General features: G+C 61.0%; 49 protein-coding genes and 1 pseudogene (1 of these 50 running past the window's edge). 12 read left to right on the top strand and 38 right to left on the bottom strand.

The window, feature by feature from the left end; genetic code table 11:
- The 4 genes in view from efeO (ACQKP4_RS01845) to efeU are tightly spaced (at most 24 nt apart) and all read right to left on the bottom strand, a layout consistent with a single transcriptional unit that may run on beyond the window.
- On the bottom strand, positions 1-501 hold the 5' portion of the coding sequence (efeO, locus tag ACQKP4_RS01845; protein WP_427629859.1) for an iron uptake system protein EfeO. It extends 324 nt beyond the left edge of the window; 501 of the gene's 825 nt are visible here — the first part of the coding sequence; its start codon is at positions 499-501; its stop codon lies beyond the left edge, outside the window.
- A 24-nt stretch (positions 502-525) separates the two neighbouring features.
- Entirely contained in the window at positions 526-1,827 is a 1,302-nt protein-coding gene (gene efeB / locus ACQKP4_RS01840; RefSeq protein WP_427629857.1) for an iron uptake transporter deferrochelatase/peroxidase subunit, read from the bottom strand.
- 18 nt (positions 1,828-1,845) lie between these two features.
- Complete coding sequence (gene efeO / locus ACQKP4_RS01835; protein ID WP_427629855.1) at positions 1,846-3,045, bottom strand: iron uptake system protein EfeO; 1,200 nt, start codon at positions 3,043-3,045, stop codon at positions 1,846-1,848.
- Between the two features lie 8 nt (positions 3,046-3,053).
- Positions 3,054-3,893 carry an iron uptake transporter permease EfeU gene (gene efeU / locus ACQKP4_RS01830; protein WP_427629853.1) on the bottom strand — a complete coding sequence of 280 codons (840 nt, stop codon included), beginning with the start codon at positions 3,891-3,893 and terminating at the stop codon, positions 3,054-3,056.
- A 239-nt stretch (positions 3,894-4,132) separates the two neighbouring features.
- Between efeU and ACQKP4_RS01825 the strand changes: the two genes are divergently transcribed.
- The 6 genes from ACQKP4_RS01825 to ACQKP4_RS01800 all read left to right on the top strand — a co-directional run bounded on the left by ACQKP4_RS01825 (position 4,133) and on the right by ACQKP4_RS01800 (position 11,125).
- Positions 4,133-5,149: an AraC family transcriptional regulator gene (locus ACQKP4_RS01825; protein WP_427629995.1), complete on the top strand. Its 1,017-nt coding sequence runs from the start codon at positions 4,133-4,135 to the stop codon at positions 5,147-5,149.
- A 274-nt stretch (positions 5,150-5,423) separates the two neighbouring features.
- A complete protein-coding gene (locus tag ACQKP4_RS01820) occupies positions 5,424-7,088 on the top strand; it encodes an AMP-binding protein (protein WP_427629851.1) in 1,665 nt (554 codons plus the stop codon).
- Positions 7,089-7,104: 16 nt separating this feature from the next.
- On the top strand, positions 7,105-7,866 hold the full coding sequence (locus ACQKP4_RS01815; RefSeq protein WP_427629850.1) for an SDR family NAD(P)-dependent oxidoreductase: 762 nt from the start codon (positions 7,105-7,107) through the stop codon (positions 7,864-7,866).
- Between the two features lie 11 nt (positions 7,867-7,877).
- The gene (locus tag ACQKP4_RS01810) at positions 7,878-9,071 is read left to right on the top strand and encodes an acetyl-CoA C-acyltransferase (protein ID WP_427629848.1); all 1,194 of its coding nucleotides are present in this window, start codon (positions 7,878-7,880) and stop codon (positions 9,069-9,071) included.
- Between the two features lie 136 nt (positions 9,072-9,207).
- Positions 9,208-10,335: an acyl-CoA dehydrogenase gene (locus ACQKP4_RS01805; RefSeq protein ID WP_427629846.1), complete on the top strand. Its 1,128-nt coding sequence runs from the start codon at positions 9,208-9,210 to the stop codon at positions 10,333-10,335.
- A 13-nt stretch (positions 10,336-10,348) separates the two neighbouring features.
- A complete protein-coding gene (locus tag ACQKP4_RS01800) occupies positions 10,349-11,125 on the top strand; it encodes an enoyl-CoA hydratase (RefSeq protein ID WP_427629845.1) in 777 nt (258 codons plus the stop codon).
- A 98-nt stretch (positions 11,126-11,223) separates the two neighbouring features.
- Here the strand turns inward: ACQKP4_RS01800 and ACQKP4_RS01795 are convergent, their stop codons facing one another.
- The 27 genes from ACQKP4_RS01795 to ACQKP4_RS01665 form a co-directional block, all read right to left on the bottom strand.
- The gene (locus tag ACQKP4_RS01795) at positions 11,224-12,375 is read right to left on the bottom strand and encodes an acyl-CoA dehydrogenase family protein (RefSeq protein ID WP_427629843.1); all 1,152 of its coding nucleotides are present in this window, start codon (positions 12,373-12,375) and stop codon (positions 11,224-11,226) included.
- Between the two features lie 3 nt (positions 12,376-12,378).
- A complete protein-coding gene (locus tag ACQKP4_RS01790) occupies positions 12,379-13,485 on the bottom strand; it encodes an enoyl-CoA hydratase/isomerase family protein (RefSeq protein WP_427629841.1) in 1,107 nt (368 codons plus the stop codon).
- 179 nt (positions 13,486-13,664) lie between these two features.
- A complete protein-coding gene (locus ACQKP4_RS01785; protein ID WP_427629839.1) occupies positions 13,665-14,516 on the bottom strand; it encodes an alpha/beta hydrolase in 852 nt (283 codons plus the stop codon).
- Positions 14,517-14,524: 8 nt separating this feature from the next.
- On the bottom strand, positions 14,525-14,923 hold the full coding sequence (locus ACQKP4_RS01780) for a Rid family hydrolase (protein ID WP_427629837.1): 399 nt from the start codon (positions 14,921-14,923) through the stop codon (positions 14,525-14,527).
- Positions 14,920-16,152: a cytochrome P450 gene (locus ACQKP4_RS01775; protein WP_427629835.1), complete on the bottom strand. Its 1,233-nt coding sequence runs from the start codon at positions 16,150-16,152 to the stop codon at positions 14,920-14,922. The genes ACQKP4_RS01780 and ACQKP4_RS01775 overlap by 4 nt, the downstream gene beginning before the upstream one ends.
- Positions 16,153-16,154: 2 nt before the next feature.
- Complete coding sequence (locus tag ACQKP4_RS01770) at positions 16,155-17,777, bottom strand: acyl-CoA dehydrogenase family protein (RefSeq protein WP_427629833.1); 1,623 nt, start codon at positions 17,775-17,777, stop codon at positions 16,155-16,157.
- Between the two features lie 369 nt (positions 17,778-18,146).
- Complete coding sequence (locus ACQKP4_RS01765) at positions 18,147-18,857, bottom strand: HPP family protein (protein WP_427629831.1); 711 nt, start codon at positions 18,855-18,857, stop codon at positions 18,147-18,149.
- A gap of 155 nt (positions 18,858-19,012) precedes the next feature.
- Positions 19,013-20,191, bottom strand: a complete 1,179-nt coding sequence (locus tag ACQKP4_RS01760; protein WP_427629829.1) for an MFS transporter — start codon at positions 20,189-20,191, stop codon at positions 19,013-19,015.
- A 375-nt stretch (positions 20,192-20,566) separates the two neighbouring features.
- A complete protein-coding gene (locus ACQKP4_RS01755) occupies positions 20,567-22,189 on the bottom strand; it encodes an ArnT family glycosyltransferase (RefSeq protein WP_427629827.1) in 1,623 nt (540 codons plus the stop codon).
- Positions 22,162-23,541 carry a UDP-glucose dehydrogenase family protein gene (locus tag ACQKP4_RS01750; RefSeq protein ID WP_427629825.1) on the bottom strand — a complete coding sequence of 460 codons (1,380 nt, stop codon included), beginning with the start codon at positions 23,539-23,541 and terminating at the stop codon, positions 22,162-22,164. The genes ACQKP4_RS01755 and ACQKP4_RS01750 overlap by 28 nt, the downstream gene beginning before the upstream one ends.
- Positions 23,538-23,939, bottom strand: a complete 402-nt coding sequence (arnF, locus tag ACQKP4_RS01745) for a 4-amino-4-deoxy-L-arabinose-phosphoundecaprenol flippase subunit ArnF (RefSeq protein ID WP_427629823.1) — start codon at positions 23,937-23,939, stop codon at positions 23,538-23,540. The genes ACQKP4_RS01750 and arnF overlap by 4 nt, the downstream gene beginning before the upstream one ends.
- Positions 23,936-24,280, bottom strand: coding sequence for a 4-amino-4-deoxy-L-arabinose-phosphoundecaprenol flippase subunit ArnE (gene arnE / locus ACQKP4_RS01740; RefSeq protein WP_427629821.1), 345 nt, complete (start codon positions 24,278-24,280; stop codon positions 23,936-23,938). Before arnE ends, arnF begins: the two co-directional genes overlap by 4 nt.
- Positions 24,277-25,926, bottom strand: coding sequence for a lipid IV(A) 4-amino-4-deoxy-L-arabinosyltransferase (gene arnT, locus ACQKP4_RS01735; RefSeq protein ID WP_427629819.1), 1,650 nt, complete (start codon positions 25,924-25,926; stop codon positions 24,277-24,279). Before arnT ends, arnE begins: the two co-directional genes overlap by 4 nt.
- Positions 25,923-26,807, bottom strand: coding sequence for a 4-deoxy-4-formamido-L-arabinose-phosphoundecaprenol deformylase (gene arnD, locus ACQKP4_RS01730; RefSeq protein WP_427629817.1), 885 nt, complete (start codon positions 26,805-26,807; stop codon positions 25,923-25,925). Before arnD ends, arnT begins: the two co-directional genes overlap by 4 nt.
- Entirely contained in the window at positions 26,807-28,798 is a 1,992-nt protein-coding gene (arnA, locus tag ACQKP4_RS01725) for a bifunctional UDP-4-amino-4-deoxy-L-arabinose formyltransferase/UDP-glucuronic acid oxidase ArnA (protein ID WP_427629815.1), read from the bottom strand. The genes arnD and arnA overlap by 1 nt, the downstream gene beginning before the upstream one ends.
- On the bottom strand, positions 28,795-29,814 hold the full coding sequence (gene arnC, locus ACQKP4_RS01720) for an undecaprenyl-phosphate 4-deoxy-4-formamido-L-arabinose transferase (RefSeq protein ID WP_427629813.1): 1,020 nt from the start codon (positions 29,812-29,814) through the stop codon (positions 28,795-28,797). The genes arnA and arnC overlap by 4 nt, the downstream gene beginning before the upstream one ends.
- Positions 29,811-30,959 carry a UDP-4-amino-4-deoxy-L-arabinose aminotransferase gene (gene arnB / locus ACQKP4_RS01715; protein WP_427629811.1) on the bottom strand — a complete coding sequence of 383 codons (1,149 nt, stop codon included), beginning with the start codon at positions 30,957-30,959 and terminating at the stop codon, positions 29,811-29,813. Before arnB ends, arnC begins: the two co-directional genes overlap by 4 nt.
- Before the next feature lie 472 nt (positions 30,960-31,431).
- The gene (locus ACQKP4_RS01710; RefSeq protein WP_427629810.1) at positions 31,432-32,502 is read right to left on the bottom strand and encodes an ABC transporter ATP-binding protein; all 1,071 of its coding nucleotides are present in this window, start codon (positions 32,500-32,502) and stop codon (positions 31,432-31,434) included.
- Positions 32,499-34,097, bottom strand: coding sequence for an ABC transporter permease (locus ACQKP4_RS01705; protein WP_427629808.1), 1,599 nt, complete (start codon positions 34,095-34,097; stop codon positions 32,499-32,501). Before ACQKP4_RS01705 ends, ACQKP4_RS01710 begins: the two co-directional genes overlap by 4 nt.
- A 3-nt stretch (positions 34,098-34,100) precedes the next feature.
- Positions 34,101-35,114: an iron ABC transporter substrate-binding protein gene (locus tag ACQKP4_RS01700; protein ID WP_427629806.1), complete on the bottom strand. Its 1,014-nt coding sequence runs from the start codon at positions 35,112-35,114 to the stop codon at positions 34,101-34,103.
- A 150-nt stretch (positions 35,115-35,264) separates the two neighbouring features.
- Entirely contained in the window at positions 35,265-35,831 is a 567-nt protein-coding gene (locus ACQKP4_RS01695) for a PqiC family protein (protein WP_427629805.1), read from the bottom strand.
- A gap of 20 nt (positions 35,832-35,851) precedes the next feature.
- Positions 35,852-37,495, bottom strand: a complete 1,644-nt coding sequence (locus ACQKP4_RS01690) for an intermembrane transport protein PqiB (RefSeq protein ID WP_427629803.1) — start codon at positions 37,493-37,495, stop codon at positions 35,852-35,854.
- Entirely contained in the window at positions 37,476-38,132 is a 657-nt protein-coding gene (locus ACQKP4_RS01685) for a paraquat-inducible protein A (RefSeq protein WP_427629801.1), read from the bottom strand. Before ACQKP4_RS01685 ends, ACQKP4_RS01690 begins: the two co-directional genes overlap by 20 nt.
- A complete protein-coding gene (locus ACQKP4_RS01680) occupies positions 38,129-38,725 on the bottom strand; it encodes a paraquat-inducible protein A (RefSeq protein ID WP_427629799.1) in 597 nt (198 codons plus the stop codon). The genes ACQKP4_RS01685 and ACQKP4_RS01680 overlap by 4 nt, the downstream gene beginning before the upstream one ends.
- Before the next feature lie 143 nt (positions 38,726-38,868).
- Complete coding sequence (locus ACQKP4_RS01675; RefSeq protein ID WP_427629797.1) at positions 38,869-40,161, bottom strand: NAD(P)/FAD-dependent oxidoreductase; 1,293 nt, start codon at positions 40,159-40,161, stop codon at positions 38,869-38,871.
- Positions 40,158-41,246, bottom strand: coding sequence for a polyamine ABC transporter substrate-binding protein (locus tag ACQKP4_RS01670; protein ID WP_427629795.1), 1,089 nt, complete (start codon positions 41,244-41,246; stop codon positions 40,158-40,160). Before ACQKP4_RS01670 ends, ACQKP4_RS01675 begins: the two co-directional genes overlap by 4 nt.
- A 132-nt stretch (positions 41,247-41,378) precedes the next feature.
- Entirely contained in the window at positions 41,379-42,737 is a 1,359-nt protein-coding gene (locus ACQKP4_RS01665; protein ID WP_427629793.1) for a glutamine synthetase family protein, read from the bottom strand.
- A 162-nt stretch (positions 42,738-42,899) separates the two neighbouring features.
- Between ACQKP4_RS01665 and ACQKP4_RS01660 the strand changes: the two genes are divergently transcribed.
- Entirely contained in the window at positions 42,900-43,820 is a 921-nt protein-coding gene (locus ACQKP4_RS01660) for a helix-turn-helix domain-containing protein (protein WP_427629791.1), read from the top strand.
- A gap of 18 nt (positions 43,821-43,838) precedes the next feature.
- On the opposite strand, the gene ACQKP4_RS01655 is transcribed toward ACQKP4_RS01660, so the two are convergent.
- Both ACQKP4_RS01655 and ACQKP4_RS01650 read right to left on the bottom strand, forming a co-directional pair.
- The gene (locus ACQKP4_RS01655; RefSeq protein WP_427629993.1) at positions 43,839-44,057 is read right to left on the bottom strand and encodes a hypothetical protein; all 219 of its coding nucleotides are present in this window, start codon (positions 44,055-44,057) and stop codon (positions 43,839-43,841) included.
- Between the two features lie 211 nt (positions 44,058-44,268).
- Complete coding sequence (locus ACQKP4_RS01650) at positions 44,269-46,656, bottom strand: DUF3772 domain-containing protein (RefSeq protein ID WP_427629789.1); 2,388 nt, start codon at positions 46,654-46,656, stop codon at positions 44,269-44,271.
- Positions 46,657-47,158: 502 nt separating this feature from the next.
- Here ACQKP4_RS01650 and ACQKP4_RS01645 point away from each other — a divergent pair.
- The 3 genes from ACQKP4_RS01645 (at position 47,159) to ACQKP4_RS01635 (ending at position 50,318) form a co-directional block, all read left to right on the top strand.
- Positions 47,159-48,775, top strand: a complete 1,617-nt coding sequence (locus tag ACQKP4_RS01645) for a DUF1254 domain-containing protein (RefSeq protein WP_427629788.1) — start codon at positions 47,159-47,161, stop codon at positions 48,773-48,775.
- A 157-nt stretch (positions 48,776-48,932) separates the two neighbouring features.
- A complete protein-coding gene (locus ACQKP4_RS01640) occupies positions 48,933-49,742 on the top strand; it encodes a transporter (RefSeq protein ID WP_427629786.1) in 810 nt (269 codons plus the stop codon).
- Positions 49,743-50,033: 291 nt separating this feature from the next.
- Positions 50,034-50,318, top strand: coding sequence for a hypothetical protein (locus ACQKP4_RS01635; RefSeq protein WP_427629785.1), 285 nt, complete (start codon positions 50,034-50,036; stop codon positions 50,316-50,318).
- Here the strand turns inward: ACQKP4_RS01635 and ACQKP4_RS01630 are convergent.
- The 3 genes from ACQKP4_RS01630 to ACQKP4_RS01620 are packed head-to-tail and all read right to left on the bottom strand — an operon-like array spanning position 50,303 to position 53,947.
- The gene (locus ACQKP4_RS01630; RefSeq protein WP_427629783.1) at positions 50,303-51,328 is read right to left on the bottom strand and encodes a DUF2955 domain-containing protein; all 1,026 of its coding nucleotides are present in this window, start codon (positions 51,326-51,328) and stop codon (positions 50,303-50,305) included. The genes ACQKP4_RS01635 and ACQKP4_RS01630 overlap by 16 nt on opposite strands.
- Positions 51,318-52,436, bottom strand: coding sequence for an HlyD family secretion protein (locus ACQKP4_RS01625; protein WP_427629781.1), 1,119 nt, complete (start codon positions 52,434-52,436; stop codon positions 51,318-51,320). The genes ACQKP4_RS01630 and ACQKP4_RS01625 overlap by 11 nt, the downstream gene beginning before the upstream one ends.
- Positions 52,433-53,947 (bottom strand): efflux transporter outer membrane subunit, encoded by a 1,515-nt coding sequence (locus ACQKP4_RS01620; protein ID WP_427629991.1) that lies wholly within the window; start codon positions 53,945-53,947, stop codon positions 52,433-52,435. Before ACQKP4_RS01620 ends, ACQKP4_RS01625 begins: the two co-directional genes overlap by 4 nt.
- Before the next feature lie 112 nt (positions 53,948-54,059).
- On the opposite strand from ACQKP4_RS01620, the gene ACQKP4_RS01615 reads away from it, so the two are divergent.
- The gene (locus ACQKP4_RS01615; protein ID WP_427629779.1) at positions 54,060-54,584 is read left to right on the top strand and encodes a transporter suffix domain-containing protein; all 525 of its coding nucleotides are present in this window, start codon (positions 54,060-54,062) and stop codon (positions 54,582-54,584) included.
- A 9-nt stretch (positions 54,585-54,593) separates the two neighbouring features.
- On the opposite strand, the gene ACQKP4_RS01610 is transcribed toward ACQKP4_RS01615, so the two are convergent.
- Positions 54,594-55,226: a response regulator gene (locus ACQKP4_RS01610; protein WP_427629777.1), complete on the bottom strand. Its 633-nt coding sequence runs from the start codon at positions 55,224-55,226 to the stop codon at positions 54,594-54,596.
- A gap of 31 nt (positions 55,227-55,257) precedes the next feature.
- On the bottom strand, positions 55,258-56,625 hold the full coding sequence (locus tag ACQKP4_RS01605; RefSeq protein WP_427629775.1) for a cache domain-containing protein: 1,368 nt from the start codon (positions 56,623-56,625) through the stop codon (positions 55,258-55,260).
- A 385-nt stretch (positions 56,626-57,010) separates the two neighbouring features.
- Here ACQKP4_RS01605 and ACQKP4_RS01600 point away from each other — a divergent pair.
- Positions 57,011-57,580 (top strand): annotated as a pseudogene (locus tag ACQKP4_RS01600) (carbon starvation CstA family protein); the annotation flags it as partial.
- Positions 57,581-57,671: the final 91 nt, after the last annotated feature.

Genomic DNA, 57,671 nt, shown 5'->3' with positions numbered 1-57,671 from the left:
TTCCAGCAGCGCGGCAGCGCCACCGACGACTTTTTCAGGCGGGAAGGTCAGGCCGGCGACGCGGGTTTGCAGGTCTTTGACGTCGCTGCTCAGTTTGTCAGCGAGCTCGCCCAGGCCCTCGGTGCTTTTTTCCGAGAACAGCGAGTATTCGAGGCGGTGGAAACCGGTGAAGTCTTCGGCTTTCACGCCTTTTTCGTGGTCATCGACACGGGAGTCGATGGACGCGTCGAGGTCACTGAACAGCTCGGCAATCGGCTCAATCGACTCGTAGTAGACGCGGGTCGGTGCGTAGAGCTTTTGCGCGGTGGCCAGGTCACCTTTTTTCACCGCATCGGTGAACTGCTGGGTGTGGCTGGCCAGTTCGTCCAGCTGCTCGGTGACGTAAATCTTGTAGTCCGAAACCGGCCCCACCAAATCCATCGGCGCTGTCGCTGCGAAAGCCGAAAGCGGGGTGTTGAGCAAGCCTAGGGTCAGCAATAACGCGAGTGGCGACTTTTTCATGGGACGGTTCCGTGTGAGGGTTGTTTATGCGTTTGTTGTGGGTTGCGTGGCATCAAGCAGCGAGCGACCGATGAAATCTTTGTCGCCCGTAACACCCGGCAGGGTGAAGAAGTACCCGCCGCCGACCGGCTTGAGGTATTCCTCGAGCGGTTCGCCGTTGAGGCGGGTTTGAACGGTGATGAAGCCTTTTTCCAGGTCCGCCTGGTAACAGATAAACAGCAGGCCCATTTCCAGCTGGCCGTTTTTGTTCACGCCGTTGGAGTAGTTGAACGGCCGACGCAGGATCAGATTCGCCTGGCTCGCGGCGGTGCGCGGATTGGCCAGGCGGATGTGCGCGTCGAGCTTGGTCAGCTTGCCTTCCGGGTCCTTGGTGTAGTCCGGGACCTCGGTTTCATGGCTGCCGCCCATTGGCGCGCCGGTGGTTTTGATGCGGCCGAGGATGCTTTCCTGTTCCTGCAATGGCGTGCGGTCCCAGCGTTCAACGAAGTTGCGGATGATCCGCACCGCTTGATAGCTGCCGTTCGCTGCCCACGCCGGTTCATCGCTGTGCGGCTGGACCCAGACCAGTGTGTCCATGGCCTTGGCGTCGTTGGAATCCGGGTTGGCCGAGCCGTCGCGAAAACCGAGAAAGTTGCGCGCGCTCTGCGCCGGCACACCGGGTTTGGCCGGCGCTTGCGGCGGCACGCTGCCTTCTTGCTTCCAACGCACCAGCAGCAGGTCCGGCAGGTTTTTCACGATGTCGCGCAACGCGTGGATGTTGGTGTCGGTGGTGTTGGCGCAGAACTGCAGGCTCAGGTCGCCATGGCAGCAATCGGCTTCCAGCGCGTCGTTGGGGAAACCGACCATGCGGATCAGGCGTTTGGGTTTGGCAGGGGCCAGGCCGAAGCGCTCGTCGAACAGCGACTCGCCCACCGAGACGGTGATGGTCAGGTTGTCCGGCGTCACCACCGGGCCGAGAATCCCCGAATCCACCGGCGGCAGCTTTGGATCGACCTGGTTCACCGGGCCGCCCTTCATCAAAAACGCGATGCGTTCGTTGAGGGTGCGGAACAGCCGTTCCAGGTCTTCGCGGTCGCTGGCCAGCACGTCAAACGACACCAGCATGCCGGACGCCGGGCGCGGGGTGACGATGCCGGTCTGATGCCGGCCATAAAAGTCGTGACGGTCTTCGGTCTTGTCACTGCTCGGTGCTTCGGTCACCTGTGCAGGGCTGGCGGCGGCCATCGCCGGGCAGCTCAGTGCCGAGCCTGCCAGGGCGACACCAGCGGCGCCCATACCCATCAAGACCCGGCGACGCTGGAGGTTGAATTGTTCTGAATCGTTCATCTGAAAGTCGTCTTCTGCTTACAGGCCGGAGAGGCCAAGGGCGGGGTCGATTCCATCGAGTGCGTCGGCCAGTACCTTGGCCTTGTCGGCAATCTGCTTGCGCTGCTCGGCACTGACCGTGTCGTAGCTCGCGTAGCCATCCTTGACCTTCAACCCGTTGAGTTCGGTGTCGAGTGCGGTCATGGCGTTGTCAATCGTCGGCAGCAGGTCAGCGGCAGACTTGGTCAGCAGTGGCCGCAACAGGTCGACGACTTTGCGCGCGGCGTCGAGGTTGGCGGCAAAGCCGTTCAGGTCGGTGTGGCTGTAGCGTTCTTCTTCACCGCTGCTGGCCCGCACGTCGGCGAGGGTGTTGAGGTTGCGCACGACAATGCTCACCAGTTGCTCTGGCGGCAGCGATTGGGCGAGCAATTGTTTTTTCAGTTCGGTGACATCGCTGGTGAGGCGTTGGGCAATCGGCGCCAGACCGTCGAGGCTGCGTTGCTGGAACAGCGCGTATTCGATGCGGTGGAAACCGACGAAGGCCGGGTCCTGTTCGCGTTTTTCGAAGTAGTCGGCGCGGGCGTTGATCGCGTTGTCCAGTTCGGCCAGCCGTTGCGCGGCCGGAGCCACGCGCTGATAGGCGGCGCGGGCGGGGGCATACAAGGCTTGCGCCTGGGGCAAGTCGCCGGCTTCGATGGCTTGTTGCAGCGCGGTGACGGCTTTGATCAGCGCGCTGCCCTGGCTGCTCAAGTACACGCGAAATTCCGATAACGGCCCAATGAAGGTGACCATCGACGGTTTGGCCTTGGCGGCGGCGTCCGACGCCGCAGTCGGGGTGACGTGCAAGGTGCCACGCGGGTTGCTCAGCAAACCGCAAGTGATCGCGTAATCCCCCGGTGCCAGATTGGCGTTGATCACCTGGCTCAGGCCCGGCGCGATGTTTTCCCGTTCTTCGAGCACCAGCACGCCATCGAGGATTTCCCATTCAACGGCCCGGTCCGAGCGGTTGACGATGCGGAAACTGGCGCGGCCGGCCGGCACCGTCAGCGCGTTCGGCTCGCAACTGTGCGGGTGAATCGTCACAACCACTTCGTCATGGTTGGTCTGGCGCTTGGCCGCGGCCATTTTCGAGGCGTAGTAGAACAGGCCGCCGGCGGCGATCATCACAATCACCGAACCGGCCACCGCCCAGCGCAAGGCGCGGGGAGGCGAGGCCTGAGGAGGGGCTTGATTTGGCATGGGTGCCCTTACTGGCTGGAAACGGAAGAAGAGTGTTTGGCGGGGGCCGGCGCCGGGAGAAAAAACATCACCAGCGCAAACACCAGGTAAATCAGGTAAGCCCCGAGGGTGCTGACGGTCGGCGCGTCCTGATAACCGAACATGCCGGCCAGCACCGAGCCCAGCGGGCCATCCATCGGCAGCGTCGCGCTGACGTCGAACAGCACGGTTTGCCAGTGGTTCCAGACCCCGGCCTCATGCAGCGCCTGCACCGAGTTGGCAAGAATCCCGGCGGCTACCACGAGGATGAACAAGCCGGTCCAGCGGAAAAACGCCCCGAGGTTCAGGCGCATGCTGCCGGTGTAGATAAGGAAGCCGACGATGATTGCCAGAATCAGGCCGAGCAGGGCGCCAATCGGTGCCGCCGGGCCTTCGCTCTGCTGGAACACCGCGAGCAGGAAGAACACCGTCTCCAGGCCTTCACGGGCCACCGCGAAAAACACCATGGCGATCAGCGCCGTGACCTGGTGTCGGGAACCCGCCAGCGCATGATCGAGGGACTCGTGCAAAGAATGTTTGATCGAACGCGCCACTTTGCGCATCCAGAACACCATCGAGCTGAGAATCCCGACGGCCACCAGGCCGACCACGCCTTCAAACAGCTCTTGTTGTTTCTGCGGGAACTCGGCGCTGACCAATTCCAGGCCACCGCCCACCAACAGTGCCAACGCCGCGGCCAGGAACACGCCGATCCACACGGCGGGCATCCATTGGCCACGGCCGGTTTGCTTGAGGTAGCTGGCGATAATGCCAACGATCAACGCGGCTTCAATGCCTTCGCGCAGCATGATCAGAAAAGGAACGAGCATTCAGCACCGGATCGACTTTAGACAGGATGGTAATTTGTAACATAATGACACTCATTCTCATACGCTACTGCTTGATTTTTCGCTGAACCTAAGCTGAACAATCCGCAACATCACCGAACGTGCTCGCGATAGCGGATGATTTGCCCCGACACACCGTCATCGCGAGCAAGCTCGCTCCCACAGGGATCAGCTGCGTTAAGATGCCGGCTCTCAATAAACAGCAAGGCTCAACTCGCGTGATGTCGGAAAAAGACACCATCTCCCTGCAACTGGTGCGCGAAGCGCTGCTGCAAAGCTGCGCCCCCGGCCAGGCCACCGATGAGGTGTTGCATAAGGTCGGCATCGATCCTGCGCTGCTGCAATCGGCCGATGCCCGCGTGCCGGCCACTGCTTATGCACGGCTGTGGCGCCTGCTGGCGCGGCGCGGCGACGATGAGTTCTTCGGCATGGACGCGCGCAAACTCAAGTCCGGTAGCCTGGAGTTCTTCTGCCGCTGCGCAATGGCGCAGCCAAGCCTGGTCGCCGGGCTGACGTCGGGGCTAAGCTTTTTATCGTTGATGCTCGAACAGTTGCCCGCGCAACTGGTGCGCCAGCAGAGCCTGGCCGAAATCGTCCTGCTCGAAGACGACCACGACCCGCGCCGCGCCTTTACCTATTTCACCTACTGGATGATCGTCCATGGCGTCGCCTGTTGGCTGGCGGGGCGACGGATACCGATCCTGGCCATCGAACTGCGCTGCCCGGCGCCAGACTTCTGCGATGACTATCAAGTGATGTTTTCCGAGAACCTGCGTTTCGACCGGCCGCGCACACGGATGATTTTCTCCGCCGATTGCCTCGACCTGCCGATCAAGCGTAGCCCCGAAGAACTCAAGCGTTTTCTGGCCCATGCGCCGGCCAACATTCTGGTCAAGTACCGCGACCCGGAGAGCCTGGCCAGCCGGATCAAGCAGGATCTGCGACAACTGCCCGCCGAACAGTGGCCGGAGACCGAGCCACTGGCGCAGCAACTGTGCATGTCGGCTTCGACCTTGCGCCGCCGGCTGGCGGAAGAAGGGCAGACCTACCAAGGCCTCAAGGACAGCGTGCGCAAGGAGCTGGCCATCGTCTGGCTGGCGGAGCCGAGCATCAGCTTCGCCGAGATCGCCACGCGTTTGGGGTTTGCCGATGCGAGCTCGTTCTACAAGGCGTTTCGCAAGTGGTCCGGCTCCAATCCGGGGCATTATCGGAGTTTGATCCTGAACGAGGCGAGCTGATCCGGGGCGTGTGTTGACTGGGCTGGACTCTTCGCGGGCAAGCCGCGCTCCCCCAGTTTTTGTGTCGTCTGTAATCAATGTGAACAGCAGGCCCCTGTGGGAGCGTGGCTTGCCCGCGAAGAGGCCCGCCCAGTCGCCACATCCCCCGAACCTTGGCCAAACCAGTCAGACAACTTGAAAGCTTTGACCATTGTCCCGTTCCCCGCACAGGGCGAGTATTTCCCAGGTTTTTACGGTTCCCCCAACCCAATAAAAATACAGAGGGATTCTGTCCATGCGCGATCACTTGTCTGCCACGCAACAGTTCAATTACCAGCACACCGTCGACGCCGCACTCAGCGGCTCGCTGCAAGCGCTCAACGCTTGCGTCGAGTGTTGCGACCGGCATGCCTTGCCGGGGCGCATCGCGCTGTTCTGGGAAGGTCGCGATGGCGCCAGCGCCACGTACACCTTCAGTGACTTGCAAGATAAAGCCGCGCGGTTTGCCAATTTTCTGCTGGCCCAAGGCGTGCGCAAGGGCGACAAGGTCGCCGGCCTGCTGCCACGCAATATCGAATTATTGATCACCGTGTTCGCCACCTGGCGCATCGGCGCGGTGTATCAACCGCTGTTCACTGCATTTGGCCCGAAAGCCATCGAGCACCGGCTCAATTGCTCGGGCGCCAAGGTGGTGGTGACCGATGCCGTCAACCGCTCGAAACTGACGGAAGTCGCCGATTGCCCGGCGATCGTCACGGTCGCAGGCCCCAAGGGCCAGGGTATCGTCCGCGGTGATTACAGTTTCTGGGCCGAACTGGCCCATTATTCCGCCGACTGCGAACCGGTGATGCTGACGGGCGAAGACCCGTTCCTGCTGATGTTCACGTCGGGCACCACCGGCCCGTCAAAAGCCTTGTCCGTGCCGCTCAAGGCCATCGTCGCGTTCCAGAGCTACACCCGCGACGCCGTGGACCTGCGGCCAGAAGACGCGTTCTGGAACGTGGCCGATCCGGGCTGGGCGTACGGCATCTACTTTGGCGTCACCGGGCCGATGTCGATGGGCCATCCGATCACCTTCTACGATGGCCCGTTCACCCTGGAAAGCACCTGCCGCGTCATCAATAAATACGCAATCACCAACCTCACCGGGTCGCCGACCGCCTATCGGCTGTTGATCGCCGGCGGCGACGAATTCGCCCGCTCGATCAAGGGCAAGCTGCGCATCGTCAGCAGCGCCGGCGAACCGCTGAACCCGGAAGTGATCCGCTGGTTTGCCGACAACCTCGGCGTGGTGATCCACGACCATTACGGCCAGACCGAACTCGGCATGGTGCTGTGCAACCACCACGGGCTGGAGCATCCGATCCACCTGGGCGCCGCCGGTTTTGCCTCGCCGGGGCACCGCATCGTGGTGCTGGACGATGACTGCAACGAACTTGGCGTCGGTCAGCCGGGCATTTTGGCGATTGACCGCACCCAGTCGCCGATGTGCTGGTTTGGCGGCTACGAAGGCGCGCCGACCAAAGCGTTCGTCGGCGACTATTATTTAAGTGGCGACACGGTCGAGTGGAACCCCGATGGCAGCATCAGCTTCGTTGGCCGCAGCGACGACGTGATCACCACCTCGGGCTATCGCGTCGGCCCGTTCGATGTTGAAAGCGCCTTGATTGAACACCCGGCGGTGGTCGAGGCGGCGGTGGTCGGCAAGCCCGACCCGGAACGCACCGAGTTGGTGAAGGCCTTTGTGGTGATCGGCGCGCAGTACCGCGCCACGCCGGAACTGGCCGAAGAGTTGCGCCAACACGTGCGCAAGCGCCTGGCCGCGCATTCATACCCGCGTGAAATCGAGTTTGTCAGCGAGTTGCCCAAAACCCCGAGTGGCAAATTGCAGCGCTTTATCTTGCGCAACCAGGAAATCGCCAAGGCTCAAGAGGCGGCGGCGAAGAACGTTTCAGCTTGAATCCAAGGACACAATGATGCAGATCGAAAACAAGGTTTTTCTGGTCACCGGCGGTGCCTCCGGCCTCGGTGCGGCCACCGCTGAAATGCTGGTCGAGGCCGGCGCCAAAGTGATGCTGGTGGACATGAACGCCGACGCCGTGGCGGCGCAGGCCGAACGTCTCGGCGCCCAGAGTGTGGTGGCGGACATCAGCAACGAAGCGGCGGCCGAAGCGGCGGTGCAGGCCACGGTCAAGGCGTTCGGTGGCCTGCACGGTCTGGTCAATTGCGCCGGCATCGTGCGCGGCGAGAAGATCCTCGGCAAAAACGGCCCGCACGCACTGGCCAGTTTCAGCCAGGTGATCAACGTCAATCTGATCGGCAGCTTCAACATGCTGCGCCTGGCCTCGGCGGCCATCGCCGAAACCGCACCGGATGCCGATGGCGAGCGCGGCGTGATCATCAACACGGCGTCCGCCGCCGCCTATGACGGCCAGATCGGCCAGGCCGCGTACGCGGCTTCCAAAGGCGCGATTGTCAGCCTGACCTTGCCCGCCGCCCGTGAACTGGCGCGTTTCGGCATTCGTGTGATGACCATCGCCCCGGGCATTTTTGAAACGCCGATGATGGCGGGCATGAGCCAGGAAGTCCGCGACTCGCTGGCCGCAGGCGTGCCGTTCCCGCCGCGTCTGGGCAAACCGGGCGAATATGCCCGGCTGGTCCGGCACATCATTGAAAACAGCATGCTCAACGGCGAGGTGATCCGTCTCGACGGCGCCTTGCGCATGGCCGCCAAGTAAGGAGATTTGTCATGACTCTTGCCCACGATCCGATCGTTATCGTCAGCGCCGTCCGCACCCCGATGGGTGGTTTTCAGGGCGAACTGAAAAGCCTCACCGCGCCGCAACTGGGGGCCGCCGCCATCCGTGCGGCGGTCGAGCGCGCCGGCATTGCACCTGAATCCGTAGAAGAAGTGTTGTTTGGTTGCGTCCTGCCCGCCGGGCTCGGACAGGCGCCGGCGCGTCAAGCGGCGCTCGGTGCCGGGCTGGATAAATCAACCCGATGCACCACCCTGAACAAGATGTGCGGTTCGGGCATGGAAGCGACGATTCTGGCCCACGACATGCTGGTGGCCGGCAGCGCCGATGTGGTGGTGGCGGGCGGCATGGAAAGCATGTCCAACGCGCCCTACCTGCTGGATCGCGCCCGCAGCGGTTACCGCATGGGTCATGGCCGGGTGCTCGACTCGATGTTCCTCGACGGCCTCGAAGACGCCTACGACAAGGGGCGCCTGATGGGCACCTTCGCCGAAGATTGTGCCGAAACCAACGGCTTTACCCGCGAAGCGCAGGACGCCTTTGCCATCGCCTCGACCACTCGCGCGCAACAGGCGATCAAGGACGGCAGTTTCAAGGATGAGATCGTGCCGCTGACCGTGACCGTCGGCAAGGAACAGGTGCTGATCAGCCACGACGAACAGCCACCGAAAGCGAAACTGGACAAGATTGCCTCGCTCAAACCCGCGTTCCGCGAAGGCGGCACGGTGACGGCGGCCAACTCCAGTTCGATTTCCGACGGCGCGGCGGCGCTGGTGCTGATGCGCCGTTCCGACGCCGAGAAACAAGGCCTGAAACCGCTGGCGGTGATTCACGGCCACGCCGCGTTTGCCGACACCCCGGGGCTGTTCCCGGTGGCGCCCATCGGCGCGATCAAGAAACTGATGAAAAAAACCGGCTGGACGCTGGACGACGTCGATCTGGTCGAAGTCAACGAAGCGTTCGCCGTCGTCAGTCTGGTGGCCATGACCCAACTGGAAATCCCCCACGAGAAGCTCAATGTTCACGGCGGCGCGTGCGCCCTGGGCCACCCGATTGGCGCGTCCGGCGCGCGGATTCTCGTGACCTTGCTCTCGGCCCTGCGCCAGAAAGGCCTGAAACGCGGCGTTGCCGCCATCTGCATCGGCGGCGGCGAAGCGACGGCCATGGCCGTTGAATGCCTGTATTGAAGTGCGCCCCCCTGTGGGAGCGGGCTTGCTCGCGAATGCGGTGTGTCATTTCAACATTGATGCTGACTGATACGGCCCCTTCGCGAGCAAGCCCGCTACCACAGGTTTGGCGCCGTTACCGAATTAAGGATTTGCCATGATTCCCAATGACGAACAACTACAGATCAGCGAAGCCGCTCGCCAATTCGCCCAGGAACGGCTGAAACCGTTCGCTGCCGAATGGGACCGCGAGCATCGCTTCCCCAAAGAAGCCATCGGCGAAATGGCCGAGCTGGGCTTTTTCGGCATGTTGGTGCCGGAGCAGTGGGGCGGTTGCGACACCGGCTACCTGGCCTACGCCATGGCCCTGGAAGAGATCGCCGCCGGTGACGGCGCCTGCTCGACGATCATGAGCGTGCACAATTCGGTGGGCTGCGTGCCGATCCTCAACTACGGCACTGACGAGCAGAAAGAACGCTTCCTCAAGCCGCTGGCCAGCGGCGCGATGCTCGGCGCGTTTGCCCTGACCGAACCGCAGGCCGGTTCCGACGCCAGCGGCCTGAAAACCCGTGCGCGCCTGGAAGGCGATCACTACGTGCTCAACGGCTGCAAACAGTTCATTACCTCCGGGCAGAACGCCGGGGTGGTGATTGTGTTTGCGGTGACCGATCCAAGCGCCGGCAAGCGTGGCATCACTGCGCTGATCGTGCCGACCGATTCGCCGGGCTACACAGTGGCGCGGGTCGAGGACAAGCTCGGTCAACACGCGTCCGACACCTGCCAGATTCTGTTCGAAGACGTGAAAGTGCCGGTCGCCAACCGTTTGGGCGAGGAGGGCGAAGGTTACCGGATCGCCCTGGCCAACCTCGAAGGCGGCCGTGTCGGCATCGCCTCGCAATCGGTGGGCATGGCCCGCGCCGCGTTTGAAGCGGCCCGCGATTACGCCCGTGAGCGCGAGAGTTTTGGCAAACCGATCATCGAACATCAGGCAGTGGCGTTCCGCCTGGCGGACATGGCCACGCAAATCGCCGTCGCCCGGCAGATGGTGCATTACGCGGCGGCGCTGCGTGACAGCGGCAAACCCGCGTTGGTCGAAGCGTCGATGGCCAAGCTGTTCGCCTCGGAAATGGCTGAAAAGGTCTGCTCGTCGGCGTTGCAAACCCTCGGCGGTTACGGTTACCTGAACGACTTCCCGCTGGAGCGGATCTACCGCGACGTGCGGGTGTGCCAGATCTACGAAGGCACCAGCGATATCCAGCGCATGGTCATTTCACGCAATCTTTGAGAAGGAGTCATTTGTGAGCAACTACGAAACAATTCTGCTGGAAACCCACGGCCGCGTTGGCCTGATCACCCTCAATCGCCCGCAGGCGCTGAACGCGTTGAACGCGCAGATCGTCAGCGAACTGAATCACGCCCTCGATGGCCTGGAAGCCGATTCGAACATCGGCTGCATCGTGCTGACCGGCTCGAAAAAAGCCTTCGCCGCCGGTGCCGACATCAAGGAAATGGCCGAGCTGACGTACCCGCAAATCTATCTCGATGACTTGTTCAGCGACAGCGACCGCGTGGCCAACCGCCGCAAGCCGATCATCGCGGCGGTCAATGGTTTCGCCCTCGGCGGCGGTTGTGAATTGGCGCTGATGTGCGACTTCATCCTGGCCGGCGACAACGCCAGGTTCGGCCAGCCGGAAATCAACCTGGGCGTGCTGCCGGGCATGGGCGGCACCCAGCGCCTGACCCGCGCCGTGGGCAAGGCCAAGGCCATGGAGATGTGCCTGAGCGGGCGGTTGATCGATGCGGTGGAAGCGGAACGCTGCGGCATTGTCGCGCGCATCGTGCCGGCCGATGAATTGCTGGACGAAGCGTTGAAAGTCGCGGCGTTGATCGCCAAGAAGTCGTTGCCGATTGCCATGATGGTCAAGGAAAGCGTGAACCGCGCGTTTGAAGTGAGCCTGTCGGAAGGCGTGCGCTTTGAGCGCCGGGTGTTCCATGCAGCGTTTGCGACGCAGGATCAGAAGGAAGGAATGGCGGCGTTTATTGCCAAGCGTGAGGCTGAGTTCCAAGGCAAGTGATGTAGCGTTTTCACCGACGCCTTCGTCGAGCAAGCCCGCTGCCACAGTCGACCGCGGTCAACTGTGGGAGCGGGCTTGCTCGCGAAGCTTTTAGCTTTTTAGACCAGATAGTTTTTCAGCTCGCGAGCAATCACCATCCGCTGTATCTCGCTCGACCCTTCATAAATCTGGGTAATCCGCGCATCGCGGTAATAACGCTCCACCGGGTAATCCTCCAGATACCCGTACCCGCCATGAATCTGCATCGCCGACGAACACACCTTCTCGGCCATTTCCGAAGCAAACAATTTGGCCTGCGACGCCTCAGACAGACACGGCTTGCCCGCGCTGCGCAGTCGTGCGGCATGCAGGATGAGCAACCGTGCGGCGTTCAGCCGGGTATGCATGTCGGCCAGCAGGTTGGCGATGCTCTGGTGCTCGATGATCGGTTTGTCGAATTGCACCCGCTCACGGGCATACGCCAGCGCTGCTTCAAACGCCGCCCGGGCAATGCCCAATGCCTGCGCAGCAATGCCGATGCGTCCGCCTTCAAGGTTGGACAGGGCAATGGCCAGGCCTTTACCGCGTTCACCCAAGAGGTTGGCTTCGGGGATCGTGCAATTGCTCAGCGTCACCGCGCAGGTGTCGGAGGCGCGAATGCCCATCTTGTGTTCAGTGCGATCAACGATGAAGCCGGCGGTGCCGGTCGGCACCAGAAACGCTGAAATACCGCGTTTGCCCAGGTCGGGGTCCGTCACCGCAAACACAATCGCCAGCTTCGCGCGCTTGCCGTTGCTGACAAATTGCTTGGCGCCATTGATGACCCATTGCCCGTCACGCAGTTCGGCGCGGGTGCGCAAATTGTGCGCTTCGGAACCGGCCTGTGGCTCGGTCAGGCAGAAGCAGCCAATGGACTTGCCGCTGGCCAGGTCCGGCAGCCAGGTCTGTTTCTGTGCGTCGGTGCCGTAGTTCAACACCGGGCCGCAACCGACGGAGTTGTGGATGCTCATCAACGCGCCCGTGGCGCCATCACCGGCCGAAATCTCTTCCACCGCCAGGGCGTAGGCGACGTAGTCGACATAGGTGCCGCCCCATTCTTCGGGGACCACCATGCCCAGCAGACCGAGTTCGCCCATCTTCGCCACCAGCGCGTCGTCGATCCAGCCGGCCTTTTCCCAGGCTTGCGCGTGGGGCGCGATTTCGCCGCGGGCAAAGTCCCGGGCCATGTCGCGGATCATGACTTGCTCTTCACTCAATTCGATATCGTGCATGGCTCAATTCCCGCGTTGATCAAGGCCGGTGAAGAAACTCGCGACGTGCTCGGCGTCCAGCGCCTGCAAGGTCGGCGGGTTCCAGCGTGGCGTCTTGTCTTTGTCGATCAGCAAGGCGCGCACGCCTTCGATCAGGTCGCCGCGCTCGAACCATTGACGGTCCAGGTGCAGCTCCAGGGCGAAGCAGTCTTCCAGGCTCAAATGCCGACCGCGACGCAGCATTTCCAAGGTCACGCCCATGGCCAGCGGCGAACGGCTTTGCAGCAGGTCGGCGGTGGTGATTGCCCATTCATGGCTGTCGGCGACGGTCACTACGCGCAGTTGCTCAACCATACTCGGCACGTCGGGCAGCGCGAAGAAGTGGTCGATGGCCGGACGCAACAGGGCCAGCGGCGCATCGGGCAGTTGCTGCACGGCGAGCGTTGCCAGCAGACTTTGCAGGTTTTTGAGCGGCGTGTCGTGCCACTGCAACTGATCGAGTTGCTCATCCAGGGTGGCCAGTTTGACGCTGTCCAGATACCAGTCGGCCAGCCCGCAATACAGCGCATCGGCCGCGCGGATCTGCACGCCGCTGACACCGAGGTAGATGCCCAGCTCGCCGGGGATGCGCGGCAGGAAATAGCTGCCGCCCACGTCCGGGAAGTAACCGATAGCGACTTCCGGCATCGCCAGGCGGCTCTTTTCGGTCACGACCCGCAGATCGGCGCCTTGCACCAGGCCCATGCCGCCGCCCAGCACGAAGCCGTCCATCAGGGCGAGCACTGGCTTGCGATAGTGGTGAATGGCGAGGTCGAGGGCGTATTCCTCGACGAAGAAGTCTTCGTGCAGCGTGTCGCCGCTTTTGAAACTGTCATAGAGCGAGCGAATATCGCCACCGGCACAGAATGCCTTTTCGCCGGCACCGCGCAGGACCACGGCGCGAATGTTCGAATCCTGTGCCCAGGCATCGAGCTGGCGATGCAGTTGGCGGACCATGTCGAGGGTCAGGGCGTTGAGGCCGGCGGGGCGGTTGAGGGTCAGGTGACCGATGTGGTTGCGAACCTCGGCCAGCACTTCGTTCTGCATGGCATCCATGGACGAAGTCTCCTTCGATGAAACCTGAGCAGTCATCACTAACTCCCTGCTTTTATTGTTCTTTATAGATGCGCTCGCGCGCGAGCGGTCCGGGATCGTACCAGTGCAAATTTGCCGTGTACAAGTCGGAATGATGCAGGTCGTCTTTGCATTTATGCATGGGGTAGGGGTGCAGCAATGAGGCCGGAGCGCGCTGCCCCGGCCTTATTGGGATTTCAACGGCTAAAGTGCTTCTGCAAGCATTGCGCGCACAGCAGCAATGCCTGTTTCGCCTCGTCGCAACGTGCCGGGTAGTTGAGGAAACCGTGCGTCATACCGGCGTACTCCTTGTGCTGAACCGGCACGTCGGCCTCTGTCAGCCGACGGACGTACTCGCGGCCTTCGTCGCGCAATACGTCATATTCGCAGGTGATAATCAGCGCCGGCGGCAACCCTCGCAGGTGCTGTTGTCGCACGGGCGAAAGCCTTGGATTGGCGCGGCAGACGTCTGACGGAACGTAGTGATCGATGTACCACTCGAGCATTTTCCCTGTCAGCCCGTACCCCTCGGCAAACATTGCATGGGAGGGGGTGTTCGCCAGGCAATCGAGCAAAGGGTAAAGCAGTATTTGCAAGACGATTTGTGGCGAACCCCGTGCAACGGCCCACTGGCTGATGACCGCAGCCAGCCCGCCACCCGAACCGCCGCCAGCGACAGCCATGCGCGAGGTATCCAGCCCAAGGCTCAGGCCCTGGTCGTTCGCCCACTGCGTGGCGACGCAACAATCGTCCACCGCTGCGGGAAACACATGTTCCGGTGGCCGGGCGTAGTCCACGGCCACCACGGCGCAACCGGCCCACTCACACATGTGCCGGCAAAAGCCGTCGTGGGTGTCCAGGTCGCCGGTGACCCAGCCTCCGCCATGGAAAAACATCAACACCGCGAAGGGCCCGGCACCGGGAGGTGTATACAGCCGCAGTGGCAGCATGCGCCCATGGCTGTTGATCGACAGGTCACGCACGCTCACCACCATCGCATCGCGCAGCGCGGTTCTGGCATGTTCCACGGTGGGTTCGGCGTCCCGCATGGGGCCGTTCACAGGTCGATCTCGCAGGCGGTTGCCTCGGTCGTCAATTCAACGACGTATTCGGGACTGATCAACTCGACACCGCCAATGCACATCAATGTCGGCGGGTGGCCCTCGAAAAACGTTTTGTGCGCTCTGGCGATTTCCGGCCAGAATTTCATGCTGGTGGTGTAGACGCGGATGCCGATAATGCTCCGTCGATCCACGCCCAACTGGCTGATCGAATGCTCAATGATGTCCAGGCAGCGCACGGTTTGCGCATAGGCGTCGTAGGGTTTGAAGGGCTTGCCCTCGTCGTCGAACGCCACGGTGCCCCCCATCAGAATCCGCTCGCCAATGCGAATGGCCCGGCAGTAACCCGCCTCGGTTTCCCAGGGTGCTGCGGAAAAAACGCGCTGGATTTTCATTGTGCCGCTCCTTTGCCCAGATCGATGGGCAGTGATTTCAGTCCACGAAATTGCAGGTTGTTGGTACGCCAGACCGCAGGTTTGTCGGCAATCAGCTTCAACTCGGGAAAGCGCTTGAACAGCGAGGTAAACACCACCTCGGCTTCAAGCCTGAACAACGCCGTGCCCATGCAGAAATGCTCGCCCCGGCCAAACGCCAGGTGATCGTTGTGCTCGCGCCGGATATCGAAGCGGTCAGGTTCGGGAAACTTCGCCGGATCACGGTTGGCGGCAGCGCGCATCAGGTAAACCAGATCGCCGTGTTTCATCGTGACGCCGTCGATCGACACGTCTTCCTTGAGCACGCGGTGGCTGAACGACCCCGCCGAATCGAAGCGCAACATCTCTTCTATGGCCGGTTTGACCAGGCTCAGGTCCGCCTTCAGCGCTTCGCATTGGCCAGGATGCTCAAGCAGGTGCAACAACCCGATGCACAGCTGATCGGCGCTGGTGGTGTAGCCCGCCACCAGGATGAAGACGATTTGCGCCAACACCTGATCGGTACTCGAATCACCGTCGATGCTGGCTTCGAGCACTCGACTGACGAGGTCGTCTTCTGGGTGTTTTCGACGCTGCTCAATGACATCGGCGAAATACCCGTACATTTCCTCGACGCCTTTGAGCGCCTGTTCAGGCCCGTAGTCCGCGTCCAGGTTGCCGACCAGAAAGATCAGAATGTCGTCGGTCCAGCGCCTGAGCTTCAACGCGTCTTCGCGCGGGATGCCATACAGCTTGGCCAGGATCAGCGCCGGCACCCGGTTGAACAGATTGGCCATGACATCGGTCTGCGGCGCGAGCCTGGACAGTTCGCCATCGGTGATTTCCTGGACCGTCACGCGTAACGACTCAATGGTGCGCGGGGTGAAGGCTTTGCCCAACAAATGCCGGCTGTCCCGATGGGGCACGCCATCTTGCGAGTACATCCATTCGGAGGCGAGTTTGACGAACGTCGCCAGTTGCCCGCGTTTTTCTGGTGGAACCTGCGCATCGACCAGTTGCTGCATCCGGTTGGAGGAGTAGCGCCGGGTGTCGGCCTGCGCCGCGAACACGTCGCTGTAGCGGGTCAGAAACCAGGCATGAAAGTGCGCGCTCCAGTAAACCGGTTGATGTTCGCGCAGCCAGGCATAGGCGTGGTAAGGGTCGCGAACTGTTTCGCGATGGGTGAAATCGAGCAGTGGTTGACGGTCCATGTTCACTCCTCCTGATACAACGCCGTGGTGAATTGCTGGATGTAGTCCGGGCCATCGATGGGAGCACTGATCAGTTCCGGCGATGGCGCCAGCAGTTTGGCCAGCAGGGCGAGGCGGGCTTCGCTGGCGTTGGCATTCAAACCGGCGCGGCTGGTGGCCGTGGCGCCTTCGGCTGACGGTGGCGCGAACACGTGGATCAGATCGCCGAGCACTTCGGTTGAAATGAGTTGATTGCGCTGCACTTCGTCGATGATCAAGTCCAGTGCACGGGCGTAAGTCAGGTCGAGCGCCTGGCGGTGCGACACGTCGCCGGGGCTGCAACACTGCTCGACAATGTGCTTCTCGATGCGTTGGGCGATGTTCACGGCGGGGCGCGAGGCGTAACGCGGGCGGGTCACGGCATCCCTGGCCACTTGATAGGCCATGACGCTGTTGTCACCGGCAAAGGTGATGCTGATTTCACAGTCCATGCACAGCGTGACGATCTGGTTGTAATGGTGAAAACCCTGGGAACCGCAAAGCTCCCGACACTTGCGCATGACGTCCAGCCCCGTCCAGGTGCCAACGCTTTTAGCGATGGCCGCCAGAATGTGCAGCTCTTTTCGTTTGTCGGGTTGCTCCCACAGCGCCTCGAAACGCGCCAGCAGGGCCTGTTCCAATAGCTTTAGCGCGAGCGCCTTCAGTTGTTCGACATACAGGCGCTGGCGAATCAGCGGTTTGGCCAGCAGCGGTTCGTGGGTCACACCATTTTTGACCTGGCGATGGGCGACGAACCGGTACGCCAGATGAGCACACAACCCCGCGCCACCCCGTGCCGCCGCCAGCAGAAACAGGCGCTCCTGAATGAATGTCTCCATGGCGCAGGTCGCGCGTTGATCGGCCGCAACCTGACTGCTGAATTCACCGTCAGGGCGAAACCGGCCATGGCGCTGCATCATCGCCTCGATGGGCAGCCTCATCTGGCAAAAACGCATGCCGGCCACTTGATTGGCGTGGATGCCGCCCTTGGGATCGCATGCCATGACCTTGACCCCGGGCTTCAGCGCACCGTTTTCAAATTCGCGGATGGGCACCCGAAACCAATGCAATCCCTCGTCGGTGCCATCAACGATCAAACGCGCGAGCACCATGACCACCTGGGCGGCGTGCAGCGCGTTGCCGATCCAGAATTTGCAGGCTGCCGGCGAGGGCGTGTGCAGGATCAGGCAGTGGTTCGGGCGGTCGTGGGTGACCGTGGTTTGCAGATTGCGCACATCGGAGCCGCTGTTGATCTCGGTGCAGCCGAACGCATAGACCGCGCTCATCTCGATGACCTCTTGGCGGTAACGCGCCACCTGCAGCTCGTCTCCCTGAGCGAACAGCGCGTTGCCGGCGATCATGTGATCGACGGTCGAGGAGAACAGCGCGTAGTCGTAGGCGCCGACCGTGGCCGTGCGCTCGATCATTTGTCGGAAGTCTGACTGGCGGGCCTGGCCGAGCCACATGTCATTGGAGATCAAACCCGCCTGCACGATGCTGCGCATGCGGTTGATGGTTAAGTTCATGTAATCGGGCAATGGCAGGCAGTGGCGGGTCCGGGCATCGAACTCGGGGCCGCGCAGCAGGTTCAGCAGTGGGTCGCTCATGGAATATCCCTCTCTCGGATTTCGAAAAAAAAGTTTCGAAACCACCAGAGCCAGAGGGCTGGCAACGCGGGGCACAACGGGGCATTCGAATGCGGACGGCGTACCCGAGGTATTCACGAACAGCAAAATACGCGAACGATTACGCGTTGTTTTCCTGGGAGGTGCGGTTCTGTCAAAGCGCGAAGGCAGCGTCGCCACTCAAAAAGGTTGAGTGCTCTCCATAGCCAGACTTCTGTGTCATCGCTACTGGACGTTACGGCGGGCCAGACTTCGTAGTGAAAGGCAGACAAACTCTATGCGGTACGAATCTCACTCTAGCCGCTGATTGTCGGGTGGCAAGCGGATGGGGCGACCGCTTGTCCGGCGTCTTCACGCTGCGCGTTGCGACAAAACCTCGCCAATACTGCGGCGTTTGGCGTACAGCTCGCTCGCCTGGATGAGCTGCTCAAGGTCTTCGGGCGTCACGTCGAAGAAGCCTTCCATGTCCGCCAAGGCCAGTTTCAGGTCCTGGGCAGTGATGGCCTGGCTGTCGGCTGGCGGGTGATCGGCAGGCACCATGGCCATGGGCTCGCTGGCGCGTTTGGGGTAGCGAACGCGCGTCAGGTTGTTGTACGCCAAGGCACTGAGCAGCATCGTCGCAGCGCCAAGCATCACCGGGCCGAGGGCTTGCCAGTCCATCGCGACGGTCGCCGGGTCGGCCAATACCAGCGTCAGGGCCAAGGCGCCGGCCGGCGGGTGCAGGCAACGCAGCCAGCACATCAACATCAGCGCGATGCCCGCCGCGAGGCACGCGCTGCCCAGGGTGCGGCCGAGCACGTGGGCGACCAGCAGCGAGACGACGCCAGCGCTCAAGTAGCCGCCGAGAATCGCCCATGGCTGGGCCAAGGCGCCGGAAGACACGGCGAACAGCAGCACCGCCGAGGCCCCCAGCGGACCGATCAGATGTTGCGCCACGTCCATGCCAAACACGTATCCGCAAAACCAGACGCTGAGCATCGTGCCGAGGGCCATGCCGATGGCGGCGCGGCTCCATTCCGAGGGGCGAGTGTTAACGGCAGCGGGTAACCAGCGAGCGAACATGATGTGAGCGATCCGTGAAAAAACTCGGGCAAAAAAAAGGCTTGTCTGGGAAACCCAGAAAGCCCTTGAAGGTCCCAACTATTGGGGGAGGAACGGCGACAGTGTGCCGATGATTCCAGATGCTGACAAATTCATATAAATGCACTTTCAGTGCATTAATTTTGATGTGTAGCCACGCGGCGCCCGGCAAGGAAGCACAGGGTTCCGCCCAGCGCGGTCAGGGCGCCCAGGGCATAAAACATGGTCGGCGCGGGCGTGTGCATCAGCAGGAACCCGCAGATTACCGGGCTCAAGGCGCCACCGAGGGCGGCGAGGTTCTGAGCGCCGTAGTAGCTGCCGCGCAGTTCTTCCGGGGCGAGGGTGTCGACGAAGAGGAACTCGGCGGGGTAAATGATCATTTCACCGAGGGTGAAGATGAACATGGCGATGCACCATGACACCAGGCTGTCGGCCAGGCTGAAGCCGATCAACCCGACAATGAACAGGCCGGTGCCGCCGGCGATCCAGTAGCGCAATTGTTCGCGCTTGAGGAAACGGCCGATCTGGTATTGCAGCAGGATCACGCTGATTGCGTTGCAGGCGAGCAGGGCGGCCATGGTCTGCAAGGCGCGCTGGGTATCGTGGGTGACCAACAGGTATTGCGACAGGTACAAGGTAAAACGGCCGTGGACCACGGTGCTGAGCAGGCAGCCGCCGGTGAACATGATCAGCGTGCGGTCGTTTTTCAGGGTGATCAGGGTTTTCAGAAAGCTTTGCGGCTGGCCGATGGCGACTGTCGGGGCCGCGTCCCTGGGGATCCCAATCATCAGGAAGATGCTGAAAAACGCGATGCCGCCAGCGATCAAAAACGGCGCAATCGGGTACACGCCGGCAATCACCACGCCGAGCATCGGCCCGGTGGCGTAGCCGATATTGGTCAGGGTGTAGCGCAGGGAGAAGGCCTTGGCGCGTTGGCCCATGGGCAGGTTTTCGCTGAGGATCGCCTTGGAACCGATCAGGAACAACGCCGAGGCGGTTTCGGTGATCACCAGGGTGAGGGTGGTCAGGTAGAGGTTTTCGGCGAAGGTCAGCAACACGAAGCCGATTGCGCTGGAAAGCATGGCGAGGACCAGCAGCCGACGCTTTTCGAAGCGGTCGATGATGTAGCCGCCGTAAAGCGCGAGCAAGGTGGCGATGAATACGGCAATGCCCAGCAGCAAACCAACGTCCTGTTGGTTAAGCCCGAGTTTGTTGCTCAGGAACAGCGTCAACAGGGGGCTGGTGATGGCGCGGCTGACGACGATCGTCAGGGAGACGATCATCAGCCGGCGGATAACGAGCGAGTAAGTGGCCACGGTGGTGCAAATGTCCTTATTCAGATGTTGTTGTATTCGCCGATGTACCGAGTCGCGGCCATTCGCGAGCAAGCCCGCTCCCACATTTGGGATGCATTCCAGGGTGGGAGATTCTTGTTGCAGGGCAACCCTGCAACTTCAAGTCAACCACCGACCCTGGCTCATCCAACTGCTGCAACTCCACAGGGGAATGCATCCCAAATGTGGGAGCGGGCTTGCTCGCGAAGAGGCCGGATCAGGCAACAAAAACTTCGCCGCCAGCGACACCTCAACGCAAGGCTGGCGGTTTGAGGTTCAGACGCATTGCACAACGCCGGTCACCGGGCAGGCCATGCGCCAGCTCGTTCTTCAATGCGTCCGCCAGGTGTGCAGCGACTACGGAGGGTTGGCGTGCAGCAACACATAATCATTTTTATCGAATCGCCCGCTCAACACCGGCGGCAATGCCCCCAACGGGGTGCCATGCAGGGCTCGATAGTCGCTTTCGTCCATCATCAGCCACGCCGGACCGTGGAGGGTTTCCAGTTCCTGGATCGACTCGGTAAACACCGGCTGCAAGTCCTGCTCGATGTTGACCATGAACTTGATGGCCTTGGCGTCTTTGCCCATGCCGTGCAGCACCAGTGGCGCCGGGTCTTTCTGCACGAGGGCAAAAGCCGCGCGACTGAAAGTCTGGGTGTTGTAGAGCTGACGTTCCACGGGTTCGAACACCATGATGTACACCGACCACAGCGCCAGTACCGCACACCACGCCAATGTCTGCGGTCGCCAGCGGGGCGTCATCAGCCCGGCAATCGCAATGGCTTGCAGCGCGCCAAGCATGATCAATACCCCGGTGATCGACGTCAGTTGCTCGGGGAACCGGCGTTGCGCGACCAGCAACACCACGATCAGCAGCAGCGGAATCACCAGCCACATACCTTGCAGCGCGCCCCGTAGCCACGCAAACACCCGACCGTGCGCCACTTGAAACGGATACGCCGCGATGATTGCCGCCATCGGCAGCATGGGCAGCAGATAGCGTGCTTTTTTTGCCTGTGGAATCGACAGCCCGACCATCACAATCAGCGCCGCCACCGTGCAGTACTGCAACAGCCGCAGGGGCCGGCCGCCCTGGCGCGGGTGTGTCAGCCAGACCGCCGCCAACACCAGCAGGGCCAATGGATACGCCAGCGCATAGTTGCCCAGCGAACTGGTGAAGTAATACAGCGAACCGCTGACGCCTTCGCTGCCGTCCATGCGCCCCATGAACTGCATGCGCACCACGTCGTGCATGAAGTCCGCACCGCCGCTGCTGTCGGCCAGCCACAGCAATGCGCCCACGCACAGCGCCAGCAACAGCGCCGCGGTCAGGCCAAAACCGAACAGGCGCGGCCATTGCCGGTTGATCAGGAAATAGCTGCAGAGCATGCCGGTCGGCACCACCAGGCCAATCGGCCCGCGAATGCCAAAGCCCAGCAACAGCAGCGCAACGATCAGCCACCAGCGCCGCCGGGCGCCGAAATGGTCGGCGGCATAGCCCAGATAGAACACCGCAAACGACACCGCCGCCAGCATCAAATCCTGGGACACGGCGCGGGTTTCGGTGATGAAGGTGTTGGTCATCAGTAGCAGGGCGATGCTCAATAGTGCCCAGCGTTGGGAGTAGGGCGCCAGCAACCGATACATCAATGTCACCATCGCTGCGGCGGCAATCGCGCTCGGCAGCCAGGCGCTGAGGCTGTTGACCTGCCCGAACGGCAACGCCAGCAGCCAGATGAACAAGGTCGAGACCGCCGAATAATCCGCGTAAGGCTGGCCATAGGTGGTCGGAAATACCGACGGCCCATGCCGCAGCATTTCCTGGGCGAACAGCACGAATCGCGAATCGAAGCCGATGGCGGCCTGCTGATAAACCCCGGCGCTGAACAGCAGCAACGCCAGCAGCCCGATCCCCAGGGACTGCTGACGAACGGCGCGCGTGACCGTGATCAAGCGACGACCGAAGCCGCCGGCCATTGCTGGTGCGGTATCGGCAGGTTGCGCGACTCGCCGCGACCCATCGGGAAGTACATGAAGCCGTTACGGGACAGGCGTTCGGCGTCGTAAAGGTTGCGTCCGTCAAAGATCACCGGCGCATTGAGCCGCTGCTGGATCAGGTCGAAATCCGGGGCCTTGAACTGCTGCCATTCGGTGCAAATGATCAGCGCGTCGGCACCGGCGAGCACCGATTCCGGCGTGCCCATCAGCATCAGCTTCGCTTCGTCGGGATACAGCTGCTGGGTTTCCTGCATCGCTTCCGGGTCAAACGCGCGCACGCTGGCGCCGGCGGCCCACAACGATTCCAGCAGCACGCGGCTCGGCGCATCGCGCATGTCGTCGGTATTGGGCTTGAACGCCAGGCCCCACACAGCAAAGGTCTTGCCACGCAGGTCGCCCTTGTAGAACGCGTTGATGCGTTCGAACAGCTTGTGTTTTTGCCGTTGGTTGATCGCTTCCACCGCTTGCAGCAGATCGCTGGAGCAGTGCGCTTCCTGGGCGCTATGGATCAAGGCGCGCATGTCTTTGGGGAAGCACGAACCGCCGTAGCCGCAGCCCGGATAGATAAAGTGATAGCCAATGCGCGAATCGGCACCGATGCCCAGGCGCACCGATTCAATGTCGGCACCCAGGTGCTCGGCCAGTTCGGCGATCTGATTGATGAAACTGATCTTGGTCGCGAGCATGCAATTGGCGGCGTATTTGGTCAGCTCGGCGCTGCGCAGGTCCATGAACATGATGCGATCGTGGTTGCGGTTGAACGGCGAGTAGAGGTCGCGCATCACATCGCGCACCTCCTCGCGTTCGCAACCGATGATGATGCGGTCCGGGCGCCGGCAATCGGCCACGGCCGAGCCTTCTTTCAAGAACTCCGGGTTGGAGACGATATCGAACTGCAGCAACCGACCGGCCTTGATCAGGCATTTGTCGATGTGCGCGCGCAAGGCATCGCCGGTGCCCACCGGCACCGTGGATTTCTCCACCAGAATCACCGGTTGTTCGCGATGCCGGGCCACGGCGTCACCCACCGACATCACGTACTGCAAGTCGGCCGAACCGTCCTCGCGTGACGGCGTACCGACCGCGATGAACAACACTTGGCCATGCTGCACCGCGAATTTTTCGTCGGTGGTGAATTGCAGGCGCCTGGCTTCCAGGCTTTCGCGCACGAGGCTGGCGAGCCCCGGTTCGAAAATGCTCACGTGGCCTTGTTGCAGCAATTCAACTTTCTTCGCGTCAATGTCCATGCACACCACGTCATGGCCGACTTCCGCCAGGACGGCCGCTTGCACCAGACCCACATAACCGCTACCAAATACACTGATTTTCATGGAGCACTCCTGAATTCGGGCGCGCGAGCCGGACGAGAATTGATGGTAATGACCCCGAGCATGACCAGGGCCACCCCAAGGGTTTTGGACAGGCTGAAGGCTTCGTTGAACCACGGCAGGCTGGCCGCCAGCAGGTACACCAGCGCATAGCTGATGCTCAGCAGCGAATAGGCCCGGCCCAGCGGCACATCGCGCAGGGCGAGCAGCCAGCACAGCATCGACAGGGCGTAAGCCAGAATCGCGGCGGTGACCACGGCGACCGCCGCCAGATCGATGTGCGCCGTCAGCAGGTGTTCCGGGGCGGGCAGGCGGGTCATGCTCCAGCGCATGGCCAACTGCGCCGCGCTGACGAGCAGCACACTGCCCATGGCGAATGTCACTCCGCGCCGCAGGCTCATGCGTGCCGCCCCAACAAGATGACGCCACCGATGACCAGCGCTACCCCCAGCCAGTGCTGACGGTCGATGGTTTCGTGAAAGACAAATCGGGCAATCAATGTCACCAGCACAAAATTCAGGCTGAGCATCGGATAGGCGATGCCGACTTCAAGGCGCTGCAACACCAGCAACCAGACCAGCAGGCCCAGCCCGAGCGCGACCAGCGCCAGCCACAGCCAGGGCGTGCGCAATTTCTCGCGCCACGTCGATGGCTTGCCGCGCCAACTCTCCACGGCGTATTTCTGGGCGATCTGGCCGAGGCACGTCAGCCCGCACGCGGCCAACAGCAGCAACAGGCTCATGGCGCTCCCTGCGGGAAGATCAGAATCACCAGGTTGCCTTGTTCATAGCGTTTGCCATCCTTGGGCAACCGGTCGATTTCTTGCAGTTCATCGTCACCTTTGACCCGCATCACCACCCCGACCGACCCGTTGCGGCGGGCTTCGCGCATCCACTGTTGCACCTGATCGGGGTCGACCCGTTGCTTGGCGCCGTCAGGATAGGCAAGGCCATATTTCAATTCGCCTATCGTGTTGTACAACGCCACGTCCGGGCGTTTCAGGCGCCAGGCCAGCGCCGACGCGGCGCCAAGGTCGTTGCTCAGCAGGCGGTCGGTTTGCGCCAGTTCATCGATGTGATGCTGGATAAATTGGTCAGGCGTTTTGTTCGCCACCACCGATTTAGGCAGCCCCGCCGGAATCAGCCCTATCAGCAACAAGCTGCCAATGGCCGGTGCGGCCCAGCATTGCAGCGGCCGGAAGGCTTGCAGCAGGTTGGCCATGATCCAGCCGATGAGGCCGATGAAGATCAGCACCAGGCTGTGCAACTCATGGTCGTACAGCGGCTTTTTCAGTTGCAGATAAACCAGCGCGATCAGGGTGATCAGGCCCAGCGCCAGATTCAGCAAACCGTTGATCCCAAGGGCCCGGCCCTGTTCGAGCTTCAACCGGTCGGCCACCGCGCTACCCAGCAACAGCGCCAGCGGCAGCAGGCACGGCAGGATGTAACTCGGCAATTTGCCTTTGCTGATGCTGAAGAACAGCAACGGCATCAACAGCCACAACAGCAGGAAACCGATGTTGGCCTGGCCGCGCGTCTGCCACGCCTGCTTGAGCGCTGGCGGCAACATTCCCACCCACGGCAAACTGAATGCGACCAGCAACGGCAGATAGAACCACCACGGCGCGTCATGTTGCGCGTCGTCCCCGGCAAAGCGCCGGATGTGTTCGTGCCAGAAGAAGAATCGCCAGTAGTCGGGCTCTTGCGAGTGAACGGCGAGCACCCACGGCAGGCTTACCGCGACCGCCACGGCTATCGCGACGGGCCCGTAGACCAGCAATTCTCGCCAGCGTTTTTGCCAGGCCATGTAGGGCAGGGCGACCAGCACCGGCAGCAGCCAGGCGAGAAAGCCCTTGGTCATGAAACCCATGCCGCAGGCCAGCCCCAGCACCGCCCAGCCAATCAGGCGCTGACCACGGCCGACACTGTCGAGCGCGAACCACAAGGCGACCAGGCTCAGGTTGACCCAAAAGGTGAATTGCGGATCAAGGTTGGCGTAACCGGCCTGTCCGCCGATCACCGTCAAACTCATGTACAGCAACGCGCAGACGAAGCTTTTGCGCGGGTCGTTCCACAGGCGACGGGCGATCAGGAAACACAACACCACGCTCAACGCCATGCTCAGGGCGGAGACAAAGCGCACGCCGAACAGGTTCTGGCCGAACACGGCCTGGCTGGCGGCGATCATCCAGTAACCCGCCGCCGGTTTTTCGAAATAGCGCAGGCTCATGAAATGCGGCGACACCCAGTTGCCGCTCAGCAGCATGTCCTGGCTGATTTGTGCGTAGCGGGTTTCGTCCGGAATCCATAAACCGTGGGTGCCCAGCGGCAGCAAATACGCCACGGCGCACACCAGCAGCAACAACGGCAATGCCCAGCGTTTGCTCATGCGCTTTGCACTCCCAGCCAGCCTTCGCGGCCTTCCAGGGCGCCGCGCACCACCTTGCCGGTGGGCAAGCGATCAGGCGCGGCGGGCAGTAGATCGCCCAGCGGTGTGAAACAGATACCTCGCTGACGTGCATCGGCGAGCAGTTGACGGAAATCGTTGGCCATCAGAATCCCTTCTACCTCGGCATGGATTGTGTAGACGTTGAGTTTTTCAGGGCTGAAGCGATCAAGAATGAACGCGTTGAAGTCCTTGGCGGCCACCGTTGGCCCCACCACTTCATCGAAGGTCGGCAGGTCCACCGGAATCTGCGGTGCGCCCAGGCCACCGCCAGCCAATGTCGGTTGAAACAGACTCTGGCCGCGACAATCGCTGTTGTAACGAAAGCCGAAGGCTTGCTTGGCCTCGATCACGCGCTCGTCGGCGCGCCAACCGGCAGCCGCCGAGCAATCGACGGGTTGGCCGAGGATGTCGCTGAGGGTATCGACGCCCTGGCGGATCTGTTCGATCAGTTGGGCGTCGCTCCAGTGACCGGCATTCGCCTGCCAGCCGTGGTGGTCCCAGGCGTGCAGGCCGACTTCGTGCCCGGCCGCCTGTGCCTGGCGCATCAAGTGCCCCAGGTCCCGACCGATCGGTTTGCCCGGCCACGCGGTGCCGGCCAGCAGAATGTCCCAGCCGTACAGGCCGGCGGCGTTGGAACGCAGCATCTTCCACAGAAATTGCGGGCGAATCAGGCGCCATAAATGGCGCCCCATATTGTCCGGCCCGACACTGAAGAAAAACGTCGCCTTGACCTGCGCTTCGTCCAGCATTTCCAACAACCGGGGCACCCCCTCGCGGGTGCCTCGGTACGTATCGACATCGATTCGAAGGCCTGCCTGCATCAGTGCTTGTCCGCGATTTCGAGCATGGCCTCGCGCAGGAAAAAGTCGAGGGTGTTGCCGATGGTCTCGCTCATTTCAACCGTTGGCGTCCAGTCAAGCAGGCGCTTGGCATTGGCAATGCTCGGTTTACGGTGCGACACGTCCTGATAACCGGTGCCGTAGAACGCCTTGCTCTCGACGTCGCGGAACCCGGCGAACGGCGGGAAGTTGGCGCGCAGCGGATGCGCCTCGAACTGACGCAGCAGTTCTTCGCCCAGTTGGCGAATACTCGCTTCATTGTCCGGGTTGCCAATGTTGATGATCTGGCCGTTGCAGGCATCGTTGTCGTTGTCGATGATCCGCGCCAGGGCTTCAACACCGTCGGCGATGTCGGTAAAGCAGCGCTTCTGCTCGCCGCCATCGAACAGGCGAATCGGCGTGCCTTCCACCAGGTTGAGGATCAGTTGCGTGATCGCCCGGGAGCTGCCGATCCGTGCCGAGTCCAGACGGTCGAGGCGGGGGCCCATCCAGTTGAAAGGACGGAACAGGGTGAAGTTCAGGCCTTTCTGACCGTAAGCCCAGATCACCCGGTCCAGCAGTTGCTTGGAGATCGAGTAGATCCAGCGCTGCTTGTTGATCGGCCCGACCACCAGGTTGGAGGTGTCTTCGTCGAAGTTCTGGTCCTGGCACATGCCATAGACTTCGGAGGTCGACGGGAAGATCACGCGCTTGTTGTATTTGACGCAGTAGCGCACCAATTTCAGGTTTTCTTCGAAATCCAGCTCGAACACGCGCAGGGGATTGCGGGTGTACTCGATCGGCGTGGCAATCGCCACCAGCGGCAGGATCACGTCGCACTTCTTGATGTGGTACTCGATCCACTCCGAGTGAATGCTGATGTCGCCTTCGACGAAGTGGAAACGCGGATGGCTGCGCAGACGGTCGATGGCGTCGGAGCCGATGTCGAGGCCATACACCTCGTATTTGTCGTCACGCAGCAGGCGCTCGGACAAGTGATTGCCGATGAAACCGTTGACGCCAAGGATCAGCACCCGGGTACGACGCGGGGCGCGGCCGGATTCGGCGCCGCGCAGCACGGAACCGTCGACCAGCCCCAGTTCATTGGCCAGTTGCGGGCCGCTGAGGTACAAGCCGTTGTCGTTGCGTTGACCGGCGGTAATCACCAGCGAGTCTTCACCGCAGGCAATGCGCAGCGGATCGACGCTGATGACCCGGCCCGGCGCCTGGCCTTCGTTGCCCTTGACGACTTCCGCGCTCCAGACGATCAGTTTGTGCTCGCCCACCGCGCAAAACGCACCCGGATACGGTTGGGTCACGGCGCGCACCAGATTGAACAGTTCTTCAGCGGGGCGCTTCCACAGCAGTTTGCCGTCAGCCGCGGTGCGACGACCGAACACGGTGGCTTTCGATTCGTCCTGTTGGGTCTCGCTGACTTTACCGGCGAGCAACGCCGGCAGTGTGTCGCGCAGCAGATCGGTGGCTGCTACGCGCAATTTGCCGTGCAGGGTCAGCGCGGTGTCGCTGCGGTCGATGGCGACTTTTTGCTGGGCGAGGATGGCGCCGGCGTCGGCGCGCTTGACCATGCGGTGCAGGGTCACGCCGGTTTCCGTTTCGCCATTCACCAGCACCCAATTGGCGGGTGCGCGGCCGCGATAACGCGGCAGCAGCGAACCGTGCAGGTTGAACGCGCCTTTGCGGGCGGTGGCCAACAGCGGCTCGCTCAACAGGTGGCGGTAGTAGAACGAGAAGATGTACTCGGGATCGAGCTTGGCGATGCGCTCGATCCACAGCGGATGGTTGGCATCTTCCGGCGCGTGAACCGCAATGCCTTTGCGCGCGCACAGTTGCGCAACGGAGCCGTAAAAGGCGTTTTCCTTCGGATCATCGGCGTGGGTAAACACTGCCGCAATCTCAAACCCGGCAGACAGCAGGGTTTCGATGCCGGCACAGCCAATATCGTGATAGGCGAAGACAACAGCTTTTGCGCTCATGAGAGAACCTGATCTGAAGAAGTGGAAGTGAGGCCGTCAACGGTGACAACGGGAGCGGGGTTGGCAGGCTGGCTGCGCAGGATTTTTTCGATGAAGAACCGAGGACGCGCGCGGACGTCGCTGTACATGCGCCCCAGGTATTCGCCCAGCAGGCCCATGCCGATGAATTGCCCGCCGGTGAACACGAACAGCACGGCGAACAGCACGAAGGTGCCGTCGCCCGCCCATTCGGCGCCGAACACCAGCCGCAGGAAGATCAGCGCGGTGGCGAACAGCACGCCGAGCCCGGCCATGGCGAAACCGACGATGCTCAGCAGGCGTAGCGGTGTGGTGGTCATGCAGGTGATCAAGTCGAACATCAGATTGACCAGACGCATCGGGCTGTATTTCGATTCGCCGTGTTCACGTTCGGCGTGCATCACCAGGATTTCCGTGGTGTGCCGCGCGAAGCTGTTGGCCAGGATCGGAATGAACGTGCTGCGCTCGCGGCAGGCGAGCATCGCGTCGACGATGCTGCGGCGGTAGGCGCGCAGCATGCAGCCGTAATCGCTCATGGCGACGCCAGTGGAGCGCTGCACGGCAAGGTTGATCAGCTTCGACGGCCAGCGACGCAAGGCCGAGTCCTGCCGGTTGTTGCGCACCGTGGCGACCACGTCGTAGCCCAGTTCGGCCTGCGCCACCAGGCGCGGAATTTCTTCCGGCGGGTTTTGCAGGTCGGCGTCGAGGGTGATGATGACATCGCCTTTGCACTGTTCAAAACCGGCCATGATGGCGGCGTGTTGGCCGTAGTTGCGGTTGAGGATGACCGCCACCACCGGGCTGCATTCGCGGCTGGCCGCGTCCTCGAGGATTTGCGCGGAGTTGTCGCGGCTGCCGTCATCGACCAGGACGATTTCGTAGTCGTGATGCAACTGCTGGCACGCCGCTTCGGTGCGCCGCAGCAACTCCGGCAGGCTGTCTTGTTCGTTGTAGACCGGGATGACGATCGACACACAACGGATCGGATAAGGTTTCACAGGCGTCTGTCCAAAGTGTTTTCAATGGCGTCGACGACACGGTCGACGTCATCAAAGGTCATGTCGGGGAACAGCGGAATCGAGCACAGGCGTGCCGAATTCCATTCGGTGTCGGGCAGGTAAAGGTTAGGGAAGCGCTGGCGGTACCAGGTGTGCAGGTGCGTCGCGATGAAGTGAATGCCGGTGCCGATGTTCTGTTCCTGCAAGCCCTTCATGAACGCCTCGCGGTCCAGGCCGCAGCGCTCGGCGTCGATGCGCAGGATGAACAGGTGCCAGGCGTGCTGTTGCGAGTGGGCCGGCATGGCCAGCGGTTGCACGGTCGAACCTTCCAGCCGTTGCAGATAAGCCTTGGCCAGTTCGGTGCGCTTGGCGTTGATCTCGTCCAGACGCTCCAGTTGCACCAGGGCGATGGCGGCATTGATGTCGGCCAGGTTGTATTTGAAGCCCGGTTCCATCACCTGAGCTTGCGGTTTGCGGCCACCGGTCAGGCGGTCGTAGGCATCGACGCCAAGCCCGTGAAACTTGAGCATGCGTACTCGGCTGGCCAGGGCTTCGTCATCGCTGACGAACATGGCACCTTCGGCGCAGGTCATGTTCTTGATGGCGTGGAACGAGAAAATCGCGGTGCCTTGGGCGCCGACACGCCGGCCCTTGTAGACAGTGCCCGCCGCATGGGCGGCGTCTTCGATGACCGCAATGCCGTGTTTGTCGGCCAGCGCATACAGCGGATCGAGGTCGAACGCGGCACCGGCGTAATGCACCGGAATAATGGCTTTGGTGCGCGGGGTGATGGCGGCTTCGATGCTTGCCAGATCGCTCATCAGCGTCTCGCGATCGACATCCACGAATACCGGTGTCGCACCCAGCAGGCAGATCATGTTGGCGGTCGAGACCCAGGTCTGCGACGGGGTAATCACTTCATCACCGGGACCGATTCCCAATGCCAGCAAGGTGATGTGCATGCCACCGGTGGCGGACGAAAGTGCAACCGCATGCCGGCAACCGACATAGTTGGCGAACTGTTCTTCCAGTTGCTGGTTTTTCGGCCCGGTAGTGATCCAGCCCGAACGTAATACTTGCTCTACGGCTGCAATTTCTTCATCGCCGATACTGGGGCGGGAAAAGGGGAGAAACGCCTGATTCATGGGCACCTCGGGGCTAAAAAATAATAGCCTCTGGGGCTAAAAATGCGGATCCAAAGCAAGTGTAGACGCTAAAACAAAAGCCGTATCAATTGGTTACGGGTAAACGTGACAAAACTCACGGTTTGACTTTTACGCCCTTGGGCAGCCGGTTCGTTCGCCTTGCAGCGTCACAGTGAATGGACGCAAGGTTATGCCCGAATTTGTGAAAGGAACATCAAAAACCGGTCGATGAGACGTTTATTTCAATGCCATACAGCCGCTGTTCAGACTTCTGCCGTTCATCGCGACCGTTAGTGGAAAAGCCCTACGGAAGTTGATCTTTTTAGATGACGGTTGCTGCAGCCCTTAGTTGTTTTTACTGAATTGTTTTCATTCAAGGTCATGTCGGTTTGATTGACTTGTCGACTTCCGATCCCGGTGTTTCAAAGAGCACCCGATGAGCGTGTACCGGGCCCGGCTTGACCCGGCCGCTTCAGGGTTCGCTCAGCACGTGGGCGTGGCCGATGGTCGAGACCTGCACCGCACTGCCGGCGGGCGGCGCGTACATGCCGGAACTGCGCACCGTCAGGGATCGACCGGGTTGTTCAGCGCCGTTCAGCGCCTGTAATTCCACGGTCAAGGTGCAGGTGTTTCCGCTGAAATCACGCTCGGTGACCACCGCGCGGCAGCCGCCGGTTTCGGCCGCGCCGGGCTGGATGTCGACCAGGTGCAGTTGCTCGGGGCGCAACATGATCTGCGCGGTGTTGTTGTTTCGGTGGTTGTTGACCGGTATGCGCCCCAAATCGCAATGCGCCCAGCCGGCTTCAATCCGCGCCGGCATGACCACGGCATCGCCGAGGAACAGCGCGGTTTGCTGATCTTCGGGATAGCGATAAAGATCCAGCGGATGCCCCGACTGCACCAGCCGACCGTCGCGCATCACTGCCAGCTGATCGGCGAACGACAGCGCTTCGCTTTGATCATGGGTCACCAGAATGGTGGTGACGCCCGCGTCGGCCAGCAGCCGTGCGACCATTTTGCGCATGGCGCCGCGCAGGCCGGTGTCGAGCGCTGAAAACGGTTCGTCGAGCAACATCAGGCGCGGCTGCTGCGCCAAGGCCCGGGCCAGCGCCACTCGTTGCTGCTGGCCGCCGGACAGTTCGTGCGGCCAACGGTTCGCCATGTTCGAGTCCAGCGCCACGCTGTCCATTAGCTCGGCGATGCGCAACTGCCTGGCCTCGCCCTTCAGCGCCAGCCCGAAACCGATATTGGCGGCCACGCTCATGTGCGGGAACAGGGCGCCGTCCTGCGGCACGTAGCCGATCAGACGCTGATGCGCCGGGACTTCATGCGTCTCGTCGACCAGCGTCTGGCCATTGAGCGTGAGCCGGCCCGAATCCGGAAATTCAAACCCGGCGATCATCCGCAGCAACGTGGTTTTCCCCGAACCGGACGGCCCGACCACCACCGTGCGGCTGCCCGTGGGCACCGACAGGCTGATGTTTTCCAGGGCCTGATGGCTGCCGTAGGCCTTGTAGATCGAATGGAGTTCCAGTGCGTTCATCGGCCCGCCGTGCGTTTGGATTGGTGATAGAGAATCGCCGTCAACGGCAGCGACAGCAGGATCATCAGCAGCGCGTAAGGCGCGGCGGCGGCGTAGTCGATTTCGCTGGTCAGTGCCCAGAAACCGGTGGCCAGGGTGCGCGTGCCGTTGGGTGCGAGCAACAGGGTGGCGGTCAATTCATTGGTAATCGCCAGAAACACCAGCGCGGCGCCCGCTGCTGCACCGGGCGCGGCCAGGCGCAGGGTGATCAGCCACAACGCCCGCGCCGGCGTGCGGCCGAGGCTGCGGGCGATGTTTTCGAGTTCCACCGGCGCCTGGGCGATGCCCGCGCGCAAGCTGATCAAGGCGCGCGGCAAAAACATCAGCAGATAGGCAAGCAGCACGGTAATCGTCGTCTGGTAGATCGGCCGGGCGAAATGGATGGTCAGCGTCACCAATGCCAGGGCCACGACAATCCCCGGCAACGAGCTGGTGATGTAATTGCAACTCTCCAGCAATCGCTGCAAGCGGCCCGGTGAACGAATCGACAGCCAGGCAATCGGGACGGCGGCGCAGGTGGTCAGAACGGCACCCGCCGCACCGAACAGCAGCGTTTGTTCCAGCGCCGGCAGCAACGCGGGCAAGTCCCAGACCTGCGCGCCCCCCGCGATCAACCATTGGCCGAGCGTGATCAACGGCACACCCAGTGCCAGTGCGCAGGTCAGCCCCTGCAGGATCAGCGCGAGTGCGGTGGTGGTCGATGACAGGCGCACGACCCTTTGCTCGCGAGCGCTGCCGGAGCCGACCCGGGCGTAACGCGCACTGCCGCGAGCCGCCGATTCGACGGTGAGCATCGCCAGGCAACTGAGGGCAAGCACCCCGGCCAGCATGTTCGCGGCCGGACCGTTAAAGGTCGATTTGAACTGATCGAAAATGGCGGTGGTGAAGGTGTCGAAGCGAATCATCGCGTACAGGCCGTATTCGGCCAGCAAATGCAGGCCGACCAGCAACGCGCCGCCGCAGATTGCCAAGCGCAATTGCGGCAACACCACGCGCCAAAACACCGCCCAGGGCTTGAGCCCGAGTGATTCGCCGACGTCTTCAATGGCGGGGTCGAGCCGGCGCAAGGTGGCGGCAATCGGCAGGTACAGAAACGGGAAATAGGCGATCACCGAGACCAGCACCCCGGCAAACAATCCGTGAATCGGCGGGACCAGACTGACCCACGCGTAACTGTGGACGAAGGCCGGCACCGCCAGCGGCGCCGTCGCCAATAACGACCACAGGCGTCGACCGGGCAAATTGGTGCGTTCCGTCAACCAGGCCAATGTCAAGCCGAGCGCCACGCACAGCGGAATAGTGAGCAACACCAGCAGCACGGTGTTGATCAGCAACTCACCGACCCGTGGCCGGAACACCAGCGGCACAATCGCCGTCCAGCCGGTTTGAATCGAGACGCCGATCACGAAGGCAATCGGCAGCAGCGAGAGCAACGACACCAGCACTGACAAACCGATCACCCACGCGCCGCCACGACCGGCAAACAGGCCACGGCCACGACGTCGCAAGTGGGCGGGCATCGCCGAAGGGATACCCGTTGGCAAGGTTTCAGGCATCACTTAAAGCAGTCCCGCCTGAGTCATCAGCTCCACGGCTTTTTTGCTGTCGAGTTTGGACGCGTCGACTTTCGGCGCATCGAGCTGCTGCAAAGGCACCAGTTTTGGATTGGATTCGGCGTTTTTGCCCACCGCGTACTCGAACGACTTGCCGGTTTTCAGGATCTCCTGGCCGTCTTTGCCGGTGACGTATTTGAGGAAGGCCTGGGCTTGTTCCTGATGTTTGCTGGACGCCAGTACACCGCCGCCCGAGATGCTGACAAATGCCCCCGGATCCTTGTGCTTGAAGTAATACAGCGCGGTGTTCTTGCTGTTTTCGCCGGTCTTGGCCTGATCACCAAAGCTGTAATAGTGATAGATCACGCCGCTGTCGATCTGCCCGGCGTTCACCGCCTTGAGCACGGCGCTATTGCCGCAATACGCGGTGAAATTGCTTTTCATGCCTTTCAGCCACGCCAGGGTGGCGGCTTCACCCTTGAGCTCCAGCACCGCCGCGACGATGGCCTGGAAGTCGGCCCCGGCGGGGGAGGCACCCCAGCGACCTTTCCAGTTCGGGTCGGCGAGGTCCATCAACGATTTCGGCAACTCGGCCTCAGGCAATTTGCTCGGGTTGTAGACGAACACCGTGGAGCGGGCGGCGATCCCCACCCACTTGCCATGCGCCGGACGATACGCCGCGTCCACCTGCTCCAGGGTGGTCGGCGCGACCGGGGCGAACAGCCCGGCGTTGTCGACCAGCACCATCGCCGGGGAGTTCTCGGTGAGGAACACATCGGCCGGGGAGGCGCTGCCTTCCTGCACGATCTGGTTGCCCATTTCGGTGTCGTCGCCGTTGCGCAACGTGACCGGGATGCCGGTTTCCTCGGTAAAACCCTCGGCCCAGGACTTGGTCAGGCTTTCGTGTTGCGCGTTGTAGACCACGATGCCAACCGTATCCGCTGCATAGACGTGGCCCGCAGTGATCAACGCAGTGGCCAGCAGTGCTTGTTTGAAGAACGAAGGAAAAGAGGGATTCATTCTGTGGCGGCTCCTGTTTTTTTTAGAATCGTGCACGCAGATTCGACAGAATCGACGGGGAAGGTCGCCGATCAGTGTAGTTCAATAGGAATCATTTGCATGTTTGGCGCGCGGCAAATGTACGGCCCGACATGAGAAAAAATCGTTAATTCATTGGCTGGGCGGGCAACCTTTTTGCGGGTTGCTGGCCGCTTGACCAATCAACGCAGCCAGGCGCTTGACGTTGTTCTGCTGCGCCGTCACCAGATCGTCAATGCTCGCGCCCGACGGTGTCTGCAACGTGCTGCGGCAGGTGACCGAGGCGTTGCTGGTGGCAGCGGCACCAACACCGCGCAGGCGCCACGTCGCATCGATCAGCCCGTATTGGCCGGGAATCGAATCAAAGCGCTGCACATCGACCAGCAGTGACAACCTGTGTGGAGGGTTGACGTCGGCCAGTTGATCCACCAGTGCACTGCGCAGTTCCTCCGCCAGCGTCGCCCCCCACCATTCGGTTTCAAGAAACGCCAAACCGCTGTTACCTTCGCGAATCACTACCTGCGGCCGGTCGACTTGCGCTGGCACGCTGACGCTCTCGATCTGGATTTCGGTCACGCTGCCCCGCGCCGGGCCGCCGGGATGGGACGGCATCAGGGTGTGGTAGTGAATCGGTTGACTGCGGCATGCCGCGAGCAGCAGCAGTGCGGCAACCAGGGGAATCTTCGGCGAACAAGCCATGCGTGTTGCTCCTGTCAGGGTCACTGTTTCAGCTCCTTCGGCCCGGCGTCGTCAGGTCGGCCACGGATCAACGATTCCGGATGCCGGCCAAGGTAATCCGAGAGTTCACGCAGGGAGCGCGACATGCGTTTGAGTTCGTCCATGGTCTGGGTCAGTTGCTCGCGTTGCGGCGAGTCGTCGGCCAGGGTCGAGTTGGCGGATTGCAGGGTTTTGCTGACGTCGTTGAGTGTGGTTTGCACGCTCGGTAAGGTCTTGGCGTTGAACTGGGTCAGGCCTTTGCGCAGTTCGACAAGGTTGCTGTCGAGGTTGTTGGCAATGCGCTCGATCGGCAGTTTGTTGACCTTGTCGACCATGGCTTCGAGTTTGCCTTGCAGTTCTTCGAGGCTGCCTGGAACGGTCGGGATCATCACCGGACGGGCGTTCGGATCGAACGCGACTTTTTCCGCTTTCGGGTAGAAGTCCAGCGCGATGTATAACTGGCCGGTCAGCAGGTTGCCGCTGCGGGCCTGGGCGCGCAGGCCGTTTTCGACGAAACCGCCGATCAGTCGGATACCGCCGGCTTCGTCGTTGGGGTCATGATTGAAGGCTTTGAGCAATTTGATGTGCGCCTGGCCCAGCCGTTGCGGGTAGATGACGATCCCGACGTTGACCGGAAAGCTTTTTTTCGTCGGGTCGAAATCGAGGTTGATCGAGACCACTTTGCCGATTTCCATGCCGAGGAATTCCACCGGCGCATTGACCTTCAAGCCGCGCAGGGCCTGCTCGAAACGCAGGCTCAGGTATTGCGGCTTGCCGTTCGGCGGGGCGAGGGCGCTCTGCTGATCGTCGAACAGTTCGTAGGCGTACTCTTCCGCTGCCGGCTTGTCGTCGGGGCTGTATTGCGGCGCGCGAAACGCGATGCCACCCACCAGAATCGACGACAACGACTCGGTCTTCACCGAAAAACCATTGGCGCCGACGCTCACATCCACACCGCTGGCGTTCCAGAACCGGGTATTTTCCGTGACGTATTGATCATTCGGTGAGTGGACGAACAGTTCGATATTCACACCTTTACCGTCCGGGTCGAGGGCGTACGCGACCACTTGGCCGACCGGGATCTTGCGGTAATAGACCGGCGAACCGATGTCCAGCGAGCCAAGGTCTTCGGTGTGCAAGGTGAAGCGCTTGCCCGGCTCGCCATAAGTGATGGGCGGCGGGTTCTCCAGCCCCTGGAAGTTCTTCGCACGTCCATTGGCCTGACCGATATCGGCGCCGATGTAATCACCCGACAACAAGGTATCGATGCCCGACACGCCGCCCGCGCCGATGCGCGGCCGTACCACCCAGAACTGCGAATCCTCACGGGTGAAACTTTCAGCCTGCTTGGCCAGTTTGATCGTGGCGTTGACGCTTTTCTGGTCGTCGCTGAGCTGCACGTCGGAGACGCGACCAATGACCACGCTGCGGTATTTGACCTCAGTCTTGTCGGCGGTCAGCCCGCTACCGGTCTTGAAGTTGACGACAATGGTCGGTCCTTCCTGAAGGAGGCTGTGGACCACCAGCGAAATGCCCACCAGTACCGCCACAATCGGCACGATCCAGACCAGCGACACGCTGAAACGACGGGTCTTTACCGATGCTTGCCCAGGGGCTTGCGGCCCGTCAGTGGCTTGCGACTTCATCCATGACCTCCTCGTTTTGTAGGTTTTGCGGCTCTTTGTCCCAGATCAGTCGCGGATCGAAACTCATCGCCGAGAGCATGGTGAACACCACCACCAGGCCAAAGAACAGGATGCCTGCACGCGGCTCGATGTCGGCCAGGGCCTGGAACTTCACCAGTGAGGCCACCAGCGCAACGACAATGACGTCCAGCATCGACCAATAGCCGATCACCTCGACAAACCGGTACAGCTTCGAGCGTTCCTTGCGCGCCCACTGGCTGTCGCGGTGGACCGTGACCAGCAGCAGCGTGATGGCGACGAATTTGATGCCCGGCACCGCGATGCTGGCGATGAAAATGATCAGCGCGATGTCCCAGGCGCCGGCCTCCCAGAACTCCAGCACACCGCTCATGATTGTGCTGTCGGCGCCATTACCGACCATTTTGGTGTTCATCACCGGCAATAGATTGGCCGGGATATAAAACGCCAGCGCCGTGAACATGAAAGCCCAGGTCCGGGCCAGCGAATTGCTTTTGCGTCGATGCAGCGGCGCGCCGCAGCGTTCGCATTGTTGCGGGTTGTCGGTCATGTCACAGGCCATCTCGCAGGTATGGCACAGGCACAGGTTGAGTTCGCTGGCGACGGGAGGCCTGGTCATGAGATGTCCCACAGTTCGCGGATGTCGCGCCCGGCGAGGCGGATCATCATCAGGCTCAATACGGCGAGGGCAAACAGACCGATGCCGGGCAGCACATCGAGCAGCCCGGCGAGTTTGATCACCGCAACCATCGCCCCCAGCAGGCAGACTTCGAGCATGCTCCAGGGCCGAAGGCTTTCCAGCCAGCGCATGCAGAATTTGAACCCGGGCGCGCGGCGAGAGGCGAGGGCGTAGCTCAGGACCCAGATCAACAGCAACAGCTGGAAAATCGGCGCGATGATCATCGCGATGGCCGCGACCATGGCGATAAACGTGATCGGCCCCAGGCTCAGTGCCATGACCGAATCCCAGAGCGTTGCACTGTTTTTCAGGCCTTGCAGGTTGATGCTCATGACCGGGTAGAAATTGGCGAAAATCCACAGCACCAACGCCGCGTACGTCAGCGCCAGGCGTTGCTCGACCGTCAGGCCGTTATAGCGCTGGAGCACGCCGCCGCAACGGGTACACAAGGTTTTTTGATGTTTGGCGAGCGTGACTCTTTCATACACACAGTCGCAGTGCTCGCAAATGATCAACTGGTCTGTAGACACCATGGGCCAGGCTCGACGAGGGTCAGGAAATAATGAGCACCTCCTCAATATAGAAGCGCCTCGCGATAGAGCAAACCGAAAGGCGCAATTGGCTGCCAGGCCGGGTTATCGTTTTTCGTCGGCGGTGAACCGGTCATCGTTGCGCTTCAGCCCAGCAACTCGCGCAAGCGATACCAGAACATCCCCAGCGCCAGCAATGGCGAGCGCAGTAATGGCCCGCCGGGGAAGGTCATGTGCGGCACGGCGCTGAACACATCAAACCCCTGACTGTGCCCCGCGTGGATCGCCTCGCCCAACAGCTTTGCGCACCAGTGCGTGACGTTCAGGCCATGCCCCGAATATCCCTGGGCATAGAACACGTTCGGGTGCTGGCTCAAGCGCCCGACCTGCGGAAAACGATTGGCCGAGATACCAATCATGCCGCCCCACTGATAGTCGATGCGCACGTTGGCCAACTGCGGGAACACCTTGAGCATCTGCGGGCGCATGTACGCTTCGATGTCTGCCGGATCGCGACCGGAATAGTGGCAGGCACCGCCGAACAGCAAGCGCTGGTCCGCCGAGAGCCGGTAATAATCCAGGCCGACTTTCTGGTCGCACAGCGCCAGGTTCTGCGGGATCAGTTGCGCGGCCATGTCTGCCGACAACGGTTCGGTGGCGATGATGTAGCTGCCCGCTGGCAGTACCTTGCCGCTGAGTTTCGGTTCGAGTTCATCAAGGTAGGCGTTGCACGCCAGCACCAGGCTGCCGGCGCGCACGGTGCCACCGGCGCAACGGACCTGCGCGGTGCTGCCGTGGATCAACTCCAGCACCGGGCTCTGCTCGAAGATTTTCACCCCCAGCGATTGCGCCAGTCGTGCTTCACCCAGCACCAGGTTCAGCGGGTGCAAATGGCCGGAACCCATGTCGATCAGACCGCCAGCGTAGACGCCCGAGTTCACCACCTGCTGGCGGATCTGTTGCGGGCCGACCAGTCGCGTCTCATGGGCATAACCTGACGCCGCCAGGTGCGCCTGCTCGACGTTGAACGCCTCGAATTGCGCCTGGGTGTTGGCCAGCTCGCAGAAGCCCCAGCGCAAATCGCAGTCAATCCCGTGTTCGCGGATGCGCTTGCCCACCAGCTCCACCGAATCGACGCCCGCGCGTTCCATGTACTGCACGCCTTCTGCGCCGACATAACGGGCCAAACCGCTGACATCATGGCCGATGCCGCGAATCAGTTGCCCGCCGTTGCGCCCGCTGGCGCCCCAGCCGATCCGCCGTGCTTCCAGCAGCACCACCGAGAGCCCGCGCTGCGCCAGTTCGATCGCGGTGTTGACCCCGGTGAAACCGCCGCCAATCACGCAGACATCGACCACCAGGTCCTCGGCCAGCGAGGGCAACGGCGTCAGGCTGTGGGCGGTCGCCGCGTAATAGGATTGCGCGTGTTGGTTGTTCATTTGTTGGACTTCACTTTGCTCCAGGAACGGGTCATCAATCGCATGATCGCCTGGGGCGGGGTGGTCGAAATGTAGAGTTTGTCGAGGACTGCCTGCGGCGGGTACACCTCGGGATTGTTCACCAGTGCCGGGTCCATGAATTCCTTCGCGGCCGGGTTCGGGTTGGCGTAACCGACCGAAGCGCTGACTTTGGCAATCACTTGCGGGTCGAGCAGGTAGTTGATGAAGGCATGCGCTTCTTTCGGGTTGGCGGCATCGGCGGGAATAGCCAGCAGGTCGAACCACAAGTTGCTGCCTTCCTTGGGAATGGCGTAGGCGATGTTCACGCCGTTTTTCGCTTCCTTGGCGCGGTTGGCCGCCTGGAACACGTCACCCGAATAACCGAACGCTACGCAAATGTCGCCATTGGCCAGGTCCGACACGTACTTGGAGGAGTGGAAATAGGTGATGTACGGCCGAATGCTCAGCAGCTTGGCTTCGGCTTTCTTGAAGTCTTCGGGGTTTTCGCTGCGTGGGTCCATGCCCATGTAATTGAGGATCGCGGGGAACACTTCGTCCGCCGAGTCCATCATCGACACGCCGCACTTGCTGAGTCTCTTGATGTTTTCCGGTTCGAACAGCACCGCCCAGGAATCGATGTGATCGATGCCCAGCACTTCTTTGACTTTGTCGACGTTATAGCCGATGCCGTTGGTGCCCCACAGGTACGGCACGGAGTGCTCGTTGCCCGGGTCGTTCTTCTCCAGCAGCGCCAGCAGTTTCGGGTCGAGGTTCTTGAAGTTCGGCAGCTGCGCGCGGTCCAGTTTGAGGAACGCACCGGCCTTCACCTGGCGGGCGAGGAAGTGGTTGGATGGCACCACGACGTCATACCCGGTGCGCCCGGCGAGCAGTTTGCCCTCCAGGGTTTCGTTGGAGTCGAAGACGTCGTAGATCACCTTGATCCCGGTTTTGGCCTGGAAGTCGGCGAGGGTGGTCTCGCCGATGTAATCGGTCCAGTTGTAGACGCTGACGGTTGGCTGAGCCTGTGCCACGGCACTGAACAACACGGCCAGCGCGACCGGAACCACGGATTTCAACAGACGCATATCGACACCTCTTGGAATTGTTGGATTTTTTGTGGGGGCGAGCTTGCTCGCGAAAGCGGTGGCACATTCAACATTGAAGTGACTGACCCACCGCTCCCACAGGGAAATGCAATCTCATGTCACAGCCGGGTTTCAGACGCTGAACAGCAGGAACTCCCGCTCCCAGGAGCTGATCACCCGTTTGAAGTTTTCGTGTTCGGCGCGCTTCACGGCGACATACCCACGGACGAATTTTTCGCCCAGGTAACGCTCGACGGTTGTGCATTCTTCCATCTGCGTCAGCGCATCTTCGATGGTGATCGGCAGGCGCAGGTTGCGACGTTCGTAGGCTCGGCCCTGCACCGCGGCGCTCGGTTCGACGCCTTCGACCATGCCGATGTAACCGCACAACAGGCTCGCGGCAATCGCCAGGTACGGGTTGGCGTCGGCACCGGGCAAACGGTTTTCCACGCGCATCGCTTCAGGGCTGGAGGTCGGCACGCGCAGGCCGACGGTGCGGTTTTCTTCGCCCCATTCGACGTTGACCGGGGCCGAGGTGTCCGGCAGGAAGCGGCGGAACGAGTTCACGTTCGGTGCAAACATCGGCAGCACTTTCGGGATGTACTTTTGCAGGCCGCCGATGTGGTGCAGGAACAGCTCGCTCATGTTGCCGTCGGCATCGACGAAAATCGGCTGGCCGGTGGCGATGTCGACCACGCTCTGGTGAATGTGCATGGCGCTGCCGGGCTCATCGCCAATCGGTTTGGCCATGAAGGTTGCGGCGACGTTGTGCTTGAGCGCCGCCTCACGCATGGTGCGTTTGAACACGGTGATCTGGTCCGCCAGGTCCAGCGCGTCGCCGTGACGGAAGTTGATTTCCATCTGCGCCGGGCCGTCTTCATGGATCAGCGTGTCGAGGTCCAGCCCTTGCAGTTCGCACCAGTCATAGACGTCTTCGAACAGCGGATCGAATTCGTTGGCGGCGTCGATGGAAAACGACTGACGACCGCTTTCCGCGCGGCCCGAACGGCCCATCGGCGCCTTCAATGGCAAGTCCGGGTCTTCGCAGCGCTGGGTCAGGTAAAACTCCATTTCCGGCGCGACAATCGGCCGCCAGCCTTTGTCGGTGTACAACTGCAAGACTTTCTTCAACACGTTGCGTGGCGACAGTTCGATCGGGTTGCCGAACTTGTCGAAGGTGTCGTGGATCACGATCGCGGTCGGCTCGATGGCCCATGGAATCACGTACACCGCGTTGGCGTCCGGCTTGCAGACCATGTCGATGTCGGCCGGGTCGAGCAGGTCGTAGTAGATGTCGTCGTCGACAAAATCCCCGGTTACCGTTTGCAACAGCACACTTTCCGGCAGGCGCATGCCTCGCTCATGCAGGAACTTGTTGGTGGGTGCAATTTTGCCGCGTGCAATGCCGGTCAAGTCACTGACCACACACTCGACTTCGGTAATCTTGTGATCTTTCAGCCACGTGAACAGCTGATCGAAGGGGACATTCATAAAGACCTCGTTATTGGTTTTATTAACGCCGGGGAGGGAGGTTTCATCCACCCCACGCTTCCCCTGAGGCGCGTTGACGACTATCTTGGGCGAGCCTTGCAGATCCATCTATCCACTTTAAGCAGCACCAAAACGCACCAAACGAGTGCGTAAGGTCATCCCATGTCAGCGTCCAGTCCGTTACAGGTTCAAGCGTTCAACACCGATGATGTCGCCGCGCAGATCCGCGCCACGCCGGGTTGGGTGCAGCACTATCAGCAGATGTCGCCGGGGCATTTCGCCGGACGCGTGCGTTACCTGGACCTGCACGGCGTGGAAATCTACGAGGAACAGATGAACACCCGCGTCGAGCAGAATTTCAGCGCCCCCCAAGGCTCGCTGGCGTTCTGTTTCGACCGCAGCGACAACGCGCTGTACGTGCTCAATGGCGAAAGTCGCAACATCTGGATCACCCCGGAGAACTACCAGGAAATCGCCGTGGTGTTCGGTCCGGAGTTTGTGCAGCGTCACGGTTTGAATGTCGCGCGGTTGGAAGGCTTGTTCATGTCGCCGCTGAACTCGGGGCAGAACGCCTTGTTCAGCCGCTGGCTGAGCGGCACGTTGACCCGGCTGGCCGAAACCCTGGACCCGCCCAGCAAGGAAGCGCTGACGCAGCAACTGCTCGAAGACTGCCTGTATATCCTCGACAACGCCTGCGTGCGCCTTGATCGCGGCGGCCTGCAGCGACGAACCGAAGAGCGGACGATCATGAAGCGCATCGGTGAATGGGCCGCCGATTCACCGGAAGAAACCCTCAACCTGATGGAGCTTTCCCAGGTTGCCGGGGTGTCTTTGCGTCAGTTGCAGCACGCGTTCAAGGCCTTCACCGGGATGACGCCGACTCACTGGTTGCGCTTGCGCCGCCTCAACAGCGCACACCGGGAACTGCTGGCCAAAACGCCCAATGAAACCACCGTCGCCGAAGTGGCGATGAATGGCTCGTTTTGGCATTTAGGCCGGTTTTCCAGCAGTTATCGCGCCTTGTTCAACGAACTTCCCAGCGAAACGCTCAAGCGCGCCGGGACGAAAAAAAGCCCGGTCTGAAACCGGGCTCTTTTATTTTCAAAGGTCTTTCTTCGCCTCTTTGTCGAGGTGTTTGTCTTCTTTGTGGCGTTCTTTGTCCAGGTGCCGCGCTTCCTTGTCCATTTCGTCGTCATCGTGTTTGACGCCCTTGTCGATTTCGCTGGCGTCATGATCCACGCCTTTATCAAGGTCACGATTGTCGTCCCTGATGTCCTTGGCGACGTCACCTTCAGCACTGACAAACCCTGTGTGCGCCATCAAGCCTAACGCCAACAGGGAAGAGGCCAACATGGCTGTGAATATCCGCATTCTGCTTCTCCGTGTGCAGTCACTGTCCCGAATGGACAAGCGTGATTAATACCTTAGCCATGAAACCGCCAACGGTGCCTGACTTTGTTACGAACGGTTGGCGGTGCGCCCGCATGCCTTCGGTTCGAGGGCATCAAGGCAAGCAAAAAGGTTGGCGAAATCAGACCGTAGCCGCCGGTTTGGCCAGTTCAATTCCGGCGGCGCCCAGGCGCTTGAGAATTTCAAACAGCAAATCGCTTTTGGTGGTGGCGACGATTCTCGGGCTGGCGACGTAACCAGTGACGGTCAGGGTGATGCCGTCCGGGCTCAGTTTGCTGAAACGGACAAAGGGCGCTGGTTTGGTGAGGATGGTTTCGTTCTCGGTGTACGTGTCGTAAAGCAGGTTCTGGACTTGCTCCGGATCGATGTCCAGCGGAAACACCAGCTCGAGTGTCGCCACTCCTTGGGCGCTGCCACCCAGCGTGACGTTGCGCAGGTTTTGCGAAATCAGTTGCGAGTTGGGCACGATGACAATCGAGCGGTCGCTGAGCTGGATTTCGGTGGCACGCACGTTGATGCGGCGAATGTCGCCTTCGACGCCGCTGATACTGATCAGGTCGCCGACCTTGACCGGGCGTTCGGTCAGCAGAATCAGGCCCGAGACAAAGTTTTTGACGATTTCCTGCAAGCCGAAACCGATACCGACCGAGAGGGCGCTGACGATCCACGCGAGGTTCGTCCACTTGATGCCGAGCGAGGACAAGGTCATCAGAACCACCAGCGCGTAGCCGATGTTGGCAAAAAGTGTGCTCAGCGAAGCGCACATGCCGGGGTCCATGTCGGTTTTGGGCAGGAACTCGTTGTCCAGCCAGCGACGAAAGGATCGAATCAGGTAAATCCCGATCAGCAACGCCAGCACGGCATTGAGCAGGTGGCCGGGGATGATGTTCAGTTTGCGCAGCCCGTCACCGCCGAGAATGGCGGTCGTCTGGGCAAACAACTGCCCGAGTGTCGTGCCGACGCCCCCCACAAACAATGAAATGACCGCGAGCAGCAGCAGGGCCGCGCGACCCGCTCCGGACAACACGATCGACATTTGCTCAAGGCGCACATCGCCAATCCCGAGCAGTTGTTTGACGGCTTTGCCGCTGGGGCTCTTGGCTGAAAACAGGTACTCGCAACCGTCCTTCAGCAGTTGAATCAGCAAATAGAAACCCGACAGGATGATGAAGCCCCAGACCAGTTCGTAGGTGATGAACCTGGCCAGTGAAACGTAGCCAATCAACAGGGCGAGCAGCGCCACCACCGTCGCGATACTGGCCACGGAATAGATCAGGCCGGCGAGGGTAGTGCTCGCTTCCGGGGTTTCGCCATTGGCCAACACGGCCCTTCGCGCCTTGCTGGCGCGCCGGAACAAGCTGCCGATAATCAACGCAACCACCAGGGCGACTACCCCGCGCCCGAAAATGATCGTGTCGGAACTCATGCCTGTGACATTGGTGATTTGCGCCAGGCCCACCAGTACCAATAGCGTGCAGGCCAGCACCCGGGGATAGGGTCTGATCGCCAGCGCGACGGAATCGGCAATCGCCGGCAGCCGCCAGGAGGGATGCCGGGTTGACAGCAACGCGCGGCTCAATCCGGTAATCAGGACGCAGGTATAGATGAGCTTTTCGAACTCGTCGGCGTAGTTCTGCATCATTGGCGATAACGGAAGTTGTCTTGTCAGCGCGTAAAACAGCAGTTGCATGGCGCATGCGGTGGTTAATACCGTGGCCAACACCGAGGCCAGCGCAAGGGTGCTTCGGCGCAATCGGCCTTCCGGCATCCGGTGAATGCACACCCAGGTCAGGCCGCGCTCGGCGATGCGTCGCCCCCAGGTCCAGATGGCCAGGGCCAGCGCGATCAGCAAGGCGCCCCACACGCGCTCGCCGGGTAACCAGGCAGCCGCCACGGCGTTGCTGGCCTGCCGGATGAAATCGTGCAGCCGCTCGCGGTCCTCCAGCAGTGGATGAAACAATGGCGCCCAAAATGCCGGCCCGAGGACGCTGCCGCTGCGCAGGGTGACTTCGGACTCCAGAAGGCTGCGCCGAATGCTGGCGATCTGCGTGATCAGATCGGCGGCGTTGCTTCTAAGTGCGGCCAGGGCATTCAAGTTGTAGTCGACGGCTTTCTTCTGCTCGAACAGGTAAGTTCTTTGCGTCGCGATGTCCGACTTCTCTGCCGCGATATCACCGAGTGACACCGGCCCCAAGACATCGAGCTGCGCCTGTAATTGCTTTTGTTCCGGCAACAGCGAAGCCTGCAGGTTGTCCACGTCACTGATAAACAACTGCACGGAATCTTGCAGGCCAACCATTTGGGTCAGGTTATTGGCCTGCGACACTTGCTGTTTAATGCGGTCAAGCCTGACTTGCAGTCCTTGCAGATCACTTTGGGAAACGGCAAACGACGATGTCCCGGGCGTGGGTGTTGAAAGCACTGGAAGGTCAGTAGCGGCCAACAACTCGCTACATGGCGCAAGCAGTGTGATGGCGACGAAAATCATTAACTTCAATGTATTTCGCATAGGACTGCTCGGCTCTGCTGTTGCTCGTTCAGCCTATTAGGTTAGGCCATCGCGGCAAATGAGCGAGCAAGTTAAGTCTTGTTCCCAAGGCACTGAACAATATCCCCCAAAAGTGGGGAACGGGCTGGACGGGATTGAACGGCCTCTAATGTGTCCTCTTGTCCGATAAAGCCTTTATTGGCGGTCTGGTCGCCGTTAACAGCGTGGGCAAATGGACAAGGTCAATTCATCAGCAATACTTCACTTCGCCATAAGTACCCGGTTGCGCCGATACCTGATCGAAAGTGATTAAACATCATTGGAGAGGTATGCCATGCAGTCGAATAAAAGTGCGTTGCCCAATGCTTTTGTTGGGCTGCTGACAGTGGACTTCAAGGCTGCCATTCGGGCGATGGCCCGCGATCCGCAAACGCGGCTCAAGCGTTAATCACCGCGCGGCGGTGCTGGCGGTGAACGCAAGTCAGAGATCGCAGTACGTACAACGAGAATGGAGTTCAGAACAATGAAACGACTTGTCCCTGTCCTGAGTGGCATTGCAGCCAGTGTCGCCTTGCAATTCCCCTTGCTGGCCTACAGCTACGAAGCTGCTGCCATTTCACCATCGATCAGTACGGCGCAAACAGTTGAGAGCCGCATCGGCAAACTGGAGTTCAAGGATGGCATGCCAAACAAGGAAACCCTGAACAAGGTCTACGACAACCTGGATTACATCCACGCCTTCAATGCCATCTCCAATACGTTTCAGGGGGTGAACATGGTGGCGCTGCGAAAAGGATTTGAGGCGGCGGGCGTCAAGGACAACGAAATTCTGATTTTTTCGAAGTTGATGGACGCCAGCTCCCTGTTCCTGACGGCGAACGCCGACACCATCTATTTCCTCGGCTTTCTCGACCTGAGCAAAGGGCCGATGGTGTTGGAAACGCCGCCCAACTCACTGGGCACCGTGGATGACTACTGGTGGCGCTGGCTGACTGACTTCGGTGCTCCCGGGCCGGACCGTGGTCAGGGCGGGAAATATCTGTTTTTGCCACCGGGTTACGATGGGCCGGTGCCTGAAGGTGGGTACTTCATTACCCGTGCTCGCACCACCAAGGCGTTGATTCTGGGGCGCGCATTTATGGAGAAAAGCGACCCGGTCCCGGTGGTGGAGGTGATCAAGAAAACCACCAGAATTTACCCTTACCAGGCGGGTGGCCTCGGCACGAGCGTCGCGCAATTCCTGGATGGGACGACAACGCTGGCGAAAATTACCGATCCGGCACCGACGGTGTTTCATGAAGGCAGCGGCCAGGTGATGAACACCATTCCGCCAAACGACTTCAGCGCCTACGAGATCTTGAACGAGATCGTGCAGCAAGAGCCTGCGACGTCACTGGACCCGGAACTGATGGGGTCACTGGCCGCCATCGGTATCGTCAAGGGCAAGCCTTTTGCGCCGGATTCACGGATGAAGACAATCATGACCGAGGCGCTGGCGACGGCCAACGCCACCTCGCGAAGCCTGTTTGCCATGCCCCGAGACCCTGAGTGGTATTACTACCCGAATTCAACCTGGTCGAATTTCCTGTTCGTGAGTGGCAGTGAGTTCGAGACACCGATACCGATGATCACCCCGGAAGGCGCGAAACCGTTCCCTGCCACGGGCTACCGCAATCTGGATGCGCGCGCAGCATTCTTCTATGCGATCACCGGCATTTCCCCGGCCATGGCGATGCGGCTGCCGGGCATCGGCTCGCAATACCTGTTCGCGATGCAAGACGCGAACAAGGAATATTTCGACGGCGGCAAAACGTACAAAGTGACACTGCCAAAAGGCATCCCTGAAGCAAACTTCTGGTCACTCACGCTGTACGACAACCAGACCCGCTCGATGCTCGACACGCCGCAACGTTACCCACGTGCAGGTAGCCAGAGCTATCCATCACCGGCCGCCGAACCTGGCGCAGATGGCTCGACCACCGTCTATTTCGGCCCCAGACAACCCGATGGCGTGAAGCGCGGCAACTGGATCCAGACCATGCCGGACAAGGGCTGGTTCATGCTCTTGCGCCTTTACAGTCCGCTGGAGCCTTTTTTCACAAAAGAGTGGCGACCCAGCGAAGTTGAAGTCGTGCGTTGAGAGCTTTCAGGTCATCGATACCCTGCTGAGCCAGCGTGGTACGCGGTCCCGCAAGAGTGTGATGGGCCCGCGAGCCAGTGGACCAGACTGGGGCTGAAAAAACTGACCGCGCACCACCGCTTGCCCGGCGCTCATTTCGCCAAATCGGGACGTCGACATGAACAACATTGAAAGGTTTGTGCTGTCACTGGTGGCGCTGGGTGTGGCCGTGCACAGCCACGCCGACAGCCAGGCCGAGCTGGCCAAGCAGGCACTGAACCCGGTAGCGGCGTTGTACAGCCTGCCGATCCAGTACAACTGGAACCAGAAAATGGGGCCCAGCGGCGACGGCATCCAGAGCGTTACCAATATTCAGCCGGTTTTACCTTTCACACTGAATGAGGACTGGAACCTGATCTCCCGCACGATTCTGCCGATCGTTGATCAGCACGGCCTGGCACCGGGTGGTGTTGCCGACAAAAGCGGTGCAGGGGACGTCTCTCAGAGCTTTTTCTTCTCCCCGAAAAAACCGACCGACAACGGCTGGATCTGGGGCGTGGGGCCGGCGCTGTTGTTGCCGACCGGGAGCGACAAGTTGCTCAGCAACGAGCAGTGGGGGCTGGGGCCGACCGCTGTGGCGTTGAAGCAGGCCAACGGTTGGACGACGGGTATCCTGGCCAACCATATCTGGTCGCTGGAGAACAGCCCGGCCGATGACAAGGAGAAAGTCAACCAGACGTTCCTGCAGCCTTTCCTGGTGTACACCACCGCGACTTACACCAGTTATGGCATCAACACCGAATCCACTTACGACTGGCAGGCCAAGGAGTGGAATGTGCCGATCAACCTGTTTGTGACGCAGTTATTCAAAGTCGGCAATCAACCGATGAGCCTCCAGGTCGGGCCGCGCTATTGGGCGCAGAGCCCTGAAGATGGTGCGCATGGCTGGGGTTTTCGGGTGGCGTACACGCTGCTGTTTCCCAAATAACAGGTGCCGCGGCAAGGGACTGCGGCATGCTTGATCAATGGCGGCACGCGACCCAGCCCCCATCGTTTTGCATAGGGCCCGAAAAATGGATCGCATGGCGCTGCAACTGATCCTCAAAACAACACCGCCACACAGCCAGAAGCCGGCACGGCCATGGCCCTGGGAATCGGGTGGCCATCGTTCAGTCGCCCCCTTTGATGAGGGGGAGTAGGGGGATTGGCGGGTTGATCTACACTGCGCTTTGCTGGACCGGCACCGCAATCTCGCGTGTCAGCCTCAGGGGAGATCATCATGAGTAAGCTGTCGTTCAGCCTGTGCATCGCCTTGGCGGTTTCATGCGCTCAAGCCCTGGCGGAAACGGTTCTGCCGATGAACGGCCAGACGTCGCAACAGATGCAAAAGGACATTGACGGTTGTCATGATGAGGCGCTCGGTCAAAGCGACCCGAATGCGAAGCCTGCCGAACCAGACCCGCCCGGACGCCAGCATGACGAGTTTTATGAGGGCGGTGATGACCCCACCAAACCGGCCTATATCGCGTGCCTGCAAAAGAACGGCTATCAGGTGAGTCCTTGAGCTTTGCGCGGCCGTTGTTCGAGTAAATGCATCATCAGGCAGGCATACAACGTCACCAGAATGAACAAGCCCATGCGCACCGCGAACGCGGTGTAGACGTCTTTGCCTGCCGCGCTGTCCTGTACCGACTGACCGAGCAAGATAATCAGCGTGATAAACGTGTTGAGCCAAAAGCTTGCGGTGAAGCGTGTCGGGCCTACGCGATACAGCTTGCGCGCCAGCACCAGCCCGAACAGCAGCATCCACAGAAAGAACATCCACAGGTGCACAAACAGGCTGAGGGCACACCAGAACAGAATGGCGAGCAGGCCGGCTAGCAAGGTCGAGCCCAGCAATTCGCGACCGGCATTACGCGCGTCGGTGGTTGCGCTTTGCTGACCCAGGCTGACGGCTTTGAGGATGATCGGCAGGTAGTTCGCCGGGTCGATCAGCGCCAGCAGAAAAGCGGGGATCACAATCAGTGCGGCCCGCAGCGCCACCCGGTCGACGACTTCCGCGGGCAGGGCGGGGGGACTGGGCGACGCCGGAGCATCTGGCGATTCCGGGAAGAGCCAATGACTGATCGCCACCATGCTGACCGCGAGCAGCAATCCCTGGACCAGTGCACCGATGACCATGGCCGCCAGATCGAACGCGGCGACCCCGGCCGAAGAAATCATGGTCAGGCCGATCACCAGAAAGGTCGCTATCAGGCTGTTGCCGCCGCGCAGGCCAAAACGCAAGACCAGGAACAGGCTCAGACCGATCAGCAGTACGCCGCTGAGCGGGTAATACTTCAGGATCGGAATCAACAACAGGCCGATGCCGGTGGTCAGCATCGCTGCCAGTGCAAGCGCCAGCCCAGCCTTGAATGGCAACGGCCGATTGACGGAGGCCAGCAATAACAGGCACAGCACCGGCGCCAGGAACGGGATCGGCAACGCCAGTCCAAAACTGGTGGCGAGGCACAGCGCCGTGCCGGTGGCCAGACGCAGCGAGCGCTGGATTCGAGGGTCGCGCTCAGTAGGCATATGACATCCAGCTCATCAGCCCGATGAACACCCGGCCCAATGGGTTCAGCAGATTACCTTCGTTGGGAAACGCCATGACTTCAGCCTGGCCGCCGGCACGGATGGCGCGGCTGTCACGCAGCGTGGTCATTGATTCTGGCGAGAACTCGATGATGACCGGGAAACGCTGGGCCGGACGCAACCAGTCGCGACTGTTCTGTACGCTGGGCAAGCTGCCGGGGGCGGGCGGGGGGCCTACGCTGACGCCAAAACCGACGCTGCGCACGCGGCCCTTGAACAGTTCGCCCGGCAAGGCATCGAGCGCGATCATCACCGCTGTATCGGGCTTGATCAGTCCCAGGTTGTTTTCAGTCATGTCCGCGCTGATCCAGATGTCATGGATGGCAATCAGGGTCATGACCGGGCTGCCGGCCGCGGCGAACTGACCCGCATCGGTGCGCAGATCGGTAATCAACCCCGCCGAGCGGGCGCGGATTTGCGTGTTGGACAGGTCCAGCTCGGCTTTCGCCAGTGTCGTCGCGGCGCTGCGCATCAGCGCGTTGTCTTCCTCGCTGCCACCTTCCTGCTCGCGGGCGCGCTGTACTTCAGCACGGGCGGCGGCGACCTGGCTGACGGCTTGTTCACGGTTGGCGCGAGACACTTCCAGCAGGCGCACTGAAATGGTTCCGGGGTCCTCGCGGTACAAACCTTCGAGGCGCTGATTGTCTTGTCTGGCTTTGAGCTCGTTGGCTTGTGCCGCGCGTAAGTTAGCTTGCGCCGAGGCAATCCCGGCGGTGGTGGCGCCGACCTGTCGGCGCGTGGATTCAAGGTCGGCGCGGGCTCGGTCCACGGCAATTTGAAAGGGCTGCGGATCGACCTCGAAGAGCACCTCACCGGCCTGAACATCTTGGTTGTTGCGCACGTTGACGCGAACGACCCGGCCGGCCACTTCGGAGGCGACCGGAATGACAAATGCGCCCACCCGCGCCTGTTGCGTGTAAGGCGTGAAGCGGTCAGCCAGCAGATACCACGCCAGGCTCAGGATGATCAGCAGCACGACCCATTTAATGCCGCTTTTCGAAGCGTCGGCATCGGGTGTGTCGGCGGGGAGCGGCGCATCTTCAGTCATGGTTTTTTCACCTTGTCAGTCTGCGGGGCCGGGGTGTGCAGCAGGTCGCCCCAGTCAGTGCGTTTTTCCATCTGTTGCCGCGTGGCAGGGTCAACCAGTGGCAGCGGGCTGTACCAACCCCCGCCCAAGGATTTGTAGAGCGCAATCAGATTGCTCACGGCATTGCTACGGGCGACCAGATAGTTGTCCTGTTGCTCGAGCAGCGCGCGTTGCGCATCCAGCACCCGCTGAAAGTCCGAGTAACCTTCCCGGTACTGAGCGCTGGCCAGCACCAGCGAACGTTGCGCCGCGAGCTGGGCCTGACGCAGGATGCGTTCGCGCTCCAGTGATTTGATCAGGCCGGTAGCGGCATCGTCTGCTTCGCGTGCTGCCTGGCGCACCTTGTCGCGGTAGGTTTCGATCAACTGCTGCAACAGCGCATCCTGCACGCGCACGTTGTTGCTGATCTGACCGTGATCGAACACGTTCCAGCGCAAACTGGGGCCGCCAATCAGGTCCAGGCTTCTGGACGTGCCGTTGAGTGTGTCGGCTGACCAGACGATGCTGCCGAGCAAGGTCAGTGATGGATAGAAATCGCTTAACGCCACACCAATCAACGCTGACTGAGCCGCGACGTTAAGTTCGGCGGCGCGTATGTCGGGCCGGCGCAGCAACAAATTGGCCGGTACGTCTTGCAGCACGGCGCGATCGATCAGCGGGATCAATGCCGGGTCTGCCGTCAACGTCCCCCGTGCGCCGGGCGGTTGCCCGATCAGTACGGCCAGCGCGTTGCGGGTTCTTTGCAATTGGTCTTCCAGATTGGGGATAGTGCTCAAGGTGCCCAGGTATTGGGTCTTGGCTTGCTGCAGGTCGAGCTCTGCGGTCTGGCCACTGTTGAACAGCTTTTCGGTGATCTCGAAGTTACGCTTTTGCTGTCCGGCGTTTTCCCGGGCAACGCGTAATCGCGCTTCGGTGGTACGCAGCGAAAAGTAGGTGTCAGCCACTTGCGCCCGGAGCAAGACCAGCACGTCTTCGTAGTTGGCTTGAGCGGCAAAGTAACTGGCATCCGAGGATTCGATGGCGCGACTGAAACGCCCCCAAAAGTCGAGTTCCCAGCCGACGTCGAACCCGGCGCCGTACTGCCACAAATGACTGTCTTGCGGGTTGTTGCCGCCTGATTGGCGACGGTTGACGTACAGGCTGTCGGCGCTGGCTTGTTGCAGCTGCGGATACAGCCCACTCTGCGCGATACCCAGTTGGGCGCGGGCCTGCATCACCCGCAGGCCGACGATCTTCAGGCTCGAATTATGCGCATCGGCGTCGGCAATCAGCTGATTGAGCAAAGGATCGTTGAACACTTGCCACCACTGGCGCAGATCGGGATTCGCGCCGCGCTGGCTGGACTGCTCAACGGCGGCCGTGTCCCAGTGATCGACCCATGGCTCTGCCGGCTTCTGAAAATCAGGACCCAACTGCACACAGCCGCCGAGGGCAAGTACGCTTAGCAAAAAAAAACGGCCAGGCAGCATCATTGGATGCATTGCGGATCATCCAGCCAGGGAGGGTCATTGCAGCATAGCCGTGCAAATGGACATCGGAGTGCTAAGCTCTTCGAGGCCTTTTCATGTCACTTGAGCGACGATCATGAGCAGCTCGCAAGGTGTTGCTGAACCCCACTCGGCCGGCTGGCGCTTCAAAGTCGGCATCGCCATTATTTGCCTGATGCTGGGGGGTTGGCTGATGGTGCCAATCGCCGCGGCGCTCGATATTCCGGGCTCGAAAATCGCTGCGCTGACTGGCGTCCTGTTCATCAGTAACAAGGTGCTGCTGATTGTGGTCATTGCGGTGATGGGCAAGTCCGGTTTCCAGCAGCTCAAGAGCAATGTCTTCGGTTATGTGTCCGGGATAGCGCCCTCTGTGGATGCCGAAGTCGGGCCGATACGCCATCGGCTGGGTGTCGTGATGTTTTGCCTGCCACTGATCACGGCGTTTCTGGAACCCTACATCGACACTTTCTGGCCAGGTGTCAGGCCCAATATCTGGCAGTTTCAGGTGCTGGGTGATGCGATGCTGATTGGCAGCTTTTTTGTACTGGGCGGGAATTTTTGGGACAAGGTTCGCGCGCTGTTTATACGCACTGCAAAAGTCACCCGAGTCGACGCCATTTAAGGGTTGCCGCTAACGCGAAATCAGCCCGTGATCAATGGCGTATTTGACCAGCGCAGCCGGTTTGTCGATGTTCAGCTTGCGTCGGATGCTCAGGCGATGGGTTTCGACGGTACGCACGCTGATGTCGAGTTCGCGAGCCATTTCCTTGTTGTTCAAGCCCTGAGCCATTTTGGTCAGCACCTGGCTTTCGCGCGGGGTCAACTCGTTGTCGGTGCTTTTATCGGCAATCAGCCGCTGGGCGATTTCGGCGCTGTAAAACGTGCCGCCACTGACGATGGCTTCAATCGCGGCGATGATTTCCCGGGACGGCGAGTTCTTCAGCACATAGCCACTGGCGCCCGCGCGCACTGACTCGCTGACGTACTCATTGTTGTCGTACATGCTCAACATCAGGACTTTGAGCGCTGGATACCGGGCGCGCAGCAGGCGCGTCAGCTCCAGGCCGTTCATGTCTTGCAGGCCGATGTCGACCAGCAGCAGATCCGGCTGACAGCGGCCGACCATCTCGATCGCATCGGCACCGTTCTCGGCTTCGCCGACCACTTGCAATGGCGCCATGACGGCCAGCAGCGCTTTGATGCCATCGCGGACCAAAGCGTGATCGTCGACCAGGGCAACGCGGATCGGGGAGGGCAGGTTCATCGCGGTTTCACTCTTGTTGTCGTGGGGTGACTCAACTTTTTGCACCTGGCCGTTTCATCGGCAGCCACACGTCCAGCTCACTTCTGCCAGCCGCCGAGATCAGGTCGAAGCGGCCGCCAAAATGCTCGACGCGCTCGCGAATGTTACGCAAACCAATGCCCGCCTGGCGACGTTCGACCTGGGCGACATTGAAGCCGACGCCGTCGTCGACCACCGTCAGCCGCACCGACTCTTCAGCGCCGTGCAGGGTAATCGCCACGTTTTTAGCCTGGGCGTGACGTTCGATATTGGTCAGGCCTTCTTGCACGATGCGGAACAGCGCGACGGCGGCGCCATCCACCAGCAAGCAATCGAATTCATTGTCGTTGTAGGTCACTTTAAGGCCGCTGCGCTGCTCGAATTCGGCGGCGAGTTGGCCGATGGCGGCCGGTAAACCGAGGGTGTCGAGCAACGAGGAACGCAAGTCGTGGGAGAGGCTGCGCACCTCGCCGATGGCTTCACCCAGGCGCTCGGTCGCGTCTTTTAACGTGCTCAACCCCTTGTCGCGACCCTGTTCGCTTTCCAGCAGATGGCTGGCCAGTTCGAAGCGAAACTTGATCGACACCAGCAACTGACTGATGCCGTCGTGCAATTCGCGGGAGACTCGGGAGCGTTCTTCCTCTTGCAAGCTGACGATGCGCTGGGTCAGGCGCTGCAGTTTTTTGTCGGCCAGACGATGTTCGCTGACGTTCAAGGTCATGCCGCTGGCAAACACAAACAGCACGGCCACCAGGGCCACGACGCCGATGGCGAGCATGGTCGTGCGGATGCCCTGAGCCACTTCGTCGCGCGCTTGCTGGGTGGCGCGTTCGACATCTTCAAGGTAAATGCCGGTGCCGATCATCCAGCCCCAACGGTCGAGCATCACCACGTAGGCCAGCTTGTCGGTGACTTGGCCGGAGGAGGGCTTGTTCCAGGCATAGCGCTGAAAACCTTCGCCCGATTGCGCACTTTTCAGCAGCGCCTGAATCACTGGCAGGCCGTGCGGATCTTTCATGTCCCAGAGGTATTTGCCCACCAGTTCGGTCTGGCGCGCGTGCATCAGGCTGCGGCCTTCACGGTCGTAGACGAAGAAGTAACCGTTAATGCCGAAGCTCAATTTGCGCAGTTCTTCCAGCACTTGTTGCTGGGCGTGCGCATCACCGTGGCCGTCGTCGTACAGCGGCGCGATCAGGCTCTGCGCCATTTCGACGTAGTTTTTCAGCTCGGCGCGCTTGCTGGCCAGAATGCTGTCTTCGATCAGTTGCGCCTGTTGATCGCCGAGTTGGCGGTTCAGGGAAATCACCAGCGCGCAGATGACCGCGATTGCCAGCACCAGCGGCAGAATCCCGAGGGCAACGATTTTATGTTTGAGCTGCATCGGTGCTCCTGACCGGATCAAAAGTAAGGCGAAGGGTCGGCATCATAGGCCAAAGCGCTGCGCGTCTTGAAGCGATGCCGGACGCAATGACCGGCGGTTGCAATGTCTGCCCGTTGAACTGCAAAACCCTTGTGGGAGCGGGCTTGCTCGCGAATGCCATTGGTCATTCAACATCAGTGTCGGCGGATAGACCGCCTTCGCGAGCAAGTCCGCTCCCACGGGTCGTCTGTATTTCAACGTCTACGTAGAACTACGTAGAGCCCGCGTACGTAGTAACGCGGATTTATTTGTAGACGCCATGCGCAGATATTGGGCCAGCTCCGCACAGCGGACACAATTATAAAAATTACCGCCGCAGTCCTACGCTGTCGGCAGGAGACACGCTATGCCCCGTCTGGCTAAACACCTTGCCTGGTTTGCCGTGGCTGTTCTGGGAGCGTTTGCGCTGAGTGTCGTGGCCCTGCGCCGCGGCGAAGCAATCAACGCCCTCTGGATCGTCGTTGCAGCCGTCGCCATTTACCTCGTTGCCTACCGCTATTACAGCCTGTTCATCGCCACCAAAGTGATGCAACTGGATCCCAATCGTGCCACGCCCGCGGTCATCAACAACGATGGCCTGGACTACGTGCCGACCAACAAACACGTGCTCTTCGGTCACCACTTTGCCGCCATCGCCGGTGCAGGACCGCTGGTCGGTCCGGTGCTGGCCGCGCAGATGGGCTACCTGCCCGGCACGCTGTGGCTGATTGCCGGCGTGGTGCTGGCCGGCGCGGTTCAGGACTTCATGGTCCTGTTCCTGTCGACTCGCCGTAATGGCCGCTCTCTGGGTGATATGGTCCGCGAAGAAATGGGCCGCATCCCCGGCACCATCGCGCTGTTTGGCTGCTTCCTGATCATGATCATCATCCTCGCGGTGCTGGCGTTGATCGTGGTCAAAGCCTTGGCCGAAAGCCCCGACCAAGCCCGACGCAGTGCGTCAAAGCGCGGAAGATACGAATCTGCGGCGCCGGGTTAAAGCTCCAATCGGACGAAAGTCTGGCAGACCA

The organism is Pseudomonas sp. NPDC086278 (assembly GCF_050280905.1).
GTDB lineage: Bacteria > Pseudomonadota > Gammaproteobacteria > Pseudomonadales > Pseudomonadaceae > Aquipseudomonas.
Note: the sequence above shows the minus strand (reverse complement) of the source record. Positions and strands in the feature narration are given on the sequence as shown.

Coding starts and splice junctions, on each gene's coding strand:
- efeB (WP_427629857.1), bottom strand. CDS start 1,827: ATGAACGATTCAGAACAATTCAACCTCCAGCGTCGCCGGGTCTTGATG.
- efeO (WP_427629855.1), bottom strand. CDS start 3,045: ATGCCAAATCAAGCCCCTCCTCAGGCCTCGCCTCCCCGCGCCTTGCGC.
- efeU (WP_427629853.1), bottom strand. CDS start 3,893: ATGCTCGTTCCTTTTCTGATCATGCTGCGCGAAGGCATTGAAGCCGCG.
- ACQKP4_RS01825 (WP_427629995.1), top strand. CDS start 4,133: ATGTCGGAAAAAGACACCATCTCCCTGCAACTGGTGCGCGAAGCGCTG.
- ACQKP4_RS01820 (WP_427629851.1), top strand. CDS start 5,424: ATGCGCGATCACTTGTCTGCCACGCAACAGTTCAATTACCAGCACACC.
- ACQKP4_RS01815 (WP_427629850.1), top strand. CDS start 7,105: ATGCAGATCGAAAACAAGGTTTTTCTGGTCACCGGCGGTGCCTCCGGC.
- ACQKP4_RS01810 (WP_427629848.1), top strand. CDS start 7,878: ATGACTCTTGCCCACGATCCGATCGTTATCGTCAGCGCCGTCCGCACC.
- ACQKP4_RS01805 (WP_427629846.1), top strand. CDS start 9,208: ATGATTCCCAATGACGAACAACTACAGATCAGCGAAGCCGCTCGCCAA.
- ACQKP4_RS01795 (WP_427629843.1), bottom strand. CDS start 12,375: ATGCACGATATCGAATTGAGTGAAGAGCAAGTCATGATCCGCGACATG.
- ACQKP4_RS01790 (WP_427629841.1), bottom strand. CDS start 13,485: ATGACTGCTCAGGTTTCATCGAAGGAGACTTCGTCCATGGATGCCATG.
- ACQKP4_RS01785 (WP_427629839.1), bottom strand. CDS start 14,516: ATGCGGGACGCCGAACCCACCGTGGAACATGCCAGAACCGCGCTGCGC.
- ACQKP4_RS01780 (WP_427629837.1), bottom strand. CDS start 14,923: ATGAAAATCCAGCGCGTTTTTTCCGCAGCACCCTGGGAAACCGAGGCG.
- ACQKP4_RS01775 (WP_427629835.1), bottom strand. CDS start 16,152: ATGGACCGTCAACCACTGCTCGATTTCACCCATCGCGAAACAGTTCGC.
- ACQKP4_RS01770 (WP_427629833.1), bottom strand. CDS start 17,777: ATGAGCGACCCACTGCTGAACCTGCTGCGCGGCCCCGAGTTCGATGCC.
- ACQKP4_RS01765 (WP_427629831.1), bottom strand. CDS start 18,857: ATGTTCGCTCGCTGGTTACCCGCTGCCGTTAACACTCGCCCCTCGGAA.
- ACQKP4_RS01755 (WP_427629827.1), bottom strand. CDS start 22,189: ATGGCCGGCGGCTTCGGTCGTCGCTTGATCACGGTCACGCGCGCCGTT.
- ACQKP4_RS01750 (WP_427629825.1), bottom strand. CDS start 23,541: ATGAAAATCAGTGTATTTGGTAGCGGTTATGTGGGTCTGGTGCAAGCG.
- arnF (WP_427629823.1), bottom strand. CDS start 23,939: ATGAGCCTGCGGCGCGGAGTGACATTCGCCATGGGCAGTGTGCTGCTC.
- arnE (WP_427629821.1), bottom strand. CDS start 24,280: ATGAGCCTGTTGCTGCTGTTGGCCGCGTGCGGGCTGACGTGCCTCGGC.
- arnT (WP_427629819.1), bottom strand. CDS start 25,926: ATGAGCAAACGCTGGGCATTGCCGTTGTTGCTGCTGGTGTGCGCCGTG.
- arnD (WP_427629817.1), bottom strand. CDS start 26,807: ATGCAGGCAGGCCTTCGAATCGATGTCGATACGTACCGAGGCACCCGC.
- arnA (WP_427629815.1), bottom strand. CDS start 28,798: ATGAGCGCAAAAGCTGTTGTCTTCGCCTATCACGATATTGGCTGTGCC.
- arnB (WP_427629811.1), bottom strand. CDS start 30,959: ATGAATCAGGCGTTTCTCCCCTTTTCCCGCCCCAGTATCGGCGATGAA.
- ACQKP4_RS01710 (WP_427629810.1), bottom strand. CDS start 32,502: ATGAACGCACTGGAACTCCATTCGATCTACAAGGCCTACGGCAGCCAT.
- ACQKP4_RS01705 (WP_427629808.1), bottom strand. CDS start 34,097: ATGCCTGAAACCTTGCCAACGGGTATCCCTTCGGCGATGCCCGCCCAC.
- ACQKP4_RS01700 (WP_427629806.1), bottom strand. CDS start 35,114: ATGAATCCCTCTTTTCCTTCGTTCTTCAAACAAGCACTGCTGGCCACT.
- ACQKP4_RS01695 (WP_427629805.1), bottom strand. CDS start 35,831: ATGGCTTGTTCGCCGAAGATTCCCCTGGTTGCCGCACTGCTGCTGCTC.
- ACQKP4_RS01690 (WP_427629803.1), bottom strand. CDS start 37,495: ATGAAGTCGCAAGCCACTGACGGGCCGCAAGCCCCTGGGCAAGCATCG.
- ACQKP4_RS01685 (WP_427629801.1), bottom strand. CDS start 38,132: ATGACCAGGCCTCCCGTCGCCAGCGAACTCAACCTGTGCCTGTGCCAT.
- ACQKP4_RS01680 (WP_427629799.1), bottom strand. CDS start 38,725: ATGGTGTCTACAGACCAGTTGATCATTTGCGAGCACTGCGACTGTGTG.
- ACQKP4_RS01675 (WP_427629797.1), bottom strand. CDS start 40,161: ATGAACAACCAACACGCGCAATCCTATTACGCGGCGACCGCCCACAGC.
- ACQKP4_RS01670 (WP_427629795.1), bottom strand. CDS start 41,246: ATGCGTCTGTTGAAATCCGTGGTTCCGGTCGCGCTGGCCGTGTTGTTC.
- ACQKP4_RS01665 (WP_427629793.1), bottom strand. CDS start 42,737: ATGAATGTCCCCTTCGATCAGCTGTTCACGTGGCTGAAAGATCACAAG.
- ACQKP4_RS01660 (WP_427629791.1), top strand. CDS start 42,900: ATGTCAGCGTCCAGTCCGTTACAGGTTCAAGCGTTCAACACCGATGAT.
- ACQKP4_RS01655 (WP_427629993.1), bottom strand. CDS start 44,057: ATGGCGCACACAGGGTTTGTCAGTGCTGAAGGTGACGTCGCCAAGGAC.
- ACQKP4_RS01650 (WP_427629789.1), bottom strand. CDS start 46,656: ATGCGAAATACATTGAAGTTAATGATTTTCGTCGCCATCACACTGCTT.
- ACQKP4_RS01645 (WP_427629788.1), top strand. CDS start 47,159: ATGAAACGACTTGTCCCTGTCCTGAGTGGCATTGCAGCCAGTGTCGCC.
- ACQKP4_RS01640 (WP_427629786.1), top strand. CDS start 48,933: ATGAACAACATTGAAAGGTTTGTGCTGTCACTGGTGGCGCTGGGTGTG.
- ACQKP4_RS01635 (WP_427629785.1), top strand. CDS start 50,034: ATGAGTAAGCTGTCGTTCAGCCTGTGCATCGCCTTGGCGGTTTCATGC.
- ACQKP4_RS01630 (WP_427629783.1), bottom strand. CDS start 51,328: ATGCCTACTGAGCGCGACCCTCGAATCCAGCGCTCGCTGCGTCTGGCC.
- ACQKP4_RS01625 (WP_427629781.1), bottom strand. CDS start 52,436: ATGACTGAAGATGCGCCGCTCCCCGCCGACACACCCGATGCCGACGCT.
- ACQKP4_RS01620 (WP_427629991.1), bottom strand. CDS start 53,947: ATGATGCTGCCTGGCCGTTTTTTTTTGCTAAGCGTACTTGCCCTCGGC.
- ACQKP4_RS01615 (WP_427629779.1), top strand. CDS start 54,060: ATGAGCAGCTCGCAAGGTGTTGCTGAACCCCACTCGGCCGGCTGGCGC.
- ACQKP4_RS01610 (WP_427629777.1), bottom strand. CDS start 55,226: ATGAACCTGCCCTCCCCGATCCGCGTTGCCCTGGTCGACGATCACGCT.
- ACQKP4_RS01605 (WP_427629775.1), bottom strand. CDS start 56,625: ATGCAGCTCAAACATAAAATCGTTGCCCTCGGGATTCTGCCGCTGGTG.